Genomic DNA, 41,655 nt, shown 5'->3' on the forward strand with positions numbered 1-41,655 from the left:
CTGTGGGCCTGGCTGGTGGCGATCCAGCGGGCGAGGGTGGTGGCGGCGGCTCCGGAGTCGACGGCCTCGGCGGCGCGGGTGTGCGCCTCGGCCATGGCGGCGTCCAGGTCGTCGCCGGTGGCGGTGCCGGACGCGGCGACGATGCCCGCCGCGGCGTTCAGCAGTACGGCGTCGCGGACCGGGCCCTGCTTGCCGGCCACCAGGTCGCGTACGGCCTGGGCGTTGAACTCGACGTCGCCGCCGCGCAGCGACTCGACGCTCGCCCGGGGGATGCCGATCGACGCGGGGTCGAAAGTGACCTGGGTGGCCGCGCCGTTGCCGACCACCCACACCGTGGAGGTGGTCGCGAGGGTCAGCTCATCGAGGCCGTCGTCGCCGCGGAACACCAGCGCCGAGACCCCGCGCTCGGCGAACACCCCCGCCACCACCGGCAGCATGCGCGCGTCGAAGACGCCGATCGCCTGTGCCGCGGGCCTGGCCGGATTGGTCAGCGGCCCGAGGAAGTTGAAGAACGTCGGCACGCCCAGCTCCCTGCGCGGCGGACCGGCGAAGCGGAAGCCCTGGTGGTAGGCCGGCGCGAAGCAGAAGGCGATCCCCGCTTCCACGGCCACGGCGGCGGTGTCGTCGGGCGACATCTCCAGGGTGATGCCGAGGTGTTCGAGCACGTCGGCCGCCCCGCAGGAGGAGGAGGCCGCGCGGTTGCCGTGCTTGACCACCCGCGCCCCCGTGGCGGCGGTGACGATCGCCGCCATCGTCGAGACGTTGACGGTGTGGGCACGGTCGCCGCCGGTGCCCACGATGTCGACCACCGGGCCCTCCACCCGCAGCGGGGTGGCCAGGTCGAGCATGACCCGGGCCAGGCCGGTGACCTCGGCCACCGTCTCCCCCTTGGCGCGCAGCGCCACGGCGAAGCCGGCGATCTGCGCGGGAGTCGCCGACCCCGTCATGATCTCCTTCATCGCCCAGGCCGTCTCGTCGGTGGTGAGGTGCTCTCCGGCGAGCAGGGCCGACAGCAGCGCGGGCCACGTGGTGCGCGCGTCCATGGGATCTCCAGTCATGAGCCGGCGGTGCCGCCGAACGGCTACCGGGCGGGCGGGATTTCGGCGGGCCGCGCGGGCTGCGCGGTACGGGCGAGCCGCTGCCGCATCAGGTCGGCCACGGCCTCGGCCAGGACGATCGGGTCGAGCGGCTGGGCCACCACGGCCTCGGCGCGCGACCAGTTGGCCAGCCACCGGTCATCGCGACGGGCGACGACCAGGCAGATCGGCGGGCAGTCGTAGACCTCGTCCTTGGCCTGGCGGGCGACGCCCATGCCGCCCGCGGGCCGCGCCTCGCCGTCGAGCACGGCCACGTCGATCTCGCCGGAGTCGAAGTGCTGCAGGACCTTGGGCTGCGTAGCGCACTCCACGAACTCCACCGCCGGCACGTCGGCGGCGGGCCGCCTGCCGATGGCCAGGCGTACCTTCTCTCTGGTGGCGGAGTCGTCGCTGTAGACGAGGACCTTCATCTTGACGTCCGCGGCCGGTTCGGTGCCCAAGGTGATGCTCGCTTCCAACATCGGTGTCTCCTGGCGGGCCGCCGGCCGTCGGGTGCCGCGGCGTGGCCAAGAGGTATGGTCAACAGGGATCGTACCGGGCGAGGCGGGTGGATACCCAGGCTGGAGGCGCTAGCCAGGCAATTGTCCGGTTTGCCCTTGTTGGTGTGCGCTTTGTTCCACCTAACGGGGGGTCGTGCGGCGACCCGACCAGGAGAGCCGCAATAATGCTGCCCGTGGCGACAGCATCCGCAATCACGACGACGACAGCACACTCGTCTCGCCGGCCGAATTTGGTCAGCGTCGGGACGATCGTCTGGCTGTCCTCTGAGCTCATGTTCTTCGCGGCGCTGTTCGCGATGTACTTCACCATCCGGTCAGTGACCATCGGCCAGGGCCATCACTGGCCCGAGGCTCACCTGAACGTCCCGTTCTCAACGGTCAACACGATCATTCTGGTCCTGTCGAGTGTGACGTGCCAGATGGGCGTGTGGGCCGCGGAAAAGGGCCAGGTCAGCAAGCTGCGTTTCTGGTACACCGTCAGCTTCCTGATGGGTCTGGTCTTTGTGATCGGCCAGGTCTACGAGTACGGCCAGCTCGCCGGCGAGGGGCACACCCTCTCCCACTCGGCCTATGACTCCATCTTCTACCTGGCCACGGGTTTCCACGGCTTGCACGTGACCGGTGGACTGATCGCGTTCCTGTTCATGCTGGGACGCACGTACGCCGCGAAGCGCTTCACCCATGAGCAGGCGACCAGCGCGATCGTCGTGTCCTACTACTGGCACTTCGTCGACGTTGTCTGGATCGGCCTCTTTATGACCATCTACGTGATCAAGTAACAGGAACGGGGATCTCTGTGACCAGGATCACCGCTAGGCGGCGGCATCCCCTCGCGAGATACGCCGTCCTGCTTCTCGCACTGGCGTTGCTGGGCGTGGGCTATGCGGCCTTCTCCCCGAAGAGCCAGAGCGCCGACGCGGCGATCGCGTCGGGCAAGGTCGACGACGTGAAGGCCGGCGAGGAACTCTTCAAGTCGCACTGCCTCAGCTGCCACGGGCCCGAGGCGCGGGGCACCGCGGACGGGCCCACGCTGGTCGGCGTGGGCGCCGCGGCGGTCGACTTCCAGATGAGCAGCGGGCGAATGCCCGCCACCACGGTGGGCGCCCAGGTACCGCGCAAGCCGCTGCCCGCCTGGGTGACGCAGAAGAAGATCGACCAGATCGCCGCCTACGTCCAGTCCCTCGGCGGCGGCCCGACCGTCCCTAGCAAGGACCAGGTGGACCCCGCCAAGGGCGACCCGGCCAAGGGCGGCGAGCTGTTCCGGGCCAACTGCATCAGCTGCCACAACTGGGCCGGCGCCGGCGGGGCGCTCACCCAGGGCAAGTACGCACCCAACCTCAACAGCTCCTCCCCCGCCCAGATCTACGAGGCGATGATCACCGGCCCGCAGGCTATGCCGGTCTTCAACGACTCCACGATCACCCCCCAGCAGAAGCGCGACATGATCGCCTACATCGTGAGCGTCCGCGAGCAGACCGACCCGGGCGGTTTCGGGCTCGGCCGGATCGGCCCGGTGACCGAGGGCCTGGTGGCCTGGATCGTGGGTATCGGCGGCCTTGTGCTCGCAGCCATCTGGATCACCGCGAAGAGGCGACAGGCCAATGACTGACCACAACCCTGAGATCGAACGGCCGGAAGAGCGCGTTCCCAAGCGCGTCATCGGCACTCCACCCGCGGCCACGGAGCGGGCGGTGCTCGGCGAGGACAAGCCCGCCGCGCCCGCCGTCGTGGCCGGGGTCAAGCCGCAGGACCCGCGTACGGTGAGGAAGGGCGAGCGGCTCGCCGCGCTGTGCTTCACCATCACCTTCCTGGCGGGCATCGGCTTCATCGCCTCGTACGTGATCTTCCAGGTCGGCGACCTGGACGGCACCGCGGCCTCCAACCTCGCGCTCGGCGGCACCCTGACGCTGGCCCTGCTCGGCCTGGCCCTCGGCATGGTGGTCTGGGCGCGGATGGTGCTGCCGAAGTACAGCGTCGTCCAGGAGCGGCACGTGATGGCCTCCGACCGGGAGGTCAGGAGCGACGTCGCCGAGAAGTTCGCGCAGGGTGTGGAGGAGAGCGGCTTCGTCAAGCGGAAGCTGCTGCGGCGTACGCTGCTGGCCGCGGTGGCCCCGCTGGGCCTGGCCCCGGTGGTGCTGCTGCGCGACCTCGGCCCGCTGCCGGAGACCAAGCTCCGGCACACGGTCTGGGGCGAGAAGACCAAGGACGGCAAGCCGCTGCGGCTCGTCGTCGAGGGCACCGGCCAGCCCATCCGGGCCGCCGACTTCAACACCCCCGGCGGCCTGTTGTCGGTGGTGCCCGAGGGGTACGAGCACGACCTGACCGTCCTGGCCAAGGCCACGGTGATTCTGGTCAACCTGCGGCCCGAGGAGATCAAGTCCGGGACGAACAAGAACTGGACCTACAACGGCATCGTCGCCTACTCCAAGATCTGCACCCACGTCGGGTGCCCCGCGGCTCTGTACGAGCAGAACACGCACAACATCCTCTGCCCCTGTCACCAGTCGACGTTCGACGCCACGGACGGCGCGAAGGTGATCTTCGGCCCGGCGGCCCGGCCGCTTCCCCAGCTTCCGATCGACGTGGACGCGGAGGGCTACCTCATCGCCACGGGGGACTTCCCCGTCCCGGTCGGCCCCAGCTTCTGGGAGCGCGGTGACGCCGAGGCGGAGTACCGGCAGAAGGGAGGCCAGGTATGAGCACCGAAACCGGCAACCGGCCAGAAACCGCTGAAATCCCCAAGGCCGTCTCAGGACCGAGCAGCTACCTCGACGAGCGCATCGGCGCCGGAAACTTCATCCGGCGCAACATGCGCAAGGTCTTCCCCGACCACTGGTCGTTCCTGCTGGGTGAGATCGCGCTCTACTCGTTCATCATCCTGCTGCTGACCGGCACGTTCCTGACGCTCTGGTTCAAGCCCAGCATGGGGCACGTCATCTACGACGGGCCCTACGCGCCGCTGCGCGGCGTGATGATGTCCGAGGCGTACGCGTCCTCGCTGCACATCAGCTTCGAGGTGCGCGGCGGTCTGCTGATCCGCCAGATCCACCACTGGGCGGCGCTGCTGTTCGTCGCCGGGATGATGGCCCACATGCTCCGGGTGTTCTTCACCGGCGCGTACCGCAAGCCGCGTGAGCTCAACTGGATCATCGGCGTCCTGCTGCTGACGCTGGCCCTGGCCGAGGGCCTGACCGGCTACTCGCTGCCGGACGACCTGCTGTCCGGCGCGGGCCTGCGGATCACCCAGGGCGTGGCGATCTCGCTGCCACTGGTGGGCACCTACGTCTCGTTCTTCCTGTTCGGCGGAGAATATCCGGGCGAGGATGTCATCTCCCGGTTCTACACCCTGCACGTGCTGCTGATCCCCGGCATCCTGGTGGCCCTGGTCACCGCGCACATGGTGCTGATGTGGGTGCAGAAGCACAGCCAGCAGCCGGGCAAGGGACGCACGAACATGAACGTCGTCGGCGGCCCGTTCTTCCCGTCCTTCGCGCTCAAGGCTGGCTCGTACTTCCTGTTCACGTTCGCGATCCTGGCCGGGCTCGGCACGTTCGCCCAGATCAACCCGATCTGGCTGTTCGGCCCGTACACACCGGCGGACATCTCCGCGGGCTCGCAGCCCGACTTCTACATGGGCTTCCTCGAAGGCTCGCTGCGGATCATGCCGGCCTGGGAGATCAACGTCCTGGGCTACACGCTGCCGATGAGCGTGATCATCCCGGCCCTGCTGCCGCTGGGGCTGGTCATGACCGGCCTCGCGCTGTATCCGTTCATCGAGCAGTGGGTCACCGGCGACCGGAGCGAGCACCACGTCGTCGACCGGCCGCGCAACAACCCGCACCGCACCTCGATCGGCATGTCGGCGATCACGTTCTACGGCCTGCTGTGGCTGCTGGGCGCGAACGACGAACTCGCGGCCAACTTCCACATCTCGCTGTTCGCGATCACCAGGTTCGGTCAGATCGCGATCATCGTGGGGCCGATCCTGGCGTACATCATCACCTACCGCATGTGCCTCGGGCTGCAGCGCAAGGACGCCGAGGTGATCGGCCACGGCGTCGAGTCGGGTGTGATCAAGCGCCTGCCGCACGGTGAGTTCATCGAGGTCCACGTGCCGCCGGCCGAGGACATCGAGGCCCACATGCGCGGCAAGACGCCCATTCCGGCGCTCCCCGACGGCTCGGACGAGAAGGGCATTCCGCCGAAGGGCATGCGCGGCCCGCTGGGCCGCCTGCGCGGGCGGATGAGCCGGACGTACGGCGGGGAGAAGATCCCGATGGACCAGCCGCACGGCGACGACCACGGCGCCCACGAGGAGATCGGGGAGCACGAGGAGCACGCCGCCGTCGGAGCCACCGGCGAAGGCCGGTCGCTGGACCGCTGACCACGGCGGAACGCGCGTCGCCACAACGCGCAAAGGGGCCCGGGATGTCCTATCCCGGGCCCCTTTCGTGCGCTTTATGCGGTTGACCTATAACCCGAAACCATTGAAAAATGATATGCAATCCCTATTCAAATAGGGACGACTGGCCAAACGCGTTCCTTTACCCTCGGTAAGACCGAAACGCTTCTTCAGAGGGACAGGTTCGTGATGCCGCTCCGCAGAACTCATCTGGCCATCGCCACCGTGCTCGCCGCGGGGGTCGCGGCCGTCGGCGTCTCCGCCATCGCCGAGGCCACCTCGACCCAGGGAGGGCATACCTCCTCTGCGGTCATCCGCGACGTCGAGGGCAACGCCATCGGCCGCCTCACGATCGCCAACCAGGGATTCGGCAAGTCCCGCGTCACCGTCTCGGCGCGCGGGCTCTCCGAAGGCTTCCACGGGTTCCACATCCACGCCACCGGCGTGTGCGACCCCAAAGCGGTCGACCCTTCCACCGGAAACGTCTCGCCCTTCTTCACCGCCGGCGGCCATTTCAATCTCGGCCAGGGCACGCACGGCGCGCACTCCGGCGACCTTCCGCCGCTGCTGGCCGCCGGCGACGGCACCAGCTCGGCCAGCGTCGTGACCGACAAGTTCCGGCTGAGCCAGCTCAACGACGCCGACGGCAGCGCGATCATCATCCACGCCCTGCCCGACAACCTCGCCCACATCCCCGAGCGCTACGCCCCGAACGGCCCCGACGACGCCACCAAGCGCACCGGCGACGCGGGCGGACGCTTCGCCTGCGGCATCATCAAGTAACCCCGCCTCCGTAGCACCAGAGGCCCGGCGGGCGGCGTCCCGCGAGGCGCTGTGACCCCCACCGCGGGGGCCACAGCGCCGTTGGACGGCAGAGACGCCACCGCCGGCCTCGGTACCACCCCAACGGCCGTGCCCGCCCTGCTGTCCGCACCACGACACCGGCCCGGCACGGCCACCGGCATTTCCAGCGGGCCCTTCCGGCTCCGGGTCTCAGAGCGGGCCGGGCCTCGGTGCTCCCCGGCCTTCGGCCACACAAGGGTCGTCCCCGCCTCTGGCGGCCGTACCGGCCTCCCGGCCGGCCGCGGGGCAGGGGTGTCACATGAGCCCTCGGGGGCCGGTGGTATGGCCTGCTGCGCCGCGTCGGGTGCGGCACAGCCGCCTGCGGGGCGCTCTGAGGCGGCTCAGGAGGCGGTGTAGGGATCGGTGGTGAAGCCCGAGCCCAGGCTGGTCCAGCGCAGCCACTCCGGCCAGCTCTCCTGCCAGTGCCCCCACCCGTTCAGCGGCTCCAGGCGGCGCGGCGAGCCGGTCAGGATGATCGGGTCGCCGATAAGCGTGTTGTCGAGGAACCACTTCGCGTGCGACGGGCTGACGTTGACGCAGCCGTGGCTGACGTTGGAGTTGCCCTGTGAGCCGACCGACCAGGGCGCGCTGTGGATGTACTCCCCGCTGTTGGAGATGCGGACGGTGTTGTACACCGTGAGCTGGTAGTAACCCGCCTGCCCCGGCCCTGCGTCCGGCGAGGTCATCACGGTGACCCCCTCACGGGACATGGCCAGGTGGACGCCGCTGGTGGTGTGGTACTTCATCACCCCGCCCCGCCCGGCGCTGAACGGGATCGTGCGGATCACCCTCCCGTTCCGTTTGACCCGCATGACGTGGTCGTTCAGGCTCCCGCTGGTGATCTGCGAGCGGCCGATCTTGAAGTCGAGCACGTGGTTCTTGGTCCCGTACATGCCCTCGCCGCCGTGCGCGCCCGCCAGCCGGGCGATCAGCCGTACCTTGGTGCCGGCCGGCCAGAAGGCCCTCGGCCGGAAGTGCACGGTCTTGTCGTCGAACCAGTGCCACGCGCCCAGGATCGGCTTGGAGGACTGGACGATCAGGTTGCGCTCCACGCCTACCCGGTCGGTGATCTCCCGGTCGAAGGAGATCATGATGGGCATCCCGACGCCCACGGTCAGGCCCGTGTCGTCCTTGTGCGGCAGGATGTTCTCGACCTTGAAGGTGCTCTTCGGCGTCACCGTGGAGAACGTGCTGGTCGCCCGGGTGGCCTTGCCGTCGGCGTTGGCGGCCACCGCCGTGACGGTGTAGGTCGTGCCGGGCGTGCCGACGTCCCTGCTGCGCCACTGGGTGCGGTCGGCGCTGAAAACGCCGCTCAGGGCCCCCTTGGGCGAGGTGACGCTCACCTCCGAGATGGTGCCGTGCTGCGCGGACACGACGACGGCCGTGTCCGGCGCCACGTTGCCCGCCGAGTTCGCCGGGACGACGGTGACCCGCGCGTCGGGGGCCTTGCGTTCGCCCTCCGAGGCGGTGGCACCTGACGAACACGAGGCCGTCAGGGCCAGTACGAGCAGTCCCGCGCCATGTGCCGATACCCGGATTGCGTACCCCACCTGTGACTCCCCCCGTCGGGCCTGACATGCCAGGCCCGCCCACTATCGGGGTTATTACCCACAGTGACGGCAAGAGTGCTCGTAATGCTGTACTTCACCGGCAAAGAACGCCAAAACGGGTGATCGATGAGGTTCGACCACCCGTTGTGACGCGCTTTATCCGGCCGGAGAGTTGATCAGTGCGAGAAGTGCCCGCGGTAGTACTGGAACACGAAGCCGATGGAGCTCATGATCACGCAGGCCACACCGATCATGAACAGCCACCACCCGATCACGAAGCCGACGAACGCCAGCGCCGCCGACAGGGTGACGAACAGCGGCCACCAGCTGTGCGGGCTGAAGAAGCCGATCTCCCCCGCGCCATCGCTGATCTCGGCCCTCTTGTCGTCCTCCGGCTGCGCCCCGATCCGGCGCGCGGTGAACATCAGGTAGTAGCCGATCATGAAGGCGAAGCCGACGGAGATAGCCAGCGCCGTGGTGCCGACCGGCTCACCCGACCAGAACCAGTAGACGACGCCCACCAGGGCGAAGAACACGCCGCAGAGCAGGAAAAGCCAGCCCTGAACCTTCATTGGCTCATCTCCTCCAACTGGCCTCTGGACTTGGCCGTGACGTGCGGGTAGTGCAGGTCGAACGCGGGACGCTCAGAGCGGATCCGCGGCAGCGAGGTGAAGTTGTGTCGCGGCGGCGGGCAGGAGGTGGCCCACTCCAGCGAGTTTCCGAAGCCCCAGGGGTCGTCCACGGTGACCTTCGGCGCCGAGCGCCAGGTGCGCCACACGTTGTAAAGGAACGGCAGGGTGGACGCGCCGAGGACGAACGCACCGACCGAGGAGATGACGTTCAGGTTGGTGAATCCGTCGATCGGGCTGTAGTCGGCGTACCGCCGCGGGAAGCCGATCACGCCCAGCCAGTGCTGCACCAGGAAGGTGGTGTGGAAGCCGATGAACAGCGTCCAGAAGTGCACCTTGCCCAGCCGGTCGTTCAGCATCCTGCCGGTGAACTTCGGCCACCAGAAGTAGAACCCGGCGAACATCGCGAACACCACCGTGCCGAACACCACGTAGTGGAAGTGGGCGACCACGAAGTAGGTGTCGCTGATGTGGAAGTCCAGTGGCGGCGAGGCGAGGATGACACCGGTCAGGCCGCCCAGCAGGAACGTGATCAAGAACCCGACCGAGAACAGCATGGGCGACTCGAAGGTGAGATGCCCGCGCCACATGGTGCCGATCCAGTTGAAGAACTTCACGCCGGTCGGCACCGCGATCAGGAACGTCATGAACGAGAAGAACGGCAGCAGTACTTGTCCCGTGGGGAACATGTGGTGCGCCCACACGGTGACCGACAGGCCGGCGATGGCGATGGTCGCGGCGATGAGGCTGATGTAGCCGAACACCGGCTTGCGGCTGAAGACCGGCAGCACCTCGGTCACGATGCCGAAGAACGGCAGCGCGATGATGTAGACCTCCGGGTGCCCGAAGAACCAGAACAGGTGCTGCCACAGCATCGCGCCGCCGTTGCCGGGGTCGAAGATGTGCGCGCCGAGCTTGCGGTCGGCCTCCAGGGCCAGCAGCGCGGCGGCCAGCACCGGGAAGGCCAGCAGCACCAGGATCGAGGTGAGCAGGACGTTCCAGGTGAAGATCGGCATCCGGAACATCGTCATGCCGGGCGCGCGCATGCAGATGATCGTGGTGATGAAGTTGACCGCGCCGAGGATCGTGCCGAGCCCGGCCAGTACCAGCCCCATGATCCACAGGTCGCCGCCCACTCCGGGAGAGCTGACCGCGTTGGACAGCGGTGTGTAGGCGAACCAGCCGAAGCTGGCCGCGCCGCCCGGGGTCACGAAGCCGCTGATGGTGATGATGCCCCCGAACAGGAACATCCAGTAGCTCACCATGTTCAGACGCGGGAAGGCCACGTCCGGGGCGCCGATCTGCAGCGGCATCAGCTCGTTGGCGAACCCGGCGAACAGCGGGGTCGCGAACAGCAGCAGCATGATCGTGCCGTGCATGGTGAAGAGCTGGTTGAACTGCTCCCTGGTCACCAGTTGCAGGTCGGGCGCCACCAGCTCGGCCCGCATGATCAGCGCCATCACGCCGCCGATCAGGAAGAACACGAACGACGTGATCAGGTACATGTGACCGATGATCTTGTGGTCCGTGGAGGAGGCCCAGCGCGCGATGACCGAACCCTTGCGGGTGGGCACCGGCGTGATGGTCTGGCGTAGGGGTTCGTTGATGGCGGTCACTGCGTGCTCCTCGCCTGTTCGGCGATGTACCTGTCGAACTCTGCCTTCTCCACGAGCTTCACCCGGAACAGCATCCGGCTGTGGTCGTAGCCGCACAGCTCGGCGCACCGGCCGGCGTGGACGCCGGTCTCGGTCAGCGTGTCGACCTCGAACCTGTTGTTCTCAACGCCCGGGATCACGTCCCGCTTGAACAGGAAGGCGGGAATCCAGAAGGAGTGGATCACGTCGGGCGAGCGCAGGTCGAACTCGACCTTGGAGCCGACCGGCAGCACCAGCTCGGGGGCCTCGGGCGCCTGGTAACTGCTCGCCGGGCGGCCGATCACGCTGACCTTCTGGTTGTTGTAGTCGGTGGTGAAGCGCCAGCTCCACTGGAAGGCGTCCACACGCACCTTCACCGCGGCGGTCCCGGTGATCTTGCCGAGCTCGTTCTGGTCCCTGGCGGTGAAGTAGAAGAACACCGCGACCATGATGACCGGGACCATCGTGTAGAGGATCTCGATCGGCAGGTTGTACCTGACCTGCGGCGGCAACTCCTGGTCGCTGTGCTTCTTCTTGCGATGGAAGATGCACGCCCACACGATGAGGCCGATGACGACCGCGCCGGTGCCGAGCGCCGCGATCCAAGAGCCGTTCCACAGGCTCTGGACGATGTCGCCCTGTCTGGTCACGGATTCGGGCATGCCGCCACGCGACCATTCGGCCGCAACTTCATTACTGCATGCCGTCGCCGAGGCCAGCAGCAGCGCCAGAACGGCGGCACGTGGCACCCTGCGACGGGCCAACGAACGCCGTGTCGCACGGCGGGTCGGACTCACGGATCGCCTACCCCACAGATGCAGCCCAGGGAGTCAATCCCTGGGCGGTCGATTTCATAAGCTTCACAAGCACGGTTTGGATGTGGACACATTAGCGCCAACCCTGTTCGCCCCTCTGCGCAGCCCCCGTTAGTGTCACGCTGTGGCCTACTTCGATGCCGCCTCTACCGAGCCCCTGCACCCGCAGGCCAGAGAGGCCCTGCTGATGGCACTGGAAACCGGCTGGGCCGACCCGGCGAGACTGTACGGCTCCGGCCGCCGGGCACGGTTGCTCCTCGACCAGGGCCGCGCGGAGATCGCCGAGGTGCTGGGCGCCCGGCCCGACGAGGTGGTGTTCACCACGTCAGGCACCCAGGCGGTGCATCTCGGTGTCCTCGGCACCCTACACGGACGGCGACGCGCCGGGCGGCATCTCGTCGTCGGCGCGGTGGAGCATTCCGCCGTGCTGCACGCCGCCCAGTCGCACGAGCGGGACGGCGGGACGGTCGAGACGGTCGGGGTCGGCCGTACCGGAGCGGTCGACGCCGGCGCCTTCGCCCGCGCGGTGAGCGCGCCCGGCACCGCCCTGGCCTGCCTGCAGACCGCCAACCACGAGGTCGGAACGCTGCAGCCGGTGGCCGAGGCCGCCGCGGCCTGTCAGGACGCCGGGGTGCCGCTGCTGGTGGACGCGGCGCAGACGGTGGGCCGGCTGCCGGTTCCGCCCGGCTGGTCGGTGCTCGTCGCGAGCGCGCACAAGTGGGGCGGCCCGCCCGGCGTGGGGGTGCTGGCCGTGCGCAAGGGCACCCGGTACCGCTCGCCGCTGCCGGAGGACGAGCGCGAGGCCCGGCGGGTGCCCGGCTTCGAGAACGTGCCGAGCGTCCTGGCCGCCGCGGCGGCGCTGCGGGCCCGCGTCGCCGAGGCCGGGGAGCAGGAACGGCTGGCCGCGCTGATCGACAAGATCCGGCGTACCGTCGCCGCCACGATCCCCGACGTGGAGGTGATCGGCGAACCGGTCGATCGCGCCCCGCACATCGTGACCTTCTCGTGCCTTTATGTCGAGGGCGAGGCGCTGCTTCGCGAACTTGACAAGGCGGGTTTCTCGGTAACGTCAGGAAGTTCCTGCACGGCGAGTACGCTTCGTCCATCGCACGTCTTGGAAGCGATGGGTGTGCTTACGCATGGAAATGTCCGGGTATCGCTGCCCAGTGGAACATCGGAAGCGGACGTGGACCGGTTCCTCGCCCTCCTTCCTGAGACCGTGCGCCGTATCCGCCAGGAAGCAGGGGTGAGCTGGTAGATGTCGCGTTGGCAGGCCACCACACGGGAAGAGGCCGCGCAGGAGCCCGCGTTGACGATCGACGCGCTGGGCAAGAAGTGCCCCATCCCGATCATTCTGCTCGCCGAGCAGATCCGCTCGGTGCCGCTGAACGCGATCGTGGCGGTGCTCGCGGACGACCCGGCGGCGTACACGGACGTACCGGCGTGGTGCCGGCTGAAGTCGCACCCGCACGTGGCGACGTACGAGCTGCCCAAGGGCGGCTGGGCGATCCACGTCCGGCGCAACTACTGAGCCTGGCCCGCACCAAAGCGGGTAGTCGCCCCTGAAAGCCGCTCATCCGACTTTCGGGGGGATCACGATGGGTACCGCGCAGAGCGCCACCACGGTCAAGGACGTCATGCACCCCGGCGCGCGCTGCATCGAGGCGCACGAGACCCTCGACCGCGCCGCCCAGTTGATGCGCGAACTCGGCGTCGGGGCACTGCCGATCAGCGACGACGGCCGGCGGCTCCGGGGCATCATCACCGACCGGGACATCGTGGTCGGCTGCATCGCGGCCGGCCGGGACCCGGCCAATACACGGGCGGGCGACCTCGCGGCCGGGCTGGTCTGGGTCGGCTCCGACGCCACGATCGACGAGGCCCTGGCCAAGATGGAGGAGCATCAGATCCGGCGGCTGCCGGTGCTGGAGGACGACCAGATCATCGGCATGATCAGCGAGGCCGACCTGGCCAGGCACCTGCCCCCGGACAAGCTCGCCGAACTGGTGAGCCGCATCTACGCGCCGTCCTGACGGCGGCGTCGGAGCGGCATCGGAGCAGCGACGGCGACGGCACGGCGGCAGAAAGCGGTCGCGGCTCTCTGCCGTCCGTTGACGTCTGTGCTGGACGGACCGCCGTGGGTCAGGGGTGCGGGCAGCGTATGTGCTCGGCGACCTCGGCGGCGGCGGAGGCCCCGTACGCGGAGCCGAGCCGGTCCAGGAACTCCTGCCGGGCCAGCTGGTACTCCTGCCCGCCCACGTGCTCCAGAACGTGTGTCGCGGTCAGGTTGCCCACCTGGGCGCACCGCTCCAGCGGCAGGCCCCAGCCCACCGAGGCCAGGAACCCCGCGCGGAAGGCGTCGCCGACGCCCGTGGGGTCGGCCTTGGCCTTCTCCGGCGCGGGCGGGATGTGCAGCGACGGCTCCCCCGCGCGATCGATGCGCGCGCCCTTGGGCCCCAGCGTGGTCACCCTGACCTTCACCCGCGCCAGGACGTCATCATCGGACCAGCCGCTCTTCTGCTCGACGAGCGCCTTTTCGTACTCGTTCGTGAACAGGTAGGTCGCGCCCTCGACGAGCGCGCGGATGTCCTCGCCCTCCATCCGCGCGAGCTGCTGGGAGGGGTCGGCCGCGAACGGGATGCCGCGCTGACGGCACTCCTCGGTGTGCCGCAGCATCGCGTCCGGGTCGTTGGCGCCGACCAGCACGAGGTCCAGGCCGCCCACCCGATCGGCCACCGGGCCCAGCTCGATCTCCCGCGCCTCGGCCATCGCGCCGGTGTAGAACGACGCGATCTGGTTGTGGTCCTGGTCGGTGGTGCATAGGAACCGGGCGGTGTGGTGGAGCTCGGAGACGTGGATGGAGTCGCAGTCGACTCCATGGCGCTCCAGCCAGGACCGATAGTCGGCGAAGTCGGCGCCGACCGCGCCGACCAGGATCGGCGTCAGGCCGAGACAACCCATCCCGAAGGCGATGTTGGCGGCGATCCCGCCGCGCCGGACCTGAAGGTCGTCCACGAGGAACGACAGTGACACCCGGTCGAGCTGCTCGGCGATGAGCTGATCGCCGAAGCGACCGGGAAAGGTCATCAGATTATCGGTCGCGATGGAGCCGGTGACGGCGATGCGCACGGGGTTCTTCTCCTCGTTGTCTGCATCTTGCTGTGGCCCGCGCCCTGGGGACGGGCCGGATTTCGACGAGCTCCGCAAGACTATGTTAAAGCAGCACCGAGGGTCATGCCGTGGATCTCGCTCCGGACGCGTACCGCAGCGGGCCACGAGCCGTACGCAGCCCGCGCCGCCCGCGTCTCCCGCCCAACGCGAACAGGCCCCATGACCAGCCTGTGATCATGGGGCCCTCAGGTCGCGAGGACCGGCCCCGCTAGTTGAACGAGTCGCCGCAGGCGCAGGAGCCCGTGGCGTTGGGGTTGTCGATCGTGAAGCCCTGCTTCTCGATGGTGTCCACGAAGTCGATGGAGGCGCCCGTGAGGTACGGGGCGCTCATCCGGTCGGTGACCACGCTGACGCCGCCGAAGTCGGAAACCACATCCCCGTCCATGGAGCGGTCGTCGAAGAAGAGCTGGTAGCGAAGGCCCGAACAGCCACCCGGCTGCACGGCCACGCGCAGGCTGAGCCCTTCCTCACCCTGCTGCTCCAGCAGGCTCTTGACCTTGGCGGCGGCCGCGTCGGTCAGGATCAGGCCCTGCTGCGTCGTCTCGCTGCTCTCAACCGTCATTTGCTGACTCCCGCGTCTGGATCAGCCCCCGAAGGCGGCTGTCTGTTTCTGACGTCCTACCTAGACGCTACCAACACCCACCCTCCTCCACACATTCCGTGTCGATGGCACTCGCTCCACTCACGCGGGGCTGTGCCCATGGCGCTCGCTTCGCTCGCGCGGGCCCGAGGCCCGTCCTGGCCGGCGGCCCGCCCTCTGGGCGTCACCCCCGCCTCCGGCGGGGATGCGCGCTCACGCGCGCAATGGCCCTCGCTGGCGCTCGGCCTGTTTTTTTCTCATGTCGGGCTCCGCCCGACGTACGGCAAGCCCGGTCAACGCCGCCCACCGTGCTCAGTGGCGGCCCCGGTGCCCGGCGTTTCGCAGGGCAACGTGGCCGATCACCGTATCTCGCACCGGCTAACCGGATCCACGTCCCAGTCAGGCAGCGCGTCCGGTCCCCGTGGCGGTCACCCACTTGAACGCCTGAAGCCTCGCATAACGACGGGCATGGTCTGCTGGCACTCGGTCCGAGTCGCAAGCCCCTCTTCGCCCGGGAGGTAGGCGGCTCCGGCCCTTCCTGGCTGCCAGGCCCCACTGGATCTCGTGCCGCAGAATCGTGTCGCCTATCACCATGATGCTCAGGCAGCGCCCATGCGGGCCTGGCATGCCCGGCTACACCTACAGCGCGGCCACCAGCTCGTACAGCCCCGAAGCAGGTGAACCGGTGCAGTACTCCGGCCGCCCTCTGTTGCGGGGCGACTGGGGTGTTGCCGGTCGCCCACCACCATCTACAGCGCCGTATTCACCGCCGCTCCGGTGGACTTACCTCCACCTGCCATCCGCCGGGGTGACGGCGATCCACTGACCGACGGCGCACTGGTATCGAAGGAGCCACTCTCAGCCGGTGCGGGAACGGCGAACAACCACAAATCACGCGAAACCCGGACACCAGGCCGCAACCGAACGCGGCGGACGGCGAGAGCGGGCCCGCCGTACGCCGGGCGAAACCCGGCACGAGGAAGATCGCCCGAGCGTCAGCGAGGCCTTTGGGTACGCGGGGCGCGTCGTATGGGCGGCGGTTCGGGGGGTCGTTGCCGGTGGCGTACTGGTCCTGGACCCCATGTGCCGGAAGGGGTACCCCCGGGCGGAATCCGACAGATGGTGTGTAATCATTAGTCGTCAGTTCGACGATAAGGGGGGATGGTCGTGACGACCACCCAGACCGGACTTCCGCTCTTCGTCCTCGGCCAGGGCCGTGATCCGCACAGTGAGCGGGGTGTGGAGTGCCCGGGAGAGTTGCCGGCGGCGTCGGATCCAGGGTTGGTGGCGCGGGCGCGGGCGGCCAAGGAGGCGTTGGGCGACCGGCTGTTCGTACTCGGCCACCACTACCAGCGCGACGAGGTCATCCAGTTCGCCGACGTGACCGGGGACTCGTTCAAGCTGGCCAGTGAGGCCGCCGCCCGGCCGCACGCCGAGTACATCGTCTTCTGCGGCGTCCACTTCATGGCCGAGTCGGCCGACATCCTGACCAGCGATGACCAGCGGGTCGTGCTGCCCGACATGGCCGCCGGGTGTTCGATGGCCGACATGGCCACGTTCGACCAGGTGGAGGAGTGCTGGGAGGCGCTGGAGGACGCCGGGATCGCCGACCAGGTGGTGCCGATCACGTACATGAACTCCAGCGCCGACATCAAGGCGTTCTGCGGGCGCAACGGCGGCGCGGTGTGCACCTCCTCCAACGCCCGCAGGGCCCTGGAGTGGGCGTTCCAGCGGGGGCGCAAGGTGCTCTTCCTGCCCGACCAGCACCTCGGCCGCAACACCGCCGTGCTGGAGCTGGGCATGGGGCTCGACGACTGCGTCGTCTACAACCCGCACCGCCCCGAGGGCGGCCTGATCAGGCAGCAGCTCGGCGACGCCAAGATGATCCTGTGGCGGGGCCACTGCTCGGTGCACGGGCGCTTCACCCCCGAGTGCGTGGACGACGTACGGGAGCGCATCCCCGGCGTCAACGTGCTCGTTCACCCCGAGTGCCGGCACGAGGTGGTCCTCAAGGCCGACCACGTCGGCTCCACCGAGTACATCATCCGCAAGCTGCGCGAGGCGCCCGCGGGCAGCGCCTGGGCGATCGGTACCGAGCTGAACCTGGTCAAGCGGCTGGCCCAGGAGTTCCCCGACAAGCAGATCACGTTCCTGGACCGGACCGTTTGCTACTGCTCCACGATGAACCGCATCGACCTGCCGCACCTGGTGTGGGCGCTGGAGTCGCTGGCCGCCGGTCAGGTGGTCAACCAGATCACCGTCGACGCCGACACCGCCCACTGGGCGAAGGTCGCCCTGGACCGGATGCTGGCACTCCCCTAACAAAGACGCCCTGACGGAGATGCCCTGACAGAGACGGCCCGATGGAGAACGGCCCGGCCGTGCAGGCCGGGCCGCGGTGACGTTCAGACCGCCGAGTGGGACAGCCACCAGGAGAGCAGCCCGCTGTCGCCGTCGATCGAGTAGTCGTCGGCCCTGCGCCTGCCCCACACGAGGAGTTGCAGGTCAGAGGAGGTGGCGGCGCGCACGGTGACGTCGCCCGGCTCCGGTGAGCGGCGGTAGGAGAACCCGCCGGGTTCCAGGGTCACCACCCACCCCGCGCCGCTGTCGGCCTGCCAGGACAGCGTCTCGCCGTCCCCGGTCAGCTCGCGGGCGGGGGCCCCGCCGCGCGCGTACGGCAGCAGGTCGAACAGTTCCTCGACCCCGTCGGCGGCGATGTCCTCGTCGATCGCCGGGGCGATGCCGATCGCGATCTGGGCGTCGGCGTGGTGGACGACGGTCTCGTGCAACTGGCGGCGCGACCAGAACCGGACGTGCCGGTCGCCGCCCCAGGCCCACATCGGGGCGTCCGGTTCCTGGCCGGACAGGGCCTCCTGGAGGATCTCGGCGCCCCGGGCGAGCCAGGCGGGGTAGTCCGCCCGGTGTTCCGGCTCACCGAAGTCCATCTCGCGGCGGTGGTACCGCTCCGGGCTCAGGTCGCGCACCATCGCGGCGGCCCAGCGGTGGATGGCACCGGTGTGCGCGATCAGCGCGCCCAGGTCCCATCCGGGACAGGTCGGCGTGGGCACCGACATGTCATGCCCGGTGACGGTCTTCGCCATCCGGTTGATCTCATCGCCCACCGCCCGCGTGTGGTCGGCGTGCGTCCACGTTCTCATGCGCGTCCCCCTAGGCTCGGCCGTACCGGCTCTCAGCCTGGCAGGCGACGCGCCGGACGTCACGACCCGAATTCGGGTCAGAGCCCGGGCGCGCCCCATACGGGGAACCATCTGCCGAGGTCGGGCTCGATCTTCAGCTCGCCAGAGACGGCGGCCCGGACCTGTAGCTCCAGGGCGTTGTCACGGTGTTCACCGGTGAGCGGGGCGAAGGGGTAGAACGTGCCGCGCTTGTAGAGGTAGACGATGGCCAGCCGGCGCTCCCCGCCGGTGAAGGACACCAGCGAGCACAGCAGTGACGGCCCGAACCCGGCGCTCTCCAGGGTGGAGTTGACCGCGTGCAGTTCGGTGACCAGGGAGCCGAGGTCGGCGGAAGGGCGGCGCAGCAGCAGCCAGGTGTAGCCGTAGGGGTCGACCGACTCCTCCACGCCGTCGCCGAGCAGCGCCTTGGCGTCGCGGGTGAGCGCGGCGAACGCGCCGCCCTCGGCCGCGCGGAAGGCCACGGACCCGGTGCCCGACGGGGTCAGGCCGGTGGCCGCCTCAAGGGTGACCGCGGCGGAGGGCAGCGCGAACAGCGCGGAAAGATCGGGCTTTTTGGGCCTGCTCCGGCCGAGCAGCGCGTCCAGCCAGCCCATCACACGCCCCGGCCGAGCTGCGCCGAGATCTCGGCGAGCTGCTGGAGCCGCCGCGCAAGGGGCGGGTGGGTGGACAGCAGCGCAGCCAGGCTCGCGCCTGAGGACAGCGCGGGCGCGAAGAAGAAGGCGTTGAACGGCTCGGCCCTGCGCAGGTCGCGGGTCGGGATGCGGCCCATCTCGCCGTTCACCTTGGTCAGCGCGCTGGCCAGCGCCGAGGGCCGCTGGGTGAGCAGCGCGGCGGCGCGGTCGGCGGCGAGTTCGCGGTAGCGGGACAGGGCCCGGGTGAGCAGGAAGCTCAGCGCGTAGACCAGGCCGGACACCAGCAGGATGATCAGCCCGATCGGCGGGCCGCCGCGGTTGTCCCGGCCGCGGCCGAGGCCGCTGTAGAGGGCGAAGCGGGTCATCAGCCCCGCCACGATGCCGAGAAAGGAGGCGATCGTCATCACCACCACGTCGCGGTGCGCGACATGGGACATCTCGTGCGCGAGCACGCCTTCCAGCTCGTCGGGTTCGAGGCGGCGGAGCAGGCCCGTGGTCACGCAGACCACGGATTTCTTCTGGCTGCGCCCGGTGGCGAACGCGTTGGGGACGTCCGAGTCGGCGATCGCCACCTTGGGCTTGGGCATGTCGGCCATGGCGCACAGCCGATCGATCGCCCCGTGCAGCTCGGGTGCCTGCCGCGGGGTGACCTCTCGCCCGTTCATCGCGAACAGGGCGATCTTGTCGGACAGGAAGTACTGGACGACCAGCAGCACCAAGGCCAGCGCCAGCACCGTCAGGGCCCGCACTCCCAAGGCGATGAGGACCGCCACGAAGGCGACGTAGAGCAGGCCGATCAGGAACAGGGTGATGACCATGCGGCCGGTCAGGCCCCGGTCAGCGGCGAACCGGGTACGTGTCATGACACCACGCTATCCGCCCGTACCGGTGACCGATCCAGGGCGCGCCCTGCCGTGACGTGCCCGATCACCGGAAAAGCGGGTGTCATCCGGCCGGTCTCGCGCGCTCAGCCGGGGATGAGCCCCTCGTCGCCGAGCATTTCCCGGACCTCCTCCATGGAGGCGTCGGACGGCGGCAGGATCAGCTCGGAGGGCTCCAGGCTGTTGTCCGGCAGCGACTTGCCGACCTCGCGGACCTTGTCCAGCAGAGCGTGCAGGCGGGCCCGGAAGACGGACTCGTCGCCCGTCTGGATCGCCGCCTCCAGCTCGCCGTCCAGATCGTTGAGGACGCCGATGTCGGCGGCGGCCACCTCGATCTGGCCCTCTCCCATGATGCGGACGATCATGCGCCCTCCCCCGGCCGGTGTGGCTGTGCCTGGTACGGCTGCGTCGGGGGGCGGTCCTGGTGCTGCTGGTAGTCCTGGGGCGGCTGCTGCTGCTGGTACTGGGGCTGCTGCTGGGCCTGGCCGGGCTGGCCCGGTCCGATCGCGTCACGCGGCGCGGGCCCCTGGCCCAGCTCCGCCTTCATCCGCTGCAGCTCCAGCTCGACGTCGTTGCCCCCGCCCATGCGGTCCAGCTCGGCCTGGATGTCGTCGCGCTGGCCGGTGAAGTCTTCGAGCGCGCCGCTGGCCAGCAGCTCGTCGATGGCCCCGGCCCGCGCCTGCATCTGCGCGGTCTTGTCCTCGGCGCGCTGGATCGCCAGGCCGACGTCGCCCATCTCCTCGGAGATGCCGGAGAACGCCTCGTTGATCCGGGTCTGCGCCTCGGCCGCGGTGTAGGTGGCCTTGATGGTCTCCTTCTTGGTGCGGAAGGCGTCGACCTTGGCCTGTAGCCGGTGGGAGGCCGTGGTCAGCTTCTCCTCTTCGGCCTGGAGGTTGTTGTGCTGCAAGCGCAGGTCGGCGACCTGGGTCTGCAGGCCGCTGCGGCGCGTCAGCGCCTCTCGGGCGAGGTCTTCGCGGCCGGCCGCCAACGCCTTGCGCCCCTGCTCCTCCAGGCGGGTGCCCTGCTGTTCGAGCTGATTGATCTGCAACTCGACCCGCTTGCGCGAGGTGGCCACGTCGGCGACTCCTCTGCGCACCTTCTGCAGCAGCTCAAGCTGCCGCTGGTAGGAGTAGTCAAGGGTCTCGCGCGGATCTTCCATCTTGTCCAGGGCCTTGTTGGCCTTGGACTTGAAGATCATGGAAAGTCTCTTCATCACGCTCATGCGCGTTGGCCGTCCCCTTCTTCACTTCCGCCTCGGGTCTCCCCGCTCGTACGCCCCCAATGGAGCCGCCTTGGGATTACCCTACGCATAACGCGCGGGGGCGTCATTAAGTTGCACTCCCGGTAGGCTGACACCGTGTTCCGACGCCGCACCCAGCAGGACGTGGACGAGTCCCCCGTCCTCGCCAACGATAACTCCATAACCGATCCTAAGCCCCAGGGCAAGGGCCGCCCTACGCGTAAGCGCAGTGACGCGGAGAAGCAGCGGCGCAGGCCGGTCACCGCGCCTGCCAACCGCAAGGAGGCCTACCGCCAGATGCGCGAGCGGCAGGCGGCCGAGCGCTCGCGTGCCCGTGAGGGCATGATGCGCGGCGAGGAGAAGTACCTCCCGGCCCGCGACCGTGGCCCGGTGCGCAGGTTCGCCCGTGACTGGGTCGACTCGCGGCGCATCGTGAGCCAGTACTTCCTGCCGTTCTCGCTGGTGATCCTGCTGGCCACGATGATCCCCTTCCCGCCGCCCGTCCAGGGCTACGTCTATACGGTGGTCATCACCGTGGGCTGGCCGGTCATGATGGTCGGCGTGCTGTTCACCTCCATCTGGGTGTCGTGGAAGGTCAAGAAGGTCGCGGCGGAGAAGTTCCCCGACGAGAGCGTGCGGGGCGTCGGCTTCTACGCGGCGATGCGCGCGCTGCAGATCCGCAAGCTGCGCTTCCCGCCGCCGCTGTTCCTGCCCGGCGGCAGGCCGGTGCCGCCCAAGCAGCCAAAGGACAGGTAGGACAGGTACCACCTGGCTCAGCCGCGCCGGGTGTCCCATTCCAGGCGGCCGTTCTTGACGACCGGGTACATCCCTTCGACGGGCCTGCCGCGTAGCAGGGCGTCCGCGGTGCGCTTGAGCATGGCGTGATAGCTGGGGACGGCCCCGTCGAAGCGCAGCCCCGTCTCGTGGTTCGCCTCGCCGACCTCCCCGCCCGAGGAGTCGGTGACCATCAGGTCACCGTTGCCGTAGTCGCCGAACGGCACCAGCCTGCCGTGCCACCAACCCTCGCGCGGGCTCATCGCGCCGCCCTGGGCGGCCACCACACGGCAGTTGACCCGCCAGTTGTCGCGTATCTCCCGCACGCCCATCGCCGTGGCTCCGAGGTAGCCGAAGGCTCCCGCCCGGTTCACCGCGCCGTTGTGCCGCAGCAGTGAGGCCCGCAGGTCGTCCGGGAACCGCACGCCCATCTGCGCTTCGGCCTTGGCGATGATGCCGGCCCTGGCCGGGCGCTTCAGCGTCCGGTAGGTGTCCGGGGCGTTGGCCCGCAGCCAGGTCTCGATCCGCCGCCACTGGTGGCCCACGGCGCGCGTCACGGCGGGCCTGACCGGCCGTACGACGGGCGCGGCGTCCAGCGGCGCGCATCCGGCCGCGCGGGCGTGGCCGGTGGCCATCGGATCGACCGGTACGGGAGCGGGCGTCTCGACCCGCTTGGGCGACGCGACGACGCGGGGCCCGGCCACGAAGTCCTCCTGCCCGGAGCAGACGTAGGCCGTCGTGCCCCACTCCCCCTCGTTCTGGTCCTCCGGAAGCGGGCACCCGGAGTCCTCGACGCCCCACACGGGAAGCAGCCCTTCGCCGCCGGTGCCGGTGTGCTCCTGTTCCAGGGTCGCAGGGTCCTTGCGGAAGACCGCCTGCTCGAAGGCCATCGCCAGGAAGACCACAAGCCCGGTGGCGATGGCGGCCGCGCCCCAGCGCACCAGCGGCAGGCGCGGCCCGGGACCCGGCCCCGGCTCGCGACGCGGCTCACCGGCGGCCCGTTCCAGCGCGGTGATGAACTTCGGGATGCGGGCGGGCCGCCGATGGCGCTTGAGATCGTCTTCCGTGGGCTTGCCCAGGATCGGGTCCGGCGGCCACGACGTGACCATCGGCCCCGGCTCGTGATCGGGCGCGGCCTCCCGTACGGCGGACGCCCGCAGCGCCCGCACCCCGGCCACCACCAGTACCACGCCCGCCACCAGCAGCCCCGCGGCCAGGAGGCGGGGCCCCGCCGCGCCGCTGCGGCGCAATGAGCTCGTCGACATCACGGGGCACACTAGCCGAAGCGGATCTTTCTATTACCGCGGTTTAGGGTCAGATGTATGGAATTCCGGCATCTCGGCCGCAGCGGCCTGATGGTCAGCGAGATCAGCTATGGCAACTGGATCACCCATGGATCCCAGGTGGAGGAGGAGGCCGCGCACGCGTGTGTGCGGGCGGCGCTCGACGAGGGCATCACGACCTTCGACACCGCCGACGTCTACGCCGGCACCAGGGCGGAGGAGGTGCTCGGCCGCGCCCTGAAAGGCGTGCGCCGGGAGTCGGTGGAGATCTTCACCAAGGTTTTCTGGCCGACCGGCGACGGCCAGAACGACCGCGGCCTGTCCCGCAAGCACCTCACCGAGGCGATCGACGGTTCGCTGCGCCGGCTGGGGACCGACTACGTCGATCTCTACCAGGCGCACCGGTACGACTATGAGACCCCGCTGGAGGAGACCCTAAAGACCTTTGACGACCTCGTGCGCCGGGGCAAGATCCTCTATGTCGGCGTCAGCGAGTGGACGGCCCCTCAGATCCAGCGGGCGCTGGAGATCGCCGACCAGATGGGCTTCGACCGGCTGGTGTCCAACCAGCCGCAGTACTCCATGCTGTGGCGCATCATCGAGGCCGACGTCGTGCCGTTGTGCAGCCGGGAGGGCGTCGGGCAGGTCGTCTGGTCGCCGATCGCGCAGGGGGTGCTGACCGGGAAGTACCTGCCGGGCCAGGCCCCGCCGAGCGGTTCGCGGGCGGCCGACCCGGTGAGCGCCGGGCCGATCGGGCGGTTCATGAACGACGACCTGCTCACCCGGGTGCAGGACCTGCGGCCGATCGCCGCCGATCTCGGGCTGAGCATGGCCCAGCTCGCCATCGCGTGGGTGCTGCAGAACCCGGACGTCTCCTCGGCCATCATCGGCGCCACCCGCCCCGATCAGGTTCGGGAGAACGTGAAGGCGAGCGGTGTGAAACTGGGCGCCGACGTGCTGGAGCGGATCGACCAGGTGCTCGGGGAGCACGTCCAGCGCGACGGCTCTCTGGTGGAGCGGATGAGCCCCAAGACCCGTGACTGACGCTCTCCCGGCCCCGGTGCGAGGCCCCTTGGCGGCGCCGCGGAGCGCGGACCGCCAAGGGGCCTCGCCGTTCACTCCGGCCGCAGTGACATCCCCGCGTACTCGACGCGGTCCTCCTCCAGCAGCGTGACCCGCTCCACGCCCAGCTCCAGCAGCTCGCCCCAGTTCTCGCCGAGCCATGACTCCGCGTCCGCCTGGCTCTGGAACAGCTCGCGGGGCAGAATCCGCTCGGTCACCTCGCCACCGGACGCGTTCTCGTAACGCCAGCGCCACACCATGCCATACGCTCCTTTACGCGGGTTCGGCGGGTGCGCCCTGAATCGCTCGGCGAACCCTGTACCGAGCCATCCCCGTGCCATCTCTCGTGACTCACCCCAGTCATTTCAGTAGTCTCGGCGGTACGGACGACATCATCCCGTCCCGGAGACACCTTGTCCCATCCTCTACCCCACGAGATCAGATGCGTAGTCTGACCGGATGAAGGTGGAGTTCAGGGGTACGGCGGGCGCGCCCGGCCACCCCCCCGGCGGATGCCCGTGCGCGTCGTGCGGGCGGGCGGCGGCCGAGGGCACGCACCGCCGTCCGCTGGAGATCGTCGTGGACGGCGTCCTGCGCCTCGGCTCGCCCGCTCCCCCGCCCCCCGGATACGCCGTGCGGGAATCCGCGCTGGGCCTTGAGGTCACCGCCCCAGGCGGCGCGCGCCTGCTGCTGCACCACACCGGGCGGCCGGGGCCGTCGGTGTCCGCGTTCGACGTCGTGGCGGTCGATCTGCTCGGCGAGCCGTCCCGGCTGGGGTTGCTGCGCCGCGCGGGCGCGGTGGACGCCCGCACGCACGTGGTCGCGGTGGGCATCGACCACCGGGTCCCCTCGGAGGCGGAGCTGCGCCGCCGGCTGGCGCTGTGGGGGGCGCTGGCCGTGCCCGACGGGACGGTCGTGGCGGCCGGCGACGCCCCGCCGACCACACCCAGGCCGGCGCGGCGGACGCTGCTGCTGGGCGGGTCGCGGTCCGGGAAGTCCGCCGAGGCGGAACTGAGGCTGGCCGCCGAGCCGGCGGTCACCTATGTGGCGACCGGCGAGCCGGGCGGCGACGCGGAGTGGCGGGCCAGGGTCGAGACGCACCGCCGCCGCCGTCCGGCGCACTGGGAGACCGTCGAGTCCACCGACCTGGCCGGGGTGCTGCGCGCGGCGGCGCCGGACGCGCCGCTGCTCATCGACGGCATCGGCACCTGGCTGGCCGCGGTGCTCGGCGAGTGCGGGGCCTGGGACGACGATCCGGGGGCCGAGGCCGCCGTGGCGGAACGCCGCGCGGAGCTGGTGGCGGCCTGGCGGCGTACCGGGGCCCGGGTGGTCGCGGTCTCCGACGAAGTGGGGCTGGGCGTGGTGCCGGCGACCCGCAGCGGGCGGGTGTTCCGCGACGCGCTGGGCCGGCTCAACCAGGCACTCGCCTGCGAGTCGGAGGAGTCCTTCCTGGTCGTCGCGGGCAGGCCGGTGCCGCTGCCGGTCTGACGCGGCGGGAATCGCACAGGGATAGCATCTGCCGTCATGCCTGACGACAAGGGATCGACCTCTGGATTACTGACCGCGATCCGGTTCGCCCTCGGCACCTTCACGATCTTGCGTGTCGGCCATGTCGAGGTGGACCGGGCGGTGGCCCGCCGCGGCATGCTCGCCGCCCCGCTGGCCGGGGCGCTGCTCGGCGTCGCGGCGGCGGTGGTCTTCACGGTGGCGGGCCTGTTCACCGGCGAGACCCTGCTGTCGGCCGTGCTCGCCGTGGCCGCGCTCGCGCTGCTCACGCGGGCGCTGCACCTGGACGGCCTGGCCGACATGGCCGACGGCGTCGGCAGCGGCAAGCCCGCCGCCGAGGCGCTGGACGTCATGCGCCGCTCGGACATCGGCCCGTTCGGCGTCGTGACACTCTGCCTGGTGCTGCTGGTGCAGGTGATCGCACTGGCCCGGAGCGAGATAGGCCCGCTCGCCCTGGTCACGGCGTGCGTCACCGGGCGGCTGGCGATCATGTGGGGCTGCCGGGCCGGGGTGCCCGCCGCCCGTCCGGACGGGCTCGGCGCGATGGTCGCGGGCACCGTAGGGCGGTGGGCGGCGCTCGGCGTCACCGCCCTGTCCCTGATCGCGCTGGCCACTTTGGGCCTCCTCGCCGAGACGGACGGCTGGACATACGTGGTGAACGAGTCCTTCGACCGCAGCTACCCCGAGGCCTCCTCGGGCGAGGGCGCCGCCTTCCTCGAACCCGGGCTGAAATACTCCATCGGGGTCTTCACATGGCCGCTGTCCGTCCCCATGACCGGCCCGCTCGCGCTCATCCTGCCCGGCGCCGCGCTCGCCGGGCTGCTGGCCGCCTGGGCGGTCGGACGGCGTGCGGCGAACCGGTTCGGGGGCGTGACGGGTGACGTGCTGGGCGGCCTGTGCGAGGTCGCGGCGACCGCCGCGCTGCTGGTGTTCGCAGTGTTCTGACCACGCAGGGTGAGGACACGAATTGGTGGGACGAACCCTCGTTTATGCCTAAGCTGTCCGCACAGATAGCATCGGCTCACGTGACCACTGTGCGGCTGAACACATCTGATTCCGTCTCGCTCGACACCGACGCGCTGGTCGTCGGAATCCATTCCGGAGCAGACGGGCCCCGCTCCGCGCCCGGAGCCGAAGGACTCGACGCGGCCCTGGGCGGCACGTTCGCCGCCACGCTGGCCGCACTTGGCGCCAAGGGCAAGGCGGGCGAGATCACCAAGGTCCCGACGCTGGGGGCGCTGCCCGCACCGGTCCTGGTGGTGGCGGGGCTCGGCGACGAGCCCGGCGAAGACGGCTACGACCTCGAAGTCCTGCGCCGTGCGGCGGGCGCCGCCGTACGCGCGCTGACCGGCACCTCCCGGGTCGCGCTCGCGCTGCCCGCCGGCACGGCCGAGCAGGCCCACGCGGTCGCCACCGGCGGCCTGCTGGGCGCCTACACGTTCACGAAGTACCGCACCACCGGCGACGTGCCCGAGCCGGTCGCCGAGGTGACCGTGCTCAGCGCGGCCGAGGGCGCCGCCGCCTCTGTCGAGCGGGCCGCGGTCGTGGCCGAGTCGGTGAGCCTGGTCCGCGACCTGGTCAACACCCCGCCTTCCGACCTGTGGCCGGCGCGGTTCGCCGAACTGGCCGAGCAGGCCGGGGCCGAGCACGGCCTGTCGGTCGAGGTCCTGGACGAGACGGAGCTGCGCGAGGGCGGCTACGGCGGCATCGTCGCCGTCGGCCAGGGCTCGGCCCGGCCGCCCCGCCTGGTACGGCTGGCCTACACCCACCCCGAGGCCGCCCAGACCATCGCCTTCGTCGGCAAGGGCATCACCTTCGACTCCGGCGGCCTGTCGCTCAAGCCGTCCGCCTCGATGGACTGGATGAAGTCCGATATGGGCGGCGCCGGCGCCGTGTTCGGCTCCATCGTCGGCGTGGCCCGGCTGGGCCTGCCGGTCAACGTGATCGGCTACCTGTGCCTGGCGGAGAACATGCCGAGCGGCACCGCGCAGCGTCCCTCCGATGTGTTCACCAGCTACAGCGGCAAGACCGTCGAGGTCCTCGACACCGACGCCGAGGGCCGCCTGGTGCTGATCGACGGCATCGCCCGCGCCGCCCAGGACGACCCCGACCTGATCGTCGACGTCGCCACGCTGACCGGCGCGCAGATCGTCGCCCTCGGCTGGCGCACCGCCGGGGTCATGTCCAACGACGACGAGCTGCGCCAGGAGGTCGTGGACATCGCCGCGGCGCAGGGCGAGGGCGCGTGGGGCATGCCGCTGCCCGCCGAGCTGCGCAAGGGGCTCGACTCGGCGGTGGCCGACATCGCCAACCTGCAGCCCGAGCGGTGGGGCGCGATGCTCACCGCGGGGATCTTCCTGCGCGAGTTCGTGCCCGAGGGGGTTCGGTGGGCGCATCTCGACATCGCCGGCCCGGCCTTCAACAAGGGCGAGCCGCACGGGTACACGCCGAAGGGCGGTACGGGGGCCATCACCCGGACCCTCGTCGGCATCGCGGAGCGGTACGCGCGCTGACCCCCGGGCCCACCCCCAACCTGGTCACGGACCGCGCGCACAAGTGAAAAGATGCCATTGCCGAGGGCGGGCCACCCGCCTGGCCTCGGCGAAAGACCAATCCGACAAGGAGCTATCCCGTGGCTGAAGGCAGCCCCAACGACTTCGACATCGTCGTCCTGGGCGGCGGCAGCGGAGGCTACGCCTGCGCCCTGCGGGCGGCAGAGCTGGGCAGTAAGGTCGCGCTGATCGAGAAGGACAAGATCGGCGGCACCTGCCTGCACCGGGGGTGCATCCCCACCAAGACGTTCCTGCACGCGGCCGAGGTGGCCGACGAGACCCGCGAAGCCGCCACGTTCGGGGTCAAGGCCCGGTTCGAGGGCATCGACATCGAGGGCGTGCACGGATTTCGTGACAAGATCGTCACCAGGGCGTGGAAAGGCGTTCAGGGGCTCCTGAAGAGCAAGGGGGTCACCATCGTCGAGGGCGAGGGCCGCCTCGCCGAGCCCGGTCAGGTGAGCGTCGGCGGGCAGACCTACCGGGCCGCCAACGTGGTACTCGCCACCGGCTCCGAGCCGCGGTCGCTGCCCGGCCTGAAGATCGACGGTGAGCGGATCATCACCAGCGACCACGCGCTCACGCTGGGCCGGGTGCCCGCCTCGGTGATCGTGCTGGGCGGCGGCGTGATCGGCGTCGAGTTCGCCAGCCTGTGGCGCTCGTTCGGGGCCGAGGTCACCATCGTCGAGGCGCTGCCCCACCTGCTGCCGCTGGAGGAGGAGTCGAGCTCCAAGGCCCTGGAGCGCGCGTTCCGCCGCCGGGGCATCCGCTATGAGCTGGGCAGCCGGTTCGACAGCGTCAAGGTCACCGAGACCGGGGTGGTGGTCACCCTCGAAGGCGGCAAGACCCTCGACGCGGAGCTGCTGCTGGTCGCGGTCGGCCGCGGGCCGGTCACGGCGGGGCTCGGCTATGAGGAGGCCGGGGTGCGCGTCGAGCGCGGCACGGTCGTGGTGGACGAGTACTGCCGGACCGGTGTCCCCGGCGTCTACGCCGTCGGCGACCTGATCCCCACGCCGCAGCTCGCGCACGCGGGATTCGCCGAGGGCATCCTGGTCGCCGAGCACATCGCCGGCCTTGGCCCGATCCCGATCGACTACGACGGCGTGCCCAGGATCACCTACTCCGACCCCGAGGTCGCCTCGGTCGGCATCACCACGGCCAAGGCGCGCGAGCGGGGTCTCGAAACCGTCGAGATGACCTACGACCTCGCGGGCAACCCGAAGAGCCAGATCCTGCAGACGCAGGGCTCGGTCAAGATCATCGCGCAGCAGGACGGCCCGGTGCTCGGAGTGCACATGGTCGGCCGCCGCGTCGGTGAGCTGGTGACCGAGGGACAGCTCATCTACAACTGGGAGGCCCTGCCCGCCGAAGTGGCGCAGCTCATCCACGCCCACCCCACGCAGTCCGAGGCCGTGGGCGAGGCGATGCTGGCGCTGGCCGGCAAGCCGCTCCACGTACACAACTGACCACAAGCCCGCGAAACCCAGGAAACGCGAGAGAAGAATCACACATGCCGGTCTCCGTAACGATGCCCCAGCTCGGCGAGAGCGTCACCGAAGGCACTGTCACCCGTTGGCTGAAGAAGGAAGGCGAGCGCGTCGAAGCCGACGAGCCGCTCCTTGAGGTATCCACCGACAAGGTGGACACCGAGATCCCCTCGCCCTCCGGCGGCGTGCTCACCAGGATCGTCGTCGCAGAAGACGAGACGGTCGAGGTCGGCGCCGAGCTGGCGGTGATCGACGAGTCGGGCTCAGGCGCCGGGGCGGCCGCCCCCGCCGAGCAGCCCGCGCCCGAACCTCAGGCCCAGCCGGCGCCCGCCGCGCCTCCCGCACCGGAGCCGCAGCCCGAGCCGCCGTCCTCGATCCCGCAGCCGGCCCCGGCCGCCCAGCAGGCGCCTCCCGCGCCGCAGCCGCAGGCGCCCGCTCCGGCGGCACCGGCTCCGGCTCCGGCTCCGGCCGAGCAGGCTCCGCCGCCGCCCACCCCGCTGCCCTCCACCGGCGAGGCACCGTACGTCACGCCGCTGGTGCGCAAGCTCGCCGGCGAGCACGGGGTCGACCTGGACACCCTGAACGGCACGGGCGTCGGCGGGCGCATCCGCAAGCAGGACGTCCTTGAGGCCGCCCGCGCCCAGCGCGAGCAGGCCGCGACCGCCCAGCAGGCCCCGGCGCAGCCCGCGGCTCCGGCCGCGCCCGCCGCTCCGGCCGCCCAGGCTCCGGCCGCCGCTCCCGCCGCGGCCCCCGAGCCGGTGCAGGTCGACACCGCGCTGCGCGGCCGTACCGAGAAGATGTCCCGGCTGCGGCAGACCATCGCCAAGCGCACGGTGGAGTCACTGCAGACCTCCGCGCAGCTCACGACGGTCGTCGAGGTCGACGTGACGAAGATCGCCCGGCTGCGTGAGCGGGCGAAGGAGGAGTTCCTGCGGCGCGAGGGCGTCAAGCTGTCGTTCCTGCCGTTCTTCGCGCTGGCCACGGTCGAGGCGCTCAAGCAGCACCCGAAGATGAACGCGGTGATCAACAGCGAGACCAACGAGGTGACCTACCACGACGTCGAGCACCTCGGCATCGCGGTGGACGCCGAGAAGGGGCTCGCCGCGGTGACCGTGCGCAACGCGGGCGACCTCAACATGCCCGGCCTCGCGCGTAAGATCGCCGACCTGGCCGACCGGTTCCGCGCCAACAAGGTGAGTCCGGACGAGCTGGCCGGCGCGACGTTCACGCTCACCAACACCGGCAGTAGGGGCGCGCTGTTCGACACGCCGATCCTGTTCCAGCCGCAGGTCGGCATGCTGGGCACCGGCGCGGTGGTCAAGCGGGCCGCCGTGGTGGACGACCCCGACCTCGGCGAGGTCATCGCGGTCCGTTCGATGGTCTACCTGGCCCTCACCTACGACCACCGGCTGATCGACGGCGCCGACGCCGCGCGCTTCCTCACCACGATCAAGCGCCGCCTGGAAGAGGGCCGTTTCGAAAACCAGCTCGGCCTTCCCTCCTGACCGTTCCCCTCCGGGGGCACGGTGCCGGGCCTGTGGCCGGGTCCGCCCGCTTCGGCGGGCGGGCCCGGCCTTTCGCTTGCGCGCGAAAGCTCGTGGACGAATCCGGGGGCTTTGTCAGGGGGCCCTATCGGTCGCGATGTCCTCGCCGGACCGGTGGCAGGGGCGTAGGTTGGCACTGTGACGATCATCTTGACTGGCGGGTCAGGACTGCTGGGCACCGCGCTGAGCGCGGCGCTGCGCCAGGACGGGCACCGAGTGGTGTGTTTGGTACGGCGGGCCGCGCAAGGCCCCGACGAGTCGTTCTGGAACCCCCGGGAGGGTCTGATCGACCCCGGCGTGCTGGAGGGCGCGCAGGCGGTGGTCCATCTGGCCGGGGCCGGGATCGGTGACCGGCGCTGGACGCCCGCCTACCGGCGGGAGATCGTCCGCAGCCGGATCGACGGCACCCGCACCCTGGTCACCGCGCTCAGCGGGCTCGCCGGCAAGCCCGAGGCGCTGCTGTCGGGCTCGGGCATCCACTACTACGGCGACACCGGCGACCGCGTCGTGGACGAGTCCGCCCCCGCAGGCGAGGGGTTCCTGCCGACGCTCGTGACGCGCTGGGAGGCCGAGGCCCTGCGGGCGGAAGAGGCGGGCATCCGGGTGGTGCCGCTGCGCACCTCGATGGCGCTCAGTGCCACGGGCGGGGCGCTGGCCAGGATGTTGCCGATCTTCCGGCTGGGCCTGGGCGCGCCGCTGGGCTCCGGCAGGCAGTTCTGGTCCTGGGTAACCAGAGAAGACTGGGTGGACGCTGTCCGATACATCCTACACAAACCCGAAATAACTGGGCCGGTCAATGTGACTTCCCCTGCCCCGGTTAACAATGTAGATTTCACTCGAACCTTGGCCAAGGCGTTGCGCCGACCGGCGATGCCGCTCGGCCCTCCGTCGTTCGCGCTTCGCCTGGCACTGGGGGGCTTCGCCGATGAGGGGGTCCTTGCCGGCCCCCGGGCGCTCCCCGGAAAGCTGACCGAAAGCGGATATATATTCCGCCACAAGAGTCTCGACCAAGCATTTTCCGCCATATTTTGAGATATCCATTCATTTGTCCCCCCATTCTGGAGAGCCGTATGAGCAGGGCCGGTCAGTCCCATATCCTCGCCATTGGTGGTGGATCGTTCCGGCAGGTGCGGTGCTACGCGTTCTGGGAGCCGAGCCCCCTGATGAGATACGCCCTCGACCTCACCGGGCAGGACCGGCCCAAACTCGGCCTGGTGGCCACCGCGGTCGGCGACGACACCGACGTCCTGGCCAAGATGTACGGTGCGTTCCAGCGCTTCGACGCCGAGGTCAGTCATCTCACCGTGTTCCCGATGCCCAACGTCGAAGACCCGCGCGCCTGGATCCTCGAACAGGACGTCATCTACGTCACCGGCGGCAGCGTCGCCAATCTGGCCGCCCTGTGGCGCACGCACGGGCTGGGCGAGGCGTTCGCCGAGGCGTGGCGGGCGGGCGTCGTGCTGTCCGGCCAGAGCGCGGGCGCGCTGTGCTGGCACGTCGGCGGCAACACCGACTCCTTCGGCCCGGAGCTGCGCCCATGGGCCGAAGGGCTCGCCCTGCTCCCCTACTCCTGCGGCGTCCACTACAACTCCGAGCCGCAGCGGCGTCCGGTGCTGCACGAGTCGATCGCCGGCGGCGCGCTGCCCGAGGGCTACGCGGCCGACGAGGGGGTCGCGCTGCACTACGTCGGCACCGAGTTCGTGCAGGCGGTGACGGTCGATCCGGCCGGATACGCCTACCACGTCCAGCCCGACGGCACGGGCGGGGTGAAGGAGTTGCGGATCGAGCCGCGGCTGCTGACGTCCTGAGTACTACGCTTGTGGCGTGAGGGAACGACACAATCGGCACATGCGCCCCACGGCGCGCAGCGGCGGCACACCGGCGGTGGCGATCGTGCGGCTGGGGGTCGACGTTCCCTACGAGCAGGCATGGGAGTTGCAGCGGCGGATCCACGCCGGCCGGGCGGGCGGCGCGGCTCCGGACACCTGCCTGATGCTGGAGCACGCGCCGGTTTACACGGCCGGCCGCCGCACCGTCGCGCACGAACGGCCCGCCGACGGCACGCCCGTCATCGACGTCGATCGGGGCGGCCGGATGACCTGGCACGGGCCCGGCCAGTTGGTCGGTTACCCGATCATCGCGCTGCCCCCGTCGCTCGGCGTGGAGGGCTACATCCGGCTGCTCGAAGACGTGTTGATCCAGATCTGCGCCGACTTCGGGGTGCGCGCCGGGCGCGTCGCGGGACGCAGCGGCGTCTGGACGGGCGGGTCCGGCGACGGAGATCCGGTCAGGGGGCTGGGCGCGATCGGCATCCGGGTGACCGGAGGCGTCACCATGCACGGGTTCGCGCTCAACTGCGCCACCGACGCGAGTTGGTTCGACCGGATCGTCCCGTGCGGCATCGCCGGGGCCCAGGTGTCCTCGCTGTCGGCCGAGACCGGGCGCAGGATCGTGGTGGACGAGGTCATGCCGTACGCCGAGAAGCGGCTGGCCGAAGCGCTCGGCATGGAGCCCTACGACCTGCCCGAGGAAGACGTGCTGCGCCCCTGAGGCTTCCGTGCGGATCCGGTGGCGGTTGTCGGTGGCGGATGTCACCATTGCGGCCATGTCGATCACCGGTTCGTTGGCCGAGGGCTCGTTCGCCGCGAAGGCGGGCATGTGGGCCCGGCGCGGCGCCGAGACGCCTTCCGAGGGGTCCGCGCGGAGCCTGCTGGGCGACGGCGAATCGGCCGCCGTCGATGAGTAACTGCTCGCCCACTACACGCGCGCGCTGCGCGGCTTCTCCCTGATCACATGAGGCGGCGCCGCCGCCGGGCCCGGGGACGGTACCCCGTAGAGCGCGCCGCCGGCCGGGACTTAAGCTGGATGACGTGACCGTTGCTCCTGAAGGCCGTAAGCTCCTCCGCCTGGAGGTGCGAAACAGCCAGACCCCGATAGAGCGCAAGCCCCCCTGGATCAAGACCCGGTTGAAGACGGGCCCCGAATACAGCGAGCTGAAGTCGCTGGTACGGCGCGAGGGCCTGCACACGGTCTGTGAAGAGGCGGGCTGCCCCAACATCTACGAGTGCTGGGAAGACCGCGAGGCGACCTTCCTGATCGGCGGCGACCAGTGCACCCGCCGCTGCGACTTCTGCCTGATCGACACCGGCAAGCCGGTCGGCTACGACCGGGACGAGCCGCGCCGGGTCGCCGACTCGGTCAAGCGGATGGGCCTGCGCTACGCCACGGTGACCGGCGTGGCCCGCGACGACCTGCCCGACGGCGCCTCCTGGCTGTACGCCGAGACCGCCAGGCAGATCCACAAGGCCGTGCCGGGCTGCGGCGTCGAGCTTCTCGTCCCCGACTTCAACGGCGACGGCGGTCAGCTGGAAGAGGTCTTCGGCAGCCGTCCCGAGGTCTTCGCGCACAACATCGAGACCGTGCCGCGGATCTTCCGGCGCATCCGCCCGGGGTTCCGCTACGAGCGCTCGCTGGAGGTGATCAGGATGGCCCGCGGGGCCGGGCTGGTCACCAAGTCCAACCTCATCCTGGGCATGGGCGAGACCCGCGAAGAGATCATCGAGGCCATGCGCGACCTGCACGAGGCCGGGTGCGACCTGCTGACCATCACCCAGTACCTCCGGCCGACCCCCCGCCACCACCCGGTGGACCGCTGGGTCAAGCCGGAGGAGTTCGTGGAGCTGTCCGGCGAGGCCGAGGGGATCGGGTTCGCGGGCGTGCTCTCCGGGCCGCTGGTGCGCTCCTCCTACCGCGCGGGCAGGCTCTACCAGCAGGCCGTCCAGGCGCGTCAGTCCACCGCGGGCTGACCGCCCCGCCGCTTGTCGGCCCCCGCCGCCGCGCGGGGGCCGGGGGTCTCGTTTTCATCTCACCAGGCCCCCGTTTGTATGCTGCATAACATGGCGAAGAAGCCCACAGACCCCGCGACCGCAGACCGCCCGGGGCGCATCAAGCAGCTCCGGATGATCGCGCAGATCATCCAGCAGGCCAACCCCAAGGGGATGCCCATCGTCTTCGCGGCCGCGCTGGGCACGTTCGCCTTGTGCGTCGTGATCGGTGTGGTGACCGGCTGGTTCTGGTACATGCTCGTGCTCGGCATCCCACTCGCGCTGATCGTGGGCCTGGTCGTGTTCGGCCAGCTCGCCCAGCGGGCGCAGTACCGGCTGCTGGACGGCCAGGTCGGCGCGGCGGCGGCGATCCTCCAGAGCATGCGCGGCAAGTGGGACGTCTCCCCCGCCGTCGCGGTCAACCGTGACCAGGACGTGATCCACCGCGTCGTCGGCTACCCCGGCATCGTGCTGGTGTCGGAAGGGCCCGGCTCGCGCGTCCAGCGGATGCTGGTGGCGGAGAAGAAGCGCCTCCAGCGGGTGGCCATGGAGGTGCCCGTCTACGACGTCCAGTGCGGCGACGGCGAGGGCCAGATCCCGCTGCCCAAGTTGCAGCGCCACCTGATGAAGCTGCCGCGCAACCTGCGCAAGCCCGCGGTGGAGGAGGTCAAGTCCCGGCTGCGGGCGCTACCGACGAACATCCCGGTGCCCAAGGGGCCGATGCCGCGCAACGTGCGGATGCCGCGCGGCGGCGGTGGCCCCCGGCCGAAGGGCCGTTGATGGCCGAGGCTGCGGCGGCCGGATACCACGAGGTCGGGGCCGAGGCCACCGCGCGGGCCAATCGCGGCTGGTGGGACTCGGCAGCCGACTCCTACCAGGTCGAACACGGCGCGTTCCTGCGCGACGTCGGTTTCGTGTGGTGCCCCGAGGGGCTGGACGAGGCCGCGGCGGGGCTGCTCGGCGAGGTGGCCGGGCGGCGCGTGCTGGAGGTCGGCTGCGGCGCGGGGCAGGCCGGGCGGTGGCTGGCGGCGCAGGGGGCGCAGGCCACCGGGTTCGACCTGTCGGCGCGGCAGTTGCGGCATTCGCGGCGGATCGACGAGGCGAGCGGCGTACGGCTGGCGGCCGTGCAGGCCGACGCGCGGCGCGTCCCGTTCGCGGACGCGAGTTTCGACCTGGCCTGCTCGGCCTACGGCGCGCTGCCGTTCGTCGCCGACGCCGGGGCGGTGCTCGGCGAGGTGCGCAGGGTGCTGCGGCCGGGCGGGCGGTTCGTGTTCTCGGTCACCCATCCGGTGCGGTGGGCCTTCCCCGACGACCCGGGCAGGCGCGGGCTCACCGCCGACCGCTCCTACTTCGACCGCAGGCCGTACGTCGAGGCGGCCGAGGACGGCACGCCGACCTATGTCGAGCACCACCGCACGATGGGCGACTGGATCGGCCTGATCGCGGGCGCGGGCCTGCGCCTGACGGGCCTGCTGGAGCCCGAGTGGCCCAAGGGCCACCGGCGCGCCTGGAACGGCTGGAGCCCACTGCGCGGCGCCCTCATCCCGGGCACCGCGATATTCACCTGCGAGGCGTGAGCGCGCCCGCGGGTCAGAGGTGCACCACGACGGTGCCCGCCGCGCGGTCGTGCAGGCCGCGCCGGTCGCGGTCCCACACCAGGGCGGGCAGCGCGAGGCAGAGCAGCAGGGTGCGCACCACGACCGGGACGAACGCGGGCCTGCCGCCGTCGAGCGTGGCCACCCGGATGCCGGTCAGGCGCATGCCGAACGTCATCCCCGTGGTGCCGATCAGCAGCAGGCACGCAACGGCGAAGACGCCGAGCCCGGCCAGCGGGTAGTCGATGGCGGGAAGCCGCAGCAGGCCCTCGGCGATGGCCCAGGTGCAGATCATCCAGTCGATCGTGATCGCGCCGATCCTGCGCGGCCAGCTCGCGACCGAGCCGGGCCCCTTCTCGGGCAGCCCGAGCCGGCTCCCCTCCGCGTCAGAGTCATCGCCCCGGATGCCGATCAGCAGCGACTGCGTCCAGCGGGGGCCCTGCCTGGTGGTCATATCTGTACGGTAGCCGCCCGGTGGGCCGGTGCGGCATCTCACCCGCGGCCTGTGCCGATGTCCGCCCGCTTAACATGTGCGAAACAAGCGAGACATGGGTCGGAAACGGCGCAGCCATACGTTCGGGACTGCAAGCCTGTGCCGTTGGGAGGTTTTGGAGTGTTTAGCTCAGCCGACGACGTCCTGAAGTTCATCAGGGACGAAGAGGTGCAGTTCGTCGACGTCAGGTTCACCGACCTACCGGGAACGACGCACCACTTCACCTTTCCCGTGGAGAACTTCGGGGCCAGAGTCTTCACCGACGGCCTCATGTTCGACGGGTCGTCCATCCGCGGCTTCCAGGCCATCCACGAGTCGGACATGCTGCTGCTGCCGGACCCGTCCACGGCCGTGATCGACCCGTTCCGCCCGCACAAGACGCTGAACATCAACTTCTTCGTGCACGACCCGCTGACCGGCGAGGCCTACAGCCGGGACCCGCGAAACGTCGCGCGCAAGGCGGAGGAGTACCTCAAGGGCACGGGCATCGCCGACACCGCCTACTTCGGCCCTGAGGCCGAGTTCTACATCTTCGACGACGTCCGCTTCGAGACCAGCCCGAACGCCGGCTTCTACTACATCGACTCCATCGAGGGCGCCTGGAACACCGGCAAGGCGTCCGAGGGCGGCAACCTCGGCTACAAGCCCCGCTACAAGGGCGGCTATTTCCCGGTCCCGCCCATGGACCACTTCACCGACCTGCGCTCGGAGATGGTCAGGAAGCTCATCGAGGTCGGCATCGACGTCGAGATGCAGCACCACGAGGTCGGCACGGCGGGCCAGGCGGAGATCGACTTCAGGTTCGGCCCGCTGCTCAAGACGGCCGACAACATGATGCTCTACAAGTACGTCATCAAGAGCACGGCGCTGGAGCACGGCCACACGGTCACCTTCATGCCCAAGCCGATCTACGGTGACAACGGCTCGGGCATGCACTGCCACCAGTCGCTGTGGAAGGACGGCGAGCCGCTGTTCTACGACGAGGTGGGCTACGCGGGCCTGTCCGACACCGCCCGCTACTACATCGGCGGCCTGCTGCGGCACGCCCCGGCGCTGCTGGCCTTCACCAACCCGACGGTCAACTCCTACCACCGTCTGGTCCCCGGCTACGAGGCCCCGGTCAACCTGGTCTACTCCCAGCGCAACCGCTCGGCCTGCGTCCGCATCCCGATCACGGGCTCCAACCCGAAGGCCAAGCGCATCGAGTTCCGCGTTCCGGACCCGTCGTGCAACCCGTACTTCGCGTTCGCGGCCATGCTGATGGCGGGCATCGACGGCATCCGCAACAAGATCGAGCCGCCGGAGCCGGTGGACAAGGACCTCTACGAGCTGCCGCCCGAGGAGGCCCGCGACATCGCGCAGGTGCCCGCCTCGCTGCCGGAGGTCCTCGACGCGCTCGCCGCCGACCACGAGTTCCTGCTGGAGGGCGGCGTGTTCACGCCCGACCTGATCGAGACGTGGATCAACTACAAGCGGGCCAACGAGGTCGACCCGATCCGCCTGCGCCCGCACCCGCACGAGTTCGAGCTGTACTACGACGTGTAGGCCGCTCATGCGGTACGACCTGCATCGGAGTCACCGCGCTATCCGCTGAGTCCGCAGGGAGTCCGCACGATCTTGGAGAACCGCATCGAGCGCCGCCCTGGTGGACTCGTCGGAGTCCGGCCAGAGGTGCCCGTAGGTGTCCAGGGTCGTCTTGGCGCTGGCGTGCCGTAGGCGGGCCTGCACCACCTTCACATCAGCGCCGGAGGCGATCAGCAGCGACGCGAGATAGTGCCGCAAGTCGTGGAAGCGGAAGCCCGTGGGAAGGTCATGAACCTTCTCGCGGGCTTTGCGCATCTCACGCTCCAACGCCCACGGCCCGAGCTGCTCGCCGCGATCGTTGGTCAACAGCGTCTCCCCCGGCCACTCGGCCACGTGCGCCGATAACTGGGCGGCGAGCGACTGAGGGATGGGCACCGACGTACGCGAGATCTCGGTCTTCAACGGCTCGACTGGGTACTGAACACGGGGATGTACGACACCGCGCATGAAGTCGATGTCCGCGACTCGCAGACCACACGCTTCGGCGATGCGAAGTCCGACGAAGGCACCGAGCAGGACGGCCGCCCCGAAGCGCTCCGGCATCGCGTCATACAGGGCCCACACCTGGGCGGTGGTCGCGACATACGCCCGTTGCTTTCCGGCCCCTGGTGAAGTCCTCCGCGAACACGGTGAGCGCGGGATGATCCCGTCGTGTACCGCGTCTCCCATGATCTGAGCCAGCCTGGCATGCAAGGCATAGACGTAGGACTCGGCTCGCCCTTCGCCGCGCAATCGTGCGGTCCACGACTTCACGTGCGAAGGCCGGACCGCCGAGAGCTTCATTGGCCCGAAGGCGGTCACGATCTGCGCTATATGCACGCGGGCCTGTCGGACGGTCGATGACCTACGTGTGGCATAGCCCTCCAGCCACGTTGCGCACCATTCCGCCACCGTGACCCGGGCTGTCTTCGGATCGACGTAGGTTCCAGTGACCAGACTCGCCGTCTTCTCGTCCAGCCATGCCTGAGCGTCGACCTTCCGCGCGAAGTGTTTCGCGTGCTCCTTACCGGTGTCGTCTCGAAACCGGGCACGCCATTTGCCGTCAGGCCGCTTTTTGATCGATGCCATCAGCCTGCCCGTCCCTTCCGGCCGCGCGGCATGATCCCGCGCTGTCGGGCCGTATAGACCCACCTTTGCGCCGACTTGATCTGGTAGCCGGTCTGCTCGGCGATTGCCACATTCGGCCTCTCGCCGCGCAGTATGGCAGCGTTGTAAGCGCGGGCGACCTTGCGTAGGAACTCGTCTGTCACGCCATCCTTCGGACCACAGGGGAGGCGATAGTCGCGCTCCTCGCTCCGCAGGCTCTTCCAGCCATCCCCGGGGGGGTGTTGGCGGGGCACGCGCTTGATGCGAACCCCCGAGTCGGGGTCGGTGTCACTGTCGCGGTCGGCCGGGATGGACTGTGCCGCGAAGCTGGCCACCACCCAGTTGCCTTCTGCTATCTGGCGTTCCGTGTTGCCGAAGCCGGTCTGGTAGTAGCTCGCGAGAGTCGATAGATCGGGTGCAGGGAGGCCCATGACGGGCTTCACGTGCTCGGCGTTCGCGTTGATGAAGGTTTCGAGCTGCTGGAACGGGATGTTACGCAGGTCGTTGCCGTCGATCGCCGTGTGGCTCGTGCTCGCGTCGAGGTAGAACTCGCTGACTCGCAGGCGGTCACCCTCTTCGCGCACCCGGACGTAGAGCGGGCCGGGCAAGTCGAGTCCATCGACCGCGACCCAGCCCCCGTAGCCAATGTATATGCGCATACCGAGTAGGTTACGCGACATCCCGAGTATGTCAACGCTCTTACGCGGTAGCTAACGCAACTTACTCTAAGAGTAGGAAAACAAACCTACCTGGAGAGCGTGGCCATGAAGTACCTGACCACTGCGGAACTGGCCGAGCGGCTGCGTACGTCACCGGAGACCCTTCGGTACTGGAGACACATCGGCCGGGGCCCAAGGAGCTGGAAGCCCGGCAGGCAAGTGCTCTACGCCCTTGAGGACGTCGAGGCGTGGGAGCACCGGGAACGGGAGCGGCAGGCGGCACGGCAGGCATCGTGACATCTCCGCGCAACGAGTACGGCGGTTCGATATTCCCTCAACACGCCCGCCTGCTCGCCGAGTCCGCCATCACCCCCGAGGTCGCCCGCGCCCGCGGCTACGTCTCCGTGGACACCAAGACCCGGCTCGACTCCATCCGCATCGCCAAAGCCGGGCGCAACGCCCCCGGCCTGCTGATCCCCATCCACGGCGTAGACGGCACGGTGAAGCTCCACCAGTACCGGCCCGACTCCCCGCGCGTGTCCAACGAGGGCAAGACCCTCAAGTACGAGACGCCCGTACGGTCGCGCCTCGCGCTCGACGTGCCGCCCATGGTCCGTGAACAGCTCGGCGACCCCACAGTGCCTCTGTGGATTACTGAGGGGTCGCGGAAGGCCGATTCCGCCGTCTCGGCCGGGCTGTGCTGTGTCGCCCTGCTGGGCGTGTGGGGATGGCGTGGCAGCAACGAGCACGGCGGCAAGACCGCACTGCCCTGCTGGGAGTCTGTCGCCCTCAACGGCCGTGACGTGTACGTGGCGTTCGACTCCGACGTGATGACCAAGGACGCGGTGCGCAAGGCGCTCGACGGCCTCTCGTTCTTCCTGGGCTCGCGCGGGGCCCGCGTCCAACTCGTGTACCTGCCGGAAGGGGAGGACGGGGCCAAGGTCGGCCTTGACGACTTCCTGGCCGCCGGCGGCACCGTCGAACAGCTCCGCGAGCACGCCCGGCCACCCGGCCGCCCCAACCCCCCAAAGCAGACCC

Annotated in this window: 44 protein-coding genes; 26 read left to right on the top strand and 18 right to left on the bottom strand. The window is 69.9% G+C overall.

Going from position 1 to position 41,655, the window contains the following annotated elements; all coding sequences use genetic code 11:
- Both trpD and C1I98_RS04195 read right to left on the bottom strand, forming a co-directional pair.
- The coding region (gene trpD, locus C1I98_RS04190) for an anthranilate phosphoribosyltransferase (protein WP_111165738.1) at nt 1-1,043 on the bottom strand (1,043 nt) is incomplete at its 3' end.
- Nucleotides 1,044-1,081: 38 nt separating this feature from the next.
- Nucleotides 1,082-1,558, bottom strand: a complete 477-nt coding sequence (locus C1I98_RS04195; protein ID WP_111165739.1) for a hypothetical protein — start codon at nt 1,556-1,558, stop codon at nt 1,082-1,084.
- 203 nt (nt 1,559-1,761) lie between these two features.
- Between C1I98_RS04195 and ctaE the strand changes: the two genes are divergently transcribed.
- The 5 genes from ctaE (at nt 1,762) to C1I98_RS04220 (ending at nt 6,782) form a co-directional block, all read left to right on the top strand.
- Nucleotides 1,762-2,376 (top strand): aa3-type cytochrome oxidase subunit III, encoded by a 615-nt coding sequence (gene ctaE, locus C1I98_RS04200; RefSeq protein ID WP_111165740.1) that lies wholly within the window; start codon nt 1,762-1,764, stop codon nt 2,374-2,376.
- 17 nt (nt 2,377-2,393) lie between these two features.
- Entirely contained in the window at nt 2,394-3,206 is an 813-nt protein-coding gene (qcrC, locus tag C1I98_RS04205; protein ID WP_111165741.1) for a cytochrome bc1 complex diheme cytochrome c subunit, read from the top strand.
- Nucleotides 3,199-4,296, top strand: a complete 1,098-nt coding sequence (gene qcrA / locus C1I98_RS04210; protein ID WP_111165742.1) for a cytochrome bc1 complex Rieske iron-sulfur subunit — start codon at nt 3,199-3,201, stop codon at nt 4,294-4,296. Before qcrC ends, qcrA begins: the two co-directional genes overlap by 8 nt.
- A complete protein-coding gene (gene qcrB / locus C1I98_RS04215; protein ID WP_111165743.1) occupies nt 4,293-5,981 on the top strand; it encodes a cytochrome bc1 complex cytochrome b subunit in 1,689 nt (562 codons plus the stop codon). Before qcrA ends, qcrB begins: the two co-directional genes overlap by 4 nt.
- A 207-nt stretch (nt 5,982-6,188) precedes the next feature.
- Nucleotides 6,189-6,782 (top strand): superoxide dismutase family protein, encoded by a 594-nt coding sequence (locus tag C1I98_RS04220; RefSeq protein WP_111165744.1) that lies wholly within the window; start codon nt 6,189-6,191, stop codon nt 6,780-6,782.
- Between the two features lie 401 nt (nt 6,783-7,183).
- Here the strand turns inward: C1I98_RS04220 and C1I98_RS04225 are convergent, their stop codons facing one another.
- The 4 genes from C1I98_RS04225 to ctaC form a co-directional block, all read right to left on the bottom strand.
- On the bottom strand, nt 7,184-8,392 hold the full coding sequence (locus C1I98_RS04225; RefSeq protein WP_199536712.1) for a L,D-transpeptidase: 1,209 nt from the start codon (nt 8,390-8,392) through the stop codon (nt 7,184-7,186).
- Between the two features lie 176 nt (nt 8,393-8,568).
- Nucleotides 8,569-8,964, bottom strand: a complete 396-nt coding sequence (locus C1I98_RS04230) for a cytochrome c oxidase subunit 4 (RefSeq protein WP_111165745.1) — start codon at nt 8,962-8,964, stop codon at nt 8,569-8,571.
- A complete protein-coding gene (gene ctaD, locus C1I98_RS04235; RefSeq protein ID WP_111165746.1) occupies nt 8,961-10,637 on the bottom strand; it encodes an aa3-type cytochrome oxidase subunit I in 1,677 nt (558 codons plus the stop codon). Before ctaD ends, C1I98_RS04230 begins: the two co-directional genes overlap by 4 nt.
- A complete protein-coding gene (gene ctaC / locus C1I98_RS04240; protein ID WP_111165747.1) occupies nt 10,634-11,452 on the bottom strand; it encodes an aa3-type cytochrome oxidase subunit II in 819 nt (272 codons plus the stop codon). Before ctaC ends, ctaD begins: the two co-directional genes overlap by 4 nt.
- A 142-nt stretch (nt 11,453-11,594) precedes the next feature.
- Here ctaC and C1I98_RS04245 point away from each other — a divergent pair, with 142 nt between their 5' ends.
- From C1I98_RS04245 to C1I98_RS04255, 3 genes are all read left to right on the top strand, one after another.
- Nucleotides 11,595-12,728, top strand: coding sequence for a cysteine desulfurase family protein (locus tag C1I98_RS04245; RefSeq protein WP_111165748.1), 1,134 nt, complete (start codon nt 11,595-11,597; stop codon nt 12,726-12,728).
- The gene (locus C1I98_RS04250) at nt 12,729-13,001 is read left to right on the top strand and encodes a sulfurtransferase TusA family protein (RefSeq protein WP_111165749.1); all 273 of its coding nucleotides are present in this window, start codon (nt 12,729-12,731) and stop codon (nt 12,999-13,001) included.
- A 67-nt stretch (nt 13,002-13,068) separates the two neighbouring features.
- Complete coding sequence (locus C1I98_RS04255; RefSeq protein ID WP_111165750.1) at nt 13,069-13,503, top strand: CBS domain-containing protein; 435 nt, start codon at nt 13,069-13,071, stop codon at nt 13,501-13,503.
- 109 nt (nt 13,504-13,612) lie between these two features.
- Here the strand turns inward: C1I98_RS04255 and C1I98_RS04260 are convergent, their stop codons facing one another.
- Both C1I98_RS04260 and C1I98_RS04265 read right to left on the bottom strand, forming a co-directional pair.
- A complete protein-coding gene (locus C1I98_RS04260; protein WP_111165751.1) occupies nt 13,613-14,599 on the bottom strand; it encodes a carbohydrate kinase family protein in 987 nt (328 codons plus the stop codon).
- A 250-nt stretch (nt 14,600-14,849) separates the two neighbouring features.
- A complete protein-coding gene (locus tag C1I98_RS04265) occupies nt 14,850-15,203 on the bottom strand; it encodes a HesB/IscA family protein (RefSeq protein WP_111165752.1) in 354 nt (117 codons plus the stop codon).
- A 1,179-nt stretch (nt 15,204-16,382) separates the two neighbouring features.
- On the opposite strand from C1I98_RS04265, the gene nadA reads away from it, so the two are divergent.
- Nucleotides 16,383-17,543, top strand: a complete 1,161-nt coding sequence (gene nadA, locus C1I98_RS04270; RefSeq protein WP_111165753.1) for a quinolinate synthase NadA — start codon at nt 16,383-16,385, stop codon at nt 17,541-17,543.
- A gap of 83 nt (nt 17,544-17,626) precedes the next feature.
- Here the strand turns inward: nadA and C1I98_RS04275 are convergent, their stop codons facing one another.
- The 5 genes from C1I98_RS04275 to C1I98_RS04295 form a co-directional block, all read right to left on the bottom strand.
- Entirely contained in the window at nt 17,627-18,379 is a 753-nt protein-coding gene (locus C1I98_RS04275; protein ID WP_158557908.1) for a maleylpyruvate isomerase family mycothiol-dependent enzyme, read from the bottom strand.
- 77 nt (nt 18,380-18,456) lie between these two features.
- The gene (gene pspAB, locus C1I98_RS04280) at nt 18,457-19,011 is read right to left on the bottom strand and encodes a PspA-associated protein PspAB (protein ID WP_111165755.1); all 555 of its coding nucleotides are present in this window, start codon (nt 19,009-19,011) and stop codon (nt 18,457-18,459) included.
- Nucleotides 19,011-19,913 carry a zinc metalloprotease HtpX gene (htpX, locus tag C1I98_RS04285; RefSeq protein ID WP_111165756.1) on the bottom strand — a complete coding sequence of 301 codons (903 nt, stop codon included), beginning with the start codon at nt 19,911-19,913 and terminating at the stop codon, nt 19,011-19,013. The genes pspAB and htpX overlap by 1 nt, the downstream gene beginning before the upstream one ends.
- A gap of 104 nt (nt 19,914-20,017) precedes the next feature.
- Nucleotides 20,018-20,296, bottom strand: coding sequence for a PspA-associated protein PspAA (gene pspAA / locus C1I98_RS04290; RefSeq protein WP_111165757.1), 279 nt, complete (start codon nt 20,294-20,296; stop codon nt 20,018-20,020).
- Complete coding sequence (locus C1I98_RS04295; protein WP_199536713.1) at nt 20,293-21,153, bottom strand: PspA/IM30 family protein; 861 nt, start codon at nt 21,151-21,153, stop codon at nt 20,293-20,295. The genes pspAA and C1I98_RS04295 overlap by 4 nt, the downstream gene beginning before the upstream one ends.
- 135 nt (nt 21,154-21,288) lie before the next feature.
- On the opposite strand from C1I98_RS04295, the gene C1I98_RS04300 reads away from it, so the two are divergent.
- The gene (locus tag C1I98_RS04300; protein WP_111165758.1) at nt 21,289-21,927 is read left to right on the top strand and encodes a DUF3043 domain-containing protein; all 639 of its coding nucleotides are present in this window, start codon (nt 21,289-21,291) and stop codon (nt 21,925-21,927) included.
- 17 nt (nt 21,928-21,944) lie between these two features.
- Here the strand turns inward: C1I98_RS04300 and C1I98_RS04305 are convergent, their stop codons facing one another.
- Nucleotides 21,945-23,210 carry an SMI1/KNR4 family protein gene (locus tag C1I98_RS04305; protein ID WP_146607277.1) on the bottom strand — a complete coding sequence of 422 codons (1,266 nt, stop codon included), beginning with the start codon at nt 23,208-23,210 and terminating at the stop codon, nt 21,945-21,947.
- Between the two features lie 57 nt (nt 23,211-23,267).
- On the opposite strand from C1I98_RS04305, the gene C1I98_RS04310 reads away from it, so the two are divergent.
- The gene (locus tag C1I98_RS04310; protein ID WP_111165760.1) at nt 23,268-24,272 is read left to right on the top strand and encodes an aldo/keto reductase family protein; all 1,005 of its coding nucleotides are present in this window, start codon (nt 23,268-23,270) and stop codon (nt 24,270-24,272) included.
- Between the two features lie 71 nt (nt 24,273-24,343).
- On the opposite strand, the gene C1I98_RS04315 is transcribed toward C1I98_RS04310, so the two are convergent.
- Nucleotides 24,344-24,550, bottom strand: coding sequence for a hypothetical protein (locus C1I98_RS04315; protein WP_111165761.1), 207 nt, complete (start codon nt 24,548-24,550; stop codon nt 24,344-24,346).
- 199 nt (nt 24,551-24,749) lie between these two features.
- On the opposite strand from C1I98_RS04315, the gene C1I98_RS04320 reads away from it, so the two are divergent.
- The 12 genes from C1I98_RS04320 (at nt 24,750) to C1I98_RS04375 (ending at nt 36,777) form a co-directional block, all read left to right on the top strand.
- Nucleotides 24,750-25,778 carry a bifunctional adenosylcobinamide kinase/adenosylcobinamide-phosphate guanylyltransferase gene (locus tag C1I98_RS04320; protein ID WP_111165762.1) on the top strand — a complete coding sequence of 343 codons (1,029 nt, stop codon included), beginning with the start codon at nt 24,750-24,752 and terminating at the stop codon, nt 25,776-25,778.
- A gap of 36 nt (nt 25,779-25,814) precedes the next feature.
- A complete protein-coding gene (locus C1I98_RS04325) occupies nt 25,815-26,741 on the top strand; it encodes an adenosylcobinamide-GDP ribazoletransferase (protein ID WP_111165763.1) in 927 nt (308 codons plus the stop codon).
- A gap of 44 nt (nt 26,742-26,785) precedes the next feature.
- Nucleotides 26,786-28,309, top strand: coding sequence for a leucyl aminopeptidase (locus C1I98_RS04330; RefSeq protein ID WP_111165764.1), 1,524 nt, complete (start codon nt 26,786-26,788; stop codon nt 28,307-28,309).
- Nucleotides 28,310-28,428: 119 nt separating this feature from the next.
- Nucleotides 28,429-29,811 carry a dihydrolipoyl dehydrogenase gene (lpdA, locus tag C1I98_RS04335; protein WP_111165765.1) on the top strand — a complete coding sequence of 461 codons (1,383 nt, stop codon included), beginning with the start codon at nt 28,429-28,431 and terminating at the stop codon, nt 29,809-29,811.
- Nucleotides 29,812-29,855: 44 nt separating this feature from the next.
- Entirely contained in the window at nt 29,856-31,337 is a 1,482-nt protein-coding gene (sucB, locus tag C1I98_RS04340; protein WP_111165766.1) for a 2-oxoglutarate dehydrogenase, E2 component, dihydrolipoamide succinyltransferase, read from the top strand.
- A gap of 177 nt (nt 31,338-31,514) precedes the next feature.
- A complete protein-coding gene (locus tag C1I98_RS04345; RefSeq protein ID WP_111165767.1) occupies nt 31,515-32,408 on the top strand; it encodes a TIGR01777 family oxidoreductase in 894 nt (297 codons plus the stop codon).
- 131 nt (nt 32,409-32,539) lie between these two features.
- Nucleotides 32,540-33,184, top strand: a complete 645-nt coding sequence (locus C1I98_RS04350) for a Type 1 glutamine amidotransferase-like domain-containing protein (protein WP_306461839.1) — start codon at nt 32,540-32,542, stop codon at nt 33,182-33,184.
- Nucleotides 33,185-33,224: 40 nt separating this feature from the next.
- Nucleotides 33,225-33,926 carry a lipoyl(octanoyl) transferase LipB gene (gene lipB, locus C1I98_RS04355; protein WP_111165769.1) on the top strand — a complete coding sequence of 234 codons (702 nt, stop codon included), beginning with the start codon at nt 33,225-33,227 and terminating at the stop codon, nt 33,924-33,926.
- 55 nt (nt 33,927-33,981) lie between these two features.
- Nucleotides 33,982-34,122 (top strand): hypothetical protein, encoded by a 141-nt coding sequence (locus C1I98_RS41165; RefSeq protein ID WP_158557909.1) that lies wholly within the window; start codon nt 33,982-33,984, stop codon nt 34,120-34,122.
- A gap of 124 nt (nt 34,123-34,246) precedes the next feature.
- The gene (lipA, locus tag C1I98_RS04365) at nt 34,247-35,182 is read left to right on the top strand and encodes a lipoyl synthase (protein WP_111165771.1); all 936 of its coding nucleotides are present in this window, start codon (nt 34,247-34,249) and stop codon (nt 35,180-35,182) included.
- 90 nt (nt 35,183-35,272) lie between these two features.
- Nucleotides 35,273-35,980 (top strand): DUF4191 domain-containing protein, encoded by a 708-nt coding sequence (locus tag C1I98_RS04370; protein WP_111165772.1) that lies wholly within the window; start codon nt 35,273-35,275, stop codon nt 35,978-35,980.
- Entirely contained in the window at nt 35,980-36,777 is a 798-nt protein-coding gene (locus tag C1I98_RS04375; RefSeq protein ID WP_111165773.1) for a class I SAM-dependent methyltransferase, read from the top strand. Before C1I98_RS04370 ends, C1I98_RS04375 begins: the two co-directional genes overlap by 1 nt.
- A 13-nt stretch (nt 36,778-36,790) precedes the next feature.
- Here C1I98_RS04375 and C1I98_RS04380 read toward each other — a convergent pair whose 3' ends face one another.
- Nucleotides 36,791-37,249: an RDD family protein gene (locus tag C1I98_RS04380; RefSeq protein WP_111165774.1), complete on the bottom strand. Its 459-nt coding sequence runs from the start codon at nt 37,247-37,249 to the stop codon at nt 36,791-36,793.
- Between the two features lie 159 nt (nt 37,250-37,408).
- On the opposite strand from C1I98_RS04380, the gene glnA reads away from it, so the two are divergent.
- On the top strand, nt 37,409-38,833 hold the full coding sequence (gene glnA, locus C1I98_RS04385; RefSeq protein ID WP_111165775.1) for a type I glutamate--ammonia ligase: 1,425 nt from the start codon (nt 37,409-37,411) through the stop codon (nt 38,831-38,833).
- A gap of 30 nt (nt 38,834-38,863) precedes the next feature.
- Here glnA and C1I98_RS04390 read toward each other — a convergent pair whose 3' ends face one another.
- On the bottom strand, nt 38,864-39,940 hold the full coding sequence (locus tag C1I98_RS04390; RefSeq protein WP_111165776.1) for a site-specific integrase: 1,077 nt from the start codon (nt 39,938-39,940) through the stop codon (nt 38,864-38,866).
- Nucleotides 39,940-40,617 (bottom strand): hypothetical protein, encoded by a 678-nt coding sequence (locus C1I98_RS04395; protein WP_111165777.1) that lies wholly within the window; start codon nt 40,615-40,617, stop codon nt 39,940-39,942. The genes C1I98_RS04390 and C1I98_RS04395 overlap by 1 nt, the downstream gene beginning before the upstream one ends.
- A 105-nt stretch (nt 40,618-40,722) precedes the next feature.
- Between C1I98_RS04395 and C1I98_RS04400 the strand changes: the two genes are divergently transcribed.
- Together C1I98_RS04400 and C1I98_RS04405 are read left to right on the top strand one after the other, a co-directional pair.
- The gene (locus C1I98_RS04400) at nt 40,723-40,914 is read left to right on the top strand and encodes a helix-turn-helix domain-containing protein (protein ID WP_111165778.1); all 192 of its coding nucleotides are present in this window, start codon (nt 40,723-40,725) and stop codon (nt 40,912-40,914) included.
- On the top strand, nt 40,911-41,655 hold a 745-nt coding region (locus C1I98_RS04405; RefSeq protein WP_146607278.1), incomplete at its 3' end, for a DUF3854 domain-containing protein. The genes C1I98_RS04400 and C1I98_RS04405, both read left to right, overlap by 4 nt.

Source organism: Spongiactinospora gelatinilytica (assembly GCF_003236385.1).
Lineage (GTDB): Bacteria > Actinomycetota > Actinomycetes > Streptosporangiales > Streptosporangiaceae > Spongiactinospora > Spongiactinospora gelatinilytica.

Coding starts and splice junctions, on each gene's coding strand:
- C1I98_RS04250 (WP_111165749.1), top strand. CDS start 12,729: ATGTCGCGTTGGCAGGCCACCACACGGGAAGAGGCCGCGCAGGAGCCC.
- C1I98_RS04330 (WP_111165764.1), top strand. CDS start 26,786: ATGCCTAAGCTGTCCGCACAGATAGCATCGGCTCACGTGACCACTGTG.
- C1I98_RS04375 (WP_111165773.1), top strand. CDS start 35,980: ATGGCCGAGGCTGCGGCGGCCGGATACCACGAGGTCGGGGCCGAGGCC.
- C1I98_RS04380 (WP_111165774.1), bottom strand. CDS start 37,249: ATGACCACCAGGCAGGGCCCCCGCTGGACGCAGTCGCTGCTGATCGGC.
- C1I98_RS04310 (WP_111165760.1), top strand. CDS start 23,268: ATGGAATTCCGGCATCTCGGCCGCAGCGGCCTGATGGTCAGCGAGATC.
- C1I98_RS41165 (WP_158557909.1), top strand. CDS start 33,982: ATGTCGATCACCGGTTCGTTGGCCGAGGGCTCGTTCGCCGCGAAGGCG.
- htpX (WP_111165756.1), bottom strand. CDS start 19,913: ATGACACGTACCCGGTTCGCCGCTGACCGGGGCCTGACCGGCCGCATG.
- C1I98_RS04390 (WP_111165776.1), bottom strand. CDS start 39,940: ATGGCATCGATCAAAAAGCGGCCTGACGGCAAATGGCGTGCCCGGTTT.
- C1I98_RS04255 (WP_111165750.1), top strand. CDS start 13,069: ATGGGTACCGCGCAGAGCGCCACCACGGTCAAGGACGTCATGCACCCC.
- pspAA (WP_111165757.1), bottom strand. CDS start 20,296: ATGATCGTCCGCATCATGGGAGAGGGCCAGATCGAGGTGGCCGCCGCC.
- pspAB (WP_111165755.1), bottom strand. CDS start 19,011: ATGGGCTGGCTGGACGCGCTGCTCGGCCGGAGCAGGCCCAAAAAGCCC.
- C1I98_RS04305 (WP_146607277.1), bottom strand. CDS start 23,210: ATGTCGACGAGCTCATTGCGCCGCAGCGGCGCGGCGGGGCCCCGCCTC.
- C1I98_RS04195 (WP_111165739.1), bottom strand. CDS start 1,558: ATGTTGGAAGCGAGCATCACCTTGGGCACCGAACCGGCCGCGGACGTC.
- ctaE (WP_111165740.1), top strand. CDS start 1,762: ATGCTGCCCGTGGCGACAGCATCCGCAATCACGACGACGACAGCACAC.
- C1I98_RS04395 (WP_111165777.1), bottom strand. CDS start 40,617: ATGCGCATATACATTGGCTACGGGGGCTGGGTCGCGGTCGATGGACTC.
- C1I98_RS04350 (WP_306461839.1), top strand. CDS start 32,540: ATGAGATACGCCCTCGACCTCACCGGGCAGGACCGGCCCAAACTCGGC.
- C1I98_RS04275 (WP_158557908.1), bottom strand. CDS start 18,379: ATGAGAACGTGGACGCACGCCGACCACACGCGGGCGGTGGGCGATGAG.
- sucB (WP_111165766.1), top strand. CDS start 29,856: ATGCCGGTCTCCGTAACGATGCCCCAGCTCGGCGAGAGCGTCACCGAA.
- C1I98_RS04265 (WP_111165752.1), bottom strand. CDS start 15,203: ATGACGGTTGAGAGCAGCGAGACGACGCAGCAGGGCCTGATCCTGACC.
- C1I98_RS04400 (WP_111165778.1), top strand. CDS start 40,723: ATGAAGTACCTGACCACTGCGGAACTGGCCGAGCGGCTGCGTACGTCA.
- C1I98_RS04230 (WP_111165745.1), bottom strand. CDS start 8,964: ATGAAGGTTCAGGGCTGGCTTTTCCTGCTCTGCGGCGTGTTCTTCGCC.
- C1I98_RS04295 (WP_199536713.1), bottom strand. CDS start 21,153: ATGAGCGTGATGAAGAGACTTTCCATGATCTTCAAGTCCAAGGCCAAC.
- lipB (WP_111165769.1), top strand. CDS start 33,225: ATGCGCCCCACGGCGCGCAGCGGCGGCACACCGGCGGTGGCGATCGTG.
- C1I98_RS04220 (WP_111165744.1), top strand. CDS start 6,189: ATGCCGCTCCGCAGAACTCATCTGGCCATCGCCACCGTGCTCGCCGCG.
- C1I98_RS04320 (WP_111165762.1), top strand. CDS start 24,750: ATGAAGGTGGAGTTCAGGGGTACGGCGGGCGCGCCCGGCCACCCCCCC.
- nadA (WP_111165753.1), top strand. CDS start 16,383: ATGGTCGTGACGACCACCCAGACCGGACTTCCGCTCTTCGTCCTCGGC.
- qcrA (WP_111165742.1), top strand. CDS start 3,199: ATGACTGACCACAACCCTGAGATCGAACGGCCGGAAGAGCGCGTTCCC.
- qcrB (WP_111165743.1), top strand. CDS start 4,293: ATGAGCACCGAAACCGGCAACCGGCCAGAAACCGCTGAAATCCCCAAG.
- C1I98_RS04325 (WP_111165763.1), top strand. CDS start 25,815: ATGCCTGACGACAAGGGATCGACCTCTGGATTACTGACCGCGATCCGG.
- C1I98_RS04315 (WP_111165761.1), bottom strand. CDS start 24,550: ATGGTGTGGCGCTGGCGTTACGAGAACGCGTCCGGTGGCGAGGTGACC.
- C1I98_RS04370 (WP_111165772.1), top strand. CDS start 35,273: ATGGCGAAGAAGCCCACAGACCCCGCGACCGCAGACCGCCCGGGGCGC.